The organism is Psychrobacter sp. T6-4 (assembly GCF_052258425.1).
Taxonomy (GTDB): Bacteria; Pseudomonadota; Gammaproteobacteria; order Pseudomonadales; family Moraxellaceae; genus Psychrobacter.
In genome coordinates this window covers 57,672-115,342 of sequence record NZ_JBQQEZ010000002.1, presented here as the reverse complement: position 1 = coordinate 115,342, position 57,671 = coordinate 57,672, and the positions used below count along the sequence as shown (strand labels likewise).

The 57,671-nt window shown below is 43.7% G+C and carries 44 protein-coding genes, 1 tRNA gene and 2 pseudogenes (1 of these 47 only partly in view); 27 read left to right on the top strand and 20 right to left on the bottom strand.

Features of this window, described 5'->3' with window-relative positions:
* The 7 genes and pseudogenes from ACTXGE_RS02255 to ACTXGE_RS02225 all read left to right on the top strand — a co-directional run.
* A protein-coding gene (locus ACTXGE_RS02255) for a DEAD/DEAH box helicase (protein WP_443541591.1) crosses the window boundary here: on the top strand, window positions 1–1,485 show its end. The gene continues 4,302 nt to the left of window position 1, outside the view; only the last 1,485 of its 5,787 coding nucleotides appear in the window; the start codon falls outside the window, past its left edge; the stop codon is at window positions 1,483–1,485.
* A 120-nt stretch (window positions 1,486–1,605) separates the two neighbouring features.
* A pseudogene (locus ACTXGE_RS02250) lies at window positions 1,606–2,189 on the top strand (transposase); the annotation flags it as partial.
* A gap of 212 nt (window positions 2,190–2,401) precedes the next feature.
* Entirely contained in the window at window positions 2,402–3,463 is a 1,062-nt protein-coding gene (locus ACTXGE_RS02245) for an HNH endonuclease domain-containing protein (RefSeq protein ID WP_443541589.1), read from the top strand.
* 19 nt (window positions 3,464–3,482) lie between these two features.
* Entirely contained in the window at window positions 3,483–4,133 is a 651-nt protein-coding gene (locus tag ACTXGE_RS02240) for a class I SAM-dependent methyltransferase (RefSeq protein WP_443541588.1), read from the top strand.
* A 50-nt stretch (window positions 4,134–4,183) separates the two neighbouring features.
* On the top strand, window positions 4,184–4,930 hold the full coding sequence (locus ACTXGE_RS02235; RefSeq protein WP_443541586.1) for a hypothetical protein: 747 nt from the start codon (window positions 4,184–4,186) through the stop codon (window positions 4,928–4,930).
* Window positions 4,931–4,988: 58 nt separating this feature from the next.
* Window positions 4,989–5,342 (top strand): annotated as a pseudogene (locus ACTXGE_RS02230) (transposase); the annotation flags it as partial.
* Between the two features lie 459 nt (window positions 5,343–5,801).
* Entirely contained in the window at window positions 5,802–5,978 is a 177-nt protein-coding gene (locus ACTXGE_RS02225; protein ID WP_443541584.1) for a transposase, read from the top strand.
* On the opposite strand, the gene ACTXGE_RS02220 is transcribed toward ACTXGE_RS02225, so the two are convergent.
* Window positions 5,975–6,733: an IS256 family transposase gene (locus tag ACTXGE_RS02220; RefSeq protein WP_443541725.1), complete on the bottom strand. Its 759-nt coding sequence runs from the start codon at window positions 6,731–6,733 to the stop codon at window positions 5,975–5,977. The two genes, ACTXGE_RS02225 and ACTXGE_RS02220, sit on opposite strands and share 4 nt — an antisense overlap.
* A 198-nt stretch (window positions 6,734–6,931) precedes the next feature.
* Here ACTXGE_RS02220 and ACTXGE_RS02215 point away from each other — a divergent pair, with 198 nt between their 5' ends.
* Genes ACTXGE_RS02215 through ACTXGE_RS02205 form a run of 3 tightly spaced genes read left to right on the top strand, consistent with a single transcriptional unit; the run spans window position 6,932 to window position 13,069 of the window.
* Window positions 6,932–7,492: a hypothetical protein gene (locus tag ACTXGE_RS02215; RefSeq protein ID WP_192992165.1), complete on the top strand. Its 561-nt coding sequence runs from the start codon at window positions 6,932–6,934 to the stop codon at window positions 7,490–7,492.
* Window positions 7,492–9,816 carry a hypothetical protein gene (locus ACTXGE_RS02210; protein ID WP_443541581.1) on the top strand — a complete coding sequence of 775 codons (2,325 nt, stop codon included), beginning with the start codon at window positions 7,492–7,494 and terminating at the stop codon, window positions 9,814–9,816. Before ACTXGE_RS02215 ends, ACTXGE_RS02210 begins: the two co-directional genes overlap by 1 nt.
* Window positions 9,809–13,069, top strand: a complete 3,261-nt coding sequence (locus ACTXGE_RS02205) for a site-specific integrase (RefSeq protein WP_443541579.1) — start codon at window positions 9,809–9,811, stop codon at window positions 13,067–13,069. The genes ACTXGE_RS02210 and ACTXGE_RS02205 overlap by 8 nt, the downstream gene beginning before the upstream one ends.
* Window positions 13,070–13,097: 28 nt before the next feature.
* Here the strand turns inward: ACTXGE_RS02205 and ACTXGE_RS02200 are convergent, their stop codons facing one another.
* From ACTXGE_RS02200 to ACTXGE_RS02160, 9 genes are all read right to left on the bottom strand, one after another.
* The gene (locus ACTXGE_RS02200) at window positions 13,098–13,517 is read right to left on the bottom strand and encodes a hypothetical protein (protein ID WP_443541578.1); all 420 of its coding nucleotides are present in this window, start codon (window positions 13,515–13,517) and stop codon (window positions 13,098–13,100) included.
* A 464-nt stretch (window positions 13,518–13,981) separates the two neighbouring features.
* Window positions 13,982–15,268: a tyrosine-type recombinase/integrase gene (locus tag ACTXGE_RS02195; RefSeq protein WP_443541576.1), complete on the bottom strand. Its 1,287-nt coding sequence runs from the start codon at window positions 15,266–15,268 to the stop codon at window positions 13,982–13,984.
* Window positions 15,269–15,438: 170 nt separating this feature from the next.
* Window positions 15,439–15,515: transfer RNA gene (locus ACTXGE_RS02190), tRNA-Ile, on the bottom strand.
* A gap of 98 nt (window positions 15,516–15,613) precedes the next feature.
* On the bottom strand, window positions 15,614–16,411 hold the full coding sequence (locus tag ACTXGE_RS02185) for a pteridine reductase (RefSeq protein ID WP_317199304.1): 798 nt from the start codon (window positions 16,409–16,411) through the stop codon (window positions 15,614–15,616).
* Between the two features lie 5 nt (window positions 16,412–16,416).
* Window positions 16,417–17,577, bottom strand: a complete 1,161-nt coding sequence (locus ACTXGE_RS02180; protein WP_435950843.1) for a tRNA nucleotidyltransferase — start codon at window positions 17,575–17,577, stop codon at window positions 16,417–16,419.
* An 88-nt stretch (window positions 17,578–17,665) separates the two neighbouring features.
* On the bottom strand, window positions 17,666–19,990 hold the full coding sequence (locus ACTXGE_RS02175; protein ID WP_443560261.1) for an NADP-dependent malic enzyme: 2,325 nt from the start codon (window positions 19,988–19,990) through the stop codon (window positions 17,666–17,668).
* A gap of 252 nt (window positions 19,991–20,242) precedes the next feature.
* Entirely contained in the window at window positions 20,243–21,712 is a 1,470-nt protein-coding gene (locus tag ACTXGE_RS02170) for a protein adenylyltransferase SelO (protein ID WP_435950845.1), read from the bottom strand.
* Between the two features lie 215 nt (window positions 21,713–21,927).
* The gene (locus ACTXGE_RS02165) at window positions 21,928–23,313 is read right to left on the bottom strand and encodes an acyl-CoA desaturase (RefSeq protein WP_435950846.1); all 1,386 of its coding nucleotides are present in this window, start codon (window positions 23,311–23,313) and stop codon (window positions 21,928–21,930) included.
* A gap of 234 nt (window positions 23,314–23,547) precedes the next feature.
* Window positions 23,548–24,408 carry a glycerophosphodiester phosphodiesterase gene (locus ACTXGE_RS02160; RefSeq protein ID WP_435950847.1) on the bottom strand — a complete coding sequence of 287 codons (861 nt, stop codon included), beginning with the start codon at window positions 24,406–24,408 and terminating at the stop codon, window positions 23,548–23,550.
* A gap of 294 nt (window positions 24,409–24,702) precedes the next feature.
* Here ACTXGE_RS02160 and ACTXGE_RS02155 point away from each other — a divergent pair, with 294 nt between their 5' ends.
* Window positions 24,703–25,638 carry a hypothetical protein gene (locus ACTXGE_RS02155; RefSeq protein ID WP_435950848.1) on the top strand — a complete coding sequence of 312 codons (936 nt, stop codon included), beginning with the start codon at window positions 24,703–24,705 and terminating at the stop codon, window positions 25,636–25,638.
* A gap of 83 nt (window positions 25,639–25,721) precedes the next feature.
* Here the strand turns inward: ACTXGE_RS02155 and ACTXGE_RS02150 are convergent, their stop codons facing one another.
* Window positions 25,722–26,342 (bottom strand): cob(I)yrinic acid a,c-diamide adenosyltransferase, encoded by a 621-nt coding sequence (locus ACTXGE_RS02150; RefSeq protein WP_435950849.1) that lies wholly within the window; start codon window positions 26,340–26,342, stop codon window positions 25,722–25,724.
* A 170-nt stretch (window positions 26,343–26,512) separates the two neighbouring features.
* Here ACTXGE_RS02150 and cysS point away from each other — a divergent pair, with 170 nt between their 5' ends.
* From cysS to ACTXGE_RS02115, 7 genes are all read left to right on the top strand, one after another.
* Entirely contained in the window at window positions 26,513–27,973 is a 1,461-nt protein-coding gene (gene cysS / locus ACTXGE_RS02145; RefSeq protein WP_443541571.1) for a cysteine--tRNA ligase, read from the top strand.
* Between the two features lie 305 nt (window positions 27,974–28,278).
* A complete protein-coding gene (locus ACTXGE_RS02140) occupies window positions 28,279–30,114 on the top strand; it encodes a mechanosensitive ion channel family protein (RefSeq protein WP_443541569.1) in 1,836 nt (611 codons plus the stop codon).
* A gap of 185 nt (window positions 30,115–30,299) precedes the next feature.
* Complete coding sequence (guaB, locus tag ACTXGE_RS02135; RefSeq protein WP_435950852.1) at window positions 30,300–31,769, top strand: IMP dehydrogenase; 1,470 nt, start codon at window positions 30,300–30,302, stop codon at window positions 31,767–31,769.
* A gap of 220 nt (window positions 31,770–31,989) precedes the next feature.
* Window positions 31,990–33,351, top strand: a complete 1,362-nt coding sequence (gene glmM / locus ACTXGE_RS02130) for a phosphoglucosamine mutase (protein ID WP_443541568.1) — start codon at window positions 31,990–31,992, stop codon at window positions 33,349–33,351.
* A 34-nt stretch (window positions 33,352–33,385) separates the two neighbouring features.
* Window positions 33,386–34,030 carry a pyridoxamine 5'-phosphate oxidase gene (gene pdxH, locus ACTXGE_RS02125; protein ID WP_435951027.1) on the top strand — a complete coding sequence of 215 codons (645 nt, stop codon included), beginning with the start codon at window positions 33,386–33,388 and terminating at the stop codon, window positions 34,028–34,030.
* 187 nt (window positions 34,031–34,217) lie between these two features.
* A complete protein-coding gene (locus tag ACTXGE_RS02120) occupies window positions 34,218–35,396 on the top strand; it encodes an alanine racemase (protein WP_443541566.1) in 1,179 nt (392 codons plus the stop codon).
* Complete coding sequence (locus ACTXGE_RS02115) at window positions 35,384–36,727, top strand: D-arabinono-1,4-lactone oxidase (protein ID WP_443541564.1); 1,344 nt, start codon at window positions 35,384–35,386, stop codon at window positions 36,725–36,727. The genes ACTXGE_RS02120 and ACTXGE_RS02115 overlap by 13 nt, the downstream gene beginning before the upstream one ends.
* 102 nt (window positions 36,728–36,829) lie before the next feature.
* Here the strand turns inward: ACTXGE_RS02115 and ACTXGE_RS02110 are convergent, their stop codons facing one another.
* From ACTXGE_RS02110 to ACTXGE_RS02090, 5 genes are all read right to left on the bottom strand, one after another.
* Window positions 36,830–37,459 (bottom strand): glutathione S-transferase family protein, encoded by a 630-nt coding sequence (locus tag ACTXGE_RS02110; RefSeq protein WP_443541562.1) that lies wholly within the window; start codon window positions 37,457–37,459, stop codon window positions 36,830–36,832.
* 61 nt (window positions 37,460–37,520) lie between these two features.
* Window positions 37,521–38,198, bottom strand: coding sequence for a type 1 glutamine amidotransferase domain-containing protein (locus ACTXGE_RS02105; protein ID WP_435950856.1), 678 nt, complete (start codon window positions 38,196–38,198; stop codon window positions 37,521–37,523).
* A 95-nt stretch (window positions 38,199–38,293) separates the two neighbouring features.
* On the bottom strand, window positions 38,294–39,343 hold the full coding sequence (locus ACTXGE_RS02100; protein WP_443541560.1) for an NADP-dependent oxidoreductase: 1,050 nt from the start codon (window positions 39,341–39,343) through the stop codon (window positions 38,294–38,296).
* A gap of 100 nt (window positions 39,344–39,443) precedes the next feature.
* On the bottom strand, window positions 39,444–40,661 hold the full coding sequence (locus ACTXGE_RS02095) for an iron-containing alcohol dehydrogenase (RefSeq protein ID WP_443541559.1): 1,218 nt from the start codon (window positions 40,659–40,661) through the stop codon (window positions 39,444–39,446).
* Window positions 40,662–40,855: 194 nt separating this feature from the next.
* Window positions 40,856–41,494, bottom strand: a complete 639-nt coding sequence (locus ACTXGE_RS02090) for a TetR/AcrR family transcriptional regulator (protein WP_443541557.1) — start codon at window positions 41,492–41,494, stop codon at window positions 40,856–40,858.
* A gap of 223 nt (window positions 41,495–41,717) precedes the next feature.
* Between ACTXGE_RS02090 and ACTXGE_RS02085 the strand changes: the two genes are divergently transcribed.
* On the top strand, window positions 41,718–43,202 hold the full coding sequence (locus ACTXGE_RS02085; protein ID WP_443541555.1) for an aldehyde dehydrogenase family protein: 1,485 nt from the start codon (window positions 41,718–41,720) through the stop codon (window positions 43,200–43,202).
* Window positions 43,203–43,293: 91 nt separating this feature from the next.
* Here the strand turns inward: ACTXGE_RS02085 and ACTXGE_RS02080 are convergent, their stop codons facing one another.
* Window positions 43,294–43,524, bottom strand: a complete 231-nt coding sequence (locus ACTXGE_RS02080; RefSeq protein ID WP_317199324.1) for a hypothetical protein — start codon at window positions 43,522–43,524, stop codon at window positions 43,294–43,296.
* A 154-nt stretch (window positions 43,525–43,678) separates the two neighbouring features.
* On the opposite strand from ACTXGE_RS02080, the gene ACTXGE_RS02075 reads away from it, so the two are divergent.
* The 4 genes from ACTXGE_RS02075 (at window position 43,679) to ACTXGE_RS02060 (ending at window position 47,476) form a co-directional block, all read left to right on the top strand.
* Window positions 43,679–45,025, top strand: coding sequence for a DASH family cryptochrome (locus tag ACTXGE_RS02075; RefSeq protein ID WP_443541553.1), 1,347 nt, complete (start codon window positions 43,679–43,681; stop codon window positions 45,023–45,025).
* Between the two features lie 38 nt (window positions 45,026–45,063).
* Window positions 45,064–45,501, top strand: coding sequence for a DUF3429 domain-containing protein (locus ACTXGE_RS02070; protein WP_443541551.1), 438 nt, complete (start codon window positions 45,064–45,066; stop codon window positions 45,499–45,501).
* A gap of 142 nt (window positions 45,502–45,643) precedes the next feature.
* The gene (locus ACTXGE_RS02065; protein ID WP_443541550.1) at window positions 45,644–46,897 is read left to right on the top strand and encodes an NnrS family protein; all 1,254 of its coding nucleotides are present in this window, start codon (window positions 45,644–45,646) and stop codon (window positions 46,895–46,897) included.
* 72 nt (window positions 46,898–46,969) lie between these two features.
* Window positions 46,970–47,476: an Rrf2 family transcriptional regulator gene (locus ACTXGE_RS02060; RefSeq protein WP_443541723.1), complete on the top strand. Its 507-nt coding sequence runs from the start codon at window positions 46,970–46,972 to the stop codon at window positions 47,474–47,476.
* 97 nt (window positions 47,477–47,573) lie between these two features.
* On the opposite strand, the gene ACTXGE_RS02055 is transcribed toward ACTXGE_RS02060, so the two are convergent.
* From ACTXGE_RS02055 to ACTXGE_RS02045, 3 genes are all read right to left on the bottom strand, one after another.
* On the bottom strand, window positions 47,574–48,320 hold the full coding sequence (locus tag ACTXGE_RS02055) for a hypothetical protein (protein ID WP_317199328.1): 747 nt from the start codon (window positions 48,318–48,320) through the stop codon (window positions 47,574–47,576).
* Window positions 48,321–48,506: 186 nt separating this feature from the next.
* Window positions 48,507–49,250 (bottom strand): hypothetical protein, encoded by a 744-nt coding sequence (locus tag ACTXGE_RS02050; RefSeq protein ID WP_443541548.1) that lies wholly within the window; start codon window positions 49,248–49,250, stop codon window positions 48,507–48,509.
* A 71-nt stretch (window positions 49,251–49,321) separates the two neighbouring features.
* The gene (locus tag ACTXGE_RS02045; protein ID WP_443541546.1) at window positions 49,322–50,272 is read right to left on the bottom strand and encodes a dienelactone hydrolase family protein; all 951 of its coding nucleotides are present in this window, start codon (window positions 50,270–50,272) and stop codon (window positions 49,322–49,324) included.
* Between the two features lie 91 nt (window positions 50,273–50,363).
* Here ACTXGE_RS02045 and ACTXGE_RS02040 point away from each other — a divergent pair, with 91 nt between their 5' ends.
* The 4 genes from ACTXGE_RS02040 to ACTXGE_RS02025 all read left to right on the top strand — a co-directional run bounded on the left by ACTXGE_RS02040 (window position 50,364) and on the right by ACTXGE_RS02025 (window position 57,653).
* Complete coding sequence (locus ACTXGE_RS02040) at window positions 50,364–51,797, top strand: MFS transporter (RefSeq protein WP_435950870.1); 1,434 nt, start codon at window positions 50,364–50,366, stop codon at window positions 51,795–51,797.
* A gap of 162 nt (window positions 51,798–51,959) precedes the next feature.
* On the top strand, window positions 51,960–53,630 hold the full coding sequence (locus tag ACTXGE_RS02035) for a fatty acid--CoA ligase (RefSeq protein ID WP_443541544.1): 1,671 nt from the start codon (window positions 51,960–51,962) through the stop codon (window positions 53,628–53,630).
* A 225-nt stretch (window positions 53,631–53,855) separates the two neighbouring features.
* Window positions 53,856–55,904 carry a propionate--CoA ligase gene (locus tag ACTXGE_RS02030; RefSeq protein ID WP_443541542.1) on the top strand — a complete coding sequence of 683 codons (2,049 nt, stop codon included), beginning with the start codon at window positions 53,856–53,858 and terminating at the stop codon, window positions 55,902–55,904.
* A gap of 264 nt (window positions 55,905–56,168) precedes the next feature.
* Window positions 56,169–57,653, top strand: a complete 1,485-nt coding sequence (locus ACTXGE_RS02025) for a CoA-acylating methylmalonate-semialdehyde dehydrogenase (protein WP_317199334.1) — start codon at window positions 56,169–56,171, stop codon at window positions 57,651–57,653.
* Window positions 57,654–57,671 lie beyond the last annotated feature (18 nt).

Here is a 57,671-nt window from a genome sequence, read left to right as displayed (position 1 = left end):
GAGTTCTCTCCAGGACAAACAGTAATCCGAGATAAAAAAGTTCATGAGAGCATTGGCTTTACTGATCAATTAGGTTTTGTTCAACCAGGGCGCGGCGGAGCTAAACTTATTCCTGAGCCTCAAAAAGAGTGGTGGAATGATAAAGTTAGCATTGCCGACTGTCCCGCTTGTGGAGCCCTAAAACTGCTTAAGCAAAATGATAATAAAATCGAATGTGATGATTGCAAACAAATAATTCCACAAGAAGCTTTTAGCGTCTACTATTCACCGAGAGCTTTTAGAACAGATTTTCAACCGAAGGTATCTGACGGCACCGAGCCACCCCGACCTATGATACGTCGGGAAACAGGAGCAATCATTGCACCTATGCAAATGCAAAAGATCGCAGGAACAAACCTGTCGCTTGCCAGTGGTAAGGAAGCTTATATTATCAGAAGAAATAGAGGTGTTTTAGATTTAGATGGAAGTCCCAAAAGCTATGAGGTTGTCCAAAGAGTTCAAAATAAAGTGTATTGCCAAGGGATCTCTAAGCTAACTATTAATGGGATTCCGAATCAAGCAATATTATTGGATAAAGCTCAAAAACATCCTACATATTGGCAGATACAACCTGAATTACCTGAAGTACAAGAAGTAAAGTTGTTTTCAAGAAAGCGCACAGATGCTCTAAATCTTAGCATGTTGTCTATTCCAAATGGTTTATCTATGGATAGACTTGGGTCTCAATCAGAACGCTCAGGGACAAGCTTGAGAGCTGCAGCTATTAGCGCAACACAGCTTATAGTTCAGAGAGCTTCTCTAGCTTTAGATATATCACCAGATGAGTTCGAACCTCTTGAGCCTAGACTTCGTGAAGAAAAGCCCATGTTGCAGATAGCTGATATGTTGGTAAATGGTGCGGGCTTCTGTCAAAGATTAACAAAAAATATAGAGGAAAGACCTCCGCTGATTGTAGAGCTTATAGACTCGATGTTAAACAATCTATCCGACCCGATGGTTGGTGGTTTTTTTGAAAGTACGCATCGTGAAGAATGTCATCGCTCCTGCTATCGTTGTATTCAACGTTATGGCAATAGGGGGTATCATGGTCTACTAGATTGGCGGTTAGGGCTTAGTTTCCTAAGATGCTTATTTGATCGTACACATCGAGTAGGTTTGGATGGAGATTTTACTAATTATCCTGAGCTTGAAGACTGGCCTGAGCTTGCCAAAAATGCTGCACAGGATATTCAACGATTAGATCCATATAAAAGTGAAATTGTCAGCATAGGCCCATTAAACCTTCCGGTTGTACTACATAACTCTAGCACGGCTAGCTCTGAAGCATTTGTTATTATCCATCCCTTTTGGGATGTAATAAATATGAGTACAGAGCTAAAGCAAACTATCGATTCTTTAGATTCTAGCTATTCTATAATGTTCATTGATACCTTTGAAACGAATCGCAGATTAATGAGTGCTATTGAAAATGTTAGGTCTCAATGAGAAAGATTGATTTGATATAAAAAGATTTTATAAATAGGTTTCTTGTATAAATCGTTGCCTAGCCGAGGGTTTCCTAAAAACTGTGTAATTGCTTATAATCCACTAACCGGAGAATAAGCAATGACTACTCAATCTGGCATCAAAAAACTGGCCGAGCAAATGGCTGGTAGCATGAACAGCTTTGATGACATCAAAGACTTCCAGAAGCAGCTCATGCAATCTTTTATCGACACTGCCTTAGAGGCTGAGATGGAAGATCATCTCGGCTATCCTAAGCATGAGAAAGCCGATAAACCTAATAAGCGCAATGGGCACACTAAAAAGACCGTCCGCAGTGACACAGGCGATCTTGAGATATCCACCCCAAGAGACCGTGATGGTGACTTTGAACCTACGCTCGTGCGCAAGCATCAAACCCGTATCTCAGGTCTCGATGATAAAATCATATCGTCACTACAGGCATAGCCTTCCGTCTTGCGCTTCGAGCAAGTGTGCCCCACACACTTGCTTATCCTCGCTCATACGCCAAGGGTCAAACCACCACCGAGATTGTAGAGAGCATTAAAGAGCTCTACGATGTCGACATCTCAAGCAGCTTAGTTTCAAGAGTCACCGATAATATATTAGACGACATCACCGCTTGGCAGAACCGGCCACTGAGCAGTGTTTATCCTATCGTCTATTTGGACTGCATCGTCGTGAAGAGGTAACCCTCCCAAACTTAAGACACCTAATAAATAGAATTAAGCTGCCTGACTCAAGTAAAAATGTTTCCGACATACTCAGGATAGTTACCGTTCAATTTAATTTTTAGTAAGATGAATAGCTTTATAAGATTCTATAAAGTGCCAGTCGCCATGCCTATGAAGGCTTTGCAAAATTATATTATACTGATATGTTTTAAAGGATACTCATAGTGCCTACAGCCGATTTTCAGCTTAACTTTCTAAGACGCATTCAATGGTTACTTGAGTCTAGCTCTTACACCTCTACTTATAAATTCGCTTTATTAATGGCGATTACAAACCTTTCTATAGAATCAGCTATTAGTGATAATAGCGAGCGCAGTATGTCATATGAAGAGTTAGCTGAGCAGTTTGTACAGCTTTACTGGACACAAACGCTGCCGTTTTCATATCAAGATGATGACTCTGTATTGAAACAGAGTAATGTAGGGGGTCAAGCTAAGGTTATTACTAGCATACTGAAGTTGCAACAAGAGACTAAAACTACCAGCATAGGTGTAGCTCGAAAGCGTAGTATTAAAAAGTGGCAGTCAACGATTAAAGAGGTTGCTCAGACCATTAAGAACAATCCTGCAAAGTATTTACAAAGTGCCCAAGATAAGGTCAGTCGCGAATTTTTATATGTTTATAATCCTAAAGCAAACGCGATAGTATTGATGCCTGGAATCGCATATTGCTTTAACCGTTTCAGTCAGATAATCCATAAACTCTGCCAACAATACTGGACTGAGTTTGTGCGTAAAAACCGTCACAATCAACCTTACTTTAGCGATGATATTGACCTGCAACAATTTCTATTTCATCAATCAAGACAAAACTTAAAAGTATTAGAGTCCATATTGATTGACACCCAACAAGGGCAGTGCTTCTATTGCCATAAAGCTTTAAAAAATAATATCGAGGTCGATCATTTCATTCCTTGGTCGAAATACCCCATTGATACCACTCACAACTTTGTACTCACTGATCATAGGTGCAACAACAGCAAACGTGATTATCTTGCTGAAGAGTTATTTTATGAGAAGTGGTTAAAACGCAATCAGCAATACGGTTATACGATTGAACAGCAAGCAAAAACCCTAGGCTTTATAACCAATCAGCAACGCTCAGAGACGATTAGCCAGTGGGCTTATCAAATAGCGGTAGAACATGAAGATTTGGTCTGGTCGCCACAACCAAGCATAAAGTTGCGGCCAATTAATCCTGATGCACTACCACAGCTTAGAGCCTGACAAATAGATATGCCACTTTATGACCAAACAAGTCTCCAAAAGTACTCTTAATTATTATGATGAAAATGCCGTTGAATTTGCCATGCAAACGGTAAGCATAGATATGCATGATTTATACGAGCTATTTATTAATCAGCTCCCTCAAAGAGATACGCAACGTATTTTAGACGTGGGCTGTGGCTCAGGTAGGGATGCAAATTACTTTGCTAAACAAGGTTATGAAGTAACAGCGATAGATGCCAGCGCCGAGTTAATTCAGTGGGCTCGGCAACATCATATGTCGAGCAGAATTACTTGGGTTCACTTAGATTTTAGCAGTATTGAAAATCAGGCTTGGGAAAATAAGTTCACTGGCATTTGGGCTTGCGCTTCATTGCTACACGTACCTTTTTTCGAGCTACCTTGCATTATACAGTCATTGTTAGAAACCTTAACTGATGATGGAGTGATGTATTTATCATTTAAATATGGTGAAGGGGAGCGAATAGATAATGAGCGCTTCTTTTGTGATATGAATGAAGCACGTTGGGCAACCATTGTTGCTAAAATACCGCAAGTGATTGAATGCGATATATTGTTGTCGGCCGATAAAAGAGCCGACTGTAAAGATGCATGGTTTAATGTGATGATAAAGCGAGAAAATAATCCTATTAGAAGTTCTGTAAAATGATGACTAACAACTGACAATAACTGATATAAAACTTGGCGGGTAGATATGATATGAGTGAGTCAATGGCATTTCTAAGATTGTTTGAATCAGATAGCCGAATGAATAAATACCAAAAATTATTTAAACAGCTCATTTATGTTCTGTCAGAAGAAAACATTGAGTATGTGATTATTGGCACAGTTGCATACTCAGAGTATGCACCTCCTCGTGCGACCACCAATATTAATTTCATGATCTCTGAAAATGACTGCTGTAAACTTGAAAGCGTCCTTAAAGAGCATGGAATTGATTTTATATGGAATGCCTACCAACAGTTAATCATTGCTGTCAAAGATGATAGTGATGAGACTAAAAAATATCCTCTCGCATTTTCATTCCAAATCACCCCTAAAGGTCTTACATTTAATCAGCCTATATCTAAAGAGATATTTGGTATGGTTGATGTACCCGTCGCCAGCCCTGAGGCATTAGTGGCGTTATGGTGTGTGGCAGTGAGTAAGGGATACTCTAAGTCTTATTACGATGCTCAGATGTTCATCAAGCTACAGTTGGCAGACGTTGATAGATGCGTTGCTGTGATTGAAAGTCTTGCTGAGAGTAATGCAAATAAAGTATTACGTTCAATTCTCATAGGTAATGCTATGACTGTCGATACGATCAATATGGATGAAGCGCTCATCATGCGGTCTGATCTAATTCAGACTCATGAAGAGATCGAGCTGGCGAAAGCTCATCGCTATAACGCTGCGCAAGAGCATCGGCGTAAACTCATTAGTGCTAAGTTAAGGAAAAAATAACAGAGCCTTTCCTAAAAACTGTGTAACTGCTTATAATCCACTAACAGGAGAATAAGCAATGACTAACCAATCTGACATTAAGAAACTGGCTGAACAAATGGCCAGCAGTATGAAAAGCTTCGATGACATCAAAGACTTCCAGAAGCAGCTCATGCAATCTTTTATCGATACTGCCCTAGAAGCAGAAATGGAAGAGCATCTCGGCTACCCCAAGCATGAAAAGGCAGACAAGCCTAATAAGCGCAATGGGCACACTAAAAAGAGAGTCCGTAGCGACACAGGCGAGCTTGAGATCTCCACCCCAAGAGACCGCGGTGGCAGCTTTGAGCCTGTACTCGTTAGTAAGCATCAAACCCGTATCTCAGGTCTCGATGATAAAATCATATTCCACTATAGCCATAGCCTTACGTCTTGCGCTTCGGGCAAGTGTCTCCCAGACACTAGGACTGATCTTTATTGACAATATGATCTATCTCACAGGTTTTAATTCTGCTGATGATCATATCGATGATGATGTGTTACTAAAGGAGCGGTAATCCCCCCGAAAAATAAGAACAATTAGAAATAGAGATTAACTGCTAAAATATATCAGCAGGAGAATCTGAATCAGATTTGATAAAAGTAGCTACACACAAGCTTGTTAGTCAACTTGCAAAAGCTCATGATACTAAAGGGTTATTTTTAGGGATGCAGAGTGTGCAAGCTTTACCACTGGAATCCATGGCCTATGTAACAGAAGCTGTTGAAGGATTGTTGTCTGGTGATGAGGCATCTATATACTATAGTTCAAGGTAAGCATCCGACCATCCCATCTTTTCCTCACTTAAAAAATGCGAGATAGTGTCCACGATTAATAATCGTGGACACTAACATGACAACACAACCACCTAACAAACCCAAACGAAGAACTTACAGTGCTGAGTTTAAAGAACTTTTAGTACAAGAAGCTGAAGGTTCAGGTCGATCAATTGCCAGTATCGCTCGAGACCATGGCATCAACCAGAACCTTCTCCGAACCCATCCCAGATTCTGTGTAACTGCCGTTTAGATTAAATGCTTACTGATACGATCATCAAACATAATCATAAAGCGATTTAAAGCAGACGTCCAGTTACGAATCGGCATCGACCACTTCTTGGATGCCTGCTGTGTTGCTAGATATACCACTTTAAACGCTGCCTGATCAGAGGGAAACACCTTACGCTTATTCACCGCCGTTCGAATCACACTGTTTAGCGACTCTATCGCATTGGTGGTATAGATCACTCTTCTGATATCTTTAGGATAACCAAAGAACACCGTTAAGCCCTCCCAGTTATTGCGCCAAGACTTGATGACATGCGGGTACTCTTTACCCCATACTTCATCAAAGTGCTCAAGGTTGGCCTCTGCTATCTCTATAGTATCCGCACCATAAATTGCCTTTAAATCAGCCGCTACGGCCTTTTTGTCCGTCCACGGTACGAACTTCATTGAATAACGCAGCATATGAACAATGCAAAGCTGAACCTGAGCATTTGGATAAACAGTGTTAATGGCATCGGGGAAGCCCTTTAAGCCGTCGACACAGGCAATGAGGATATCTTGTACCCCGCGGTTTTGTAGCTCAGTGAGAACACCCAGCCAGAACTTAGCCCCTTCATTCTCTGAGAGCCACATACCAAGCAGCTCTTTTTTACCATCAAGTCCCACGCCTAGCGCCAGATAGATAGCCTTGTTGATGATCTGCTTGTCTTGACGTATCTTCACGACGATGCAGTCCAAATAGACGATAGGATAAAACTCCAAGTTTAACCTTCTCAGCTAATAAAAGTATAAAAATCAACAACCTCTTAAAGCTATATTCTTTATAGTCTTAAGAGGTTTTTTCGTGCCTGTAATAATTCTAACTATTTAATAATAACGATTATTTTATGATATTAAGCTCCACAATACTAAAGCGTTTGACACCTAAGTGATTATTTGATAACATGAATTATATTCACTATTATTTTATAATTAATGAAAAATAATAAACTTAAGGTTGGGCAAAAACTTGCCAATCCTAGTAAGGATGATTTGTATGTACATCCGTATGCTAAAGCCGCTTTATGTGTTTGGCAGAGATTGAGACCTAAAACGACTTATATCAATATGAAGTTTTTGGATAATTTCTACCGTCCACCCCTGCGCTTGGTTGATGGAGGGGACGATGCTTTTTATTTCTTTAATGATTTCCAAAGAGTCGATCAGGTTTTAAGGTTCGAGAATGATAGCGATCACCCATGCTTAATAATCCCTGAAAGTATTAAAGATGTTCAGCAGCTCGCATGGATGGAGGTTATAAACTTGATGTTCTTGAAAGGTATTCACCATCCTGATTTGTTTAAAGCACTTAAATGCACTGCACCTCAAAGTGTGATATGCCAGCTCATGGGGGTTAGGCAACTGACTGTAAAGGAGTATTGCCATTTTGCAGGTATTAGCCAGAGTAGTTATGAATATCGCCAATGTAAGTTTGCACTAGAAGATCGAGTTCTAGGTATTCCTCAAAGTATGAGCTGGTTGAGTGGTGCACCCTAATGAATATAAAGCAGTTTGATAACAGCGAATTACAAACGGTTTTAGATCGTCTAGTGCCACTTGATTCACCGTACTTTATAAAAATACAAAGTCTGATTATTAATACTCTTTATATTAATCCAGGCCTCTGCCTACATATTGGTGAGCAAGCCAGCCTAGATATGCCAGTATTTACATCGTCTGAATGTGAAGCTATCGCCAGGAAAGTCGTCAAAGAGAAAAAAATTGAGAATTGGGCAGTCACTTATATGCTGGTCTTGTTTTACCAGAGGTATGGTCAAGCACGTAGGGATGATGAAGCATGGCAGTTTATGAGTGCATATCTGCAAATAATCATTATGATTGCTATACGTAAGGATGAACACTCTGTAAAAGTCGGTCAGCTAAGTGTGCGTCTAAGGATGGGGTTGAAGCCTAATAACCCACAAGCTGAGATTGTTAAAAAACTGATTGATATCCATGCTCAACATGTTTCACTGACGAAGGCACTAGCAGCATTACGCGTATATGAAGCTAAGATAAGAAGTGATGAAGAGTCAGGCAAAGTGGTTAATCAAAAGTTGGCTGGTAAAATTGGTCAAATAAGACTTGCCTATGAAGTAGTTGCAGAGAACAAAGCGTTTGTAAGTAAAACCTATACCAGCTCACAAAACAATGAGCTTAGTAAAGAACACACTAATAAGCGATACCTTAATAGTGCTGATGAGCCAATACGAGTCACAATATTTGGTAGACCCCATAAAAATGATAACGTATCGGACGCTGAGAATATTGCTGATGATGACCCGCCTGCGCTCTTAGATAATGATTTTAAGCCTTCCAGTACAACCGCTAAATCCTCAGAATTGCAGCAATGGAAGCTAAAAAATAAATATCGACATGCCCGCCGTAACCAGTTTCATTTTCCTACTAATTTACGTCAACTAAGTCTACTGAGCTATCAGATGTTATTTGCTCGGGTGTGGCAGCTTTTTGGCGTTGTCAGCTATAAACAGCGTCGGGTTTATGCCGTTATATTACTATCAATGCTAAGTGGTCGGAAGGTCCAAGACGTGATTTATGAGCTGGCATTGGATAAAAGTCAGCGCAAGTGGTTGAGTCATGAAAGCGGTTCGGCTGCTGATAGTTATGCTATGAGTAATACTATTAACGTAACTTCAAATCGTAGAAGCCACTTATTGCCACATCGTCAAAGCCATGATAATGAATTTAAATTACCTCTGCCAGCGAGGCTACAAGCAGTTATTGAAAATAAGTTTTCGGTGGATGGCGATGAAGTGTCTGAAGTGCTGGCAAGCTTGAAAGTGCAACTAGAGCTACCGGTGTTATCAAATCAGCATATTGACGCTTGTTTATATACAGTTATAAAGAATGAGCTGCAAGAGCCATTACATGCCGACATGATTACTGGAGTTGATGTGAAACACAGCTCGCCCTTGTACTACACCAGTATTGAGACAATAAGCTTAGAGAAGACTTACTACAGCGCCATACAACTATTGACCGAATACTGTACTGCGGACAGCCAAGGTGAGCTACGACAGCTTAGTATGTCTAGCACGAAAAGCAATCGTTATAAAAAATATATTGGTAGTGACATGACTTTAAATATTGATATCTGCCAAAGATTTTTTGATGAGCTTGCTGAAGCAACTGAGAGTTATAACGGTCGATTAAAGCGGAACGTAAGCATAAGGCAGGACCGTTATATTGAGCAGTTTAATGCTTATGGTGTCTGGTTATGGCACATCATCTTTATTCAGACTGGGATTAGACCCGTAAAGCATGCGCCTGGGCTTTTAAATCAATTTGATTTTAGGCAAAGGCTGTTATGGGTGTCGGATAAAGAAGAGCGTCAGGGACAAGGGCAGGGAAGGCTTATTCCTCTTAGTGATTTCTTAATCACAGCGATTCAAAATTATATTAAATATATCAAGCAATTTGCGGTCATGCATAATTCTATATATCCCAATGACCAATTTCCTATAAATAAAATTTTGAACTCTAGTCAGCCACTCATTCAGCTATTTAGCCAAAATCCCAAAGGCTTTACCGGTATTAAACCTAGTAAGGTTCGCTATCAGATAAAACACTTTTTTAGTCACCAAGACAACTGGCTTAGACATCAATTACGCTCACTACTAACGAATAGGTCCCCTGAGCATTTGATCTGCGCCCTATATGGTCATGAACATCCAGATCAGGAGGCTATGCATCCCATGTCGTCATTATCCATTAATGAGCTAAAAGCGTTATCCGCTGACTTAGAGAAAGTTGCAGTTGAGCTTAACCTACGACAAGTTGAGGTGAATATATATGGATAATGCCGTTGCTCATCAGTTAAGAGAAGAAAATAAAAGCAAGAGTCATGAGAGTATCAAAAATGAGGCAAAATTTTTGATAGCTTCGTATGTTGATGACAATCACATACTCACAGGAACAGACCTAACTGAATACTATCAAACCATTGGTAGCATACTTGAGGTGCATTTTGATACTGCGCATAGCTATCACTTAGCCAGACAAGGATTTTTAGAATACATACGGAGTTATAACAAATCTCATGAACTGAGTATGGATGAACCAGTTGTGCCAGTCATAGCAGAGCGTGATCATTTAACAATATCCTATGATTGGATGGTAAGTGGTGCTCAAGTAAGCCTTGCTAGCCAGCAAATAATTGAGATATGGCAACGGAAAAGAAGGTTCTCAAACAATGATTTGATTGAGTCAGTGCTCTACTGTAGCGTGATGTATGGGGGATTGAATGACATAGATGTGTTAAAAGCACTGTATCAATGGCTCCTAGGCGAACGTGACATATATCAATTGCAGCTACCAGCAACTGATGAATTACCAGATTCAGGTGTCAGCAGCGAGAGTTTGGCGCTAATCTTGCTCAGTATTGATGATGACAATTACGGTTGTTCTTATACGCAAAGTCATACCTCAGAGGATGTATCTGCTACAAGCTTACAGCGCTATGTAGAGTACATACCTGATGATATGACACTTTGCTTTTTATACGTGCTAAAAGATAAAAAGTTAAAAAAAGAAGATGTGAAGTCGTTTGAAATCATTATTAATGAGATTTGTAAGAAGCTAAAACTACAAAATAAAGATAAAAGTAAACCGCATTTATCACAGTTAATAAAGTACGCTGACTATCATTGGCGGCAGATGAAGGGAGGCGATATAGACACTGCACTGGCTATTGTTAGACAGGGCAAGATTAAAACGACGGGCTTAACCACAAATAAGCTTATTAATTATAATCAAGAGGTGATTAACTCAAATCTACAGCCGCTTACTTGGGAAGAGTTATTTGTAGCAAGCTTTTCAGAATCTGACGAAAAAGGCACCAATAGTAGGGAGTATCCAAGTTTTAGTAAGAATCTTATTAAAGAGGTTCAAGATGCCCTTAAGGGCAGTAAAGCCCCAGCTATTGTAAAACTAGAGCTGTTGCAGCAGGAGTTTACTCAACCTAATGCTACGCGTCTTTTAGGATGGGTCAATAGCTTGTTGAGTGATAGTAATAACAGGTTAGATACCATTAGTAAATATCTGGGATGTATTGGTCGGGATTGGCTGATGCTAACAATGGATGAGAATCTTGATGAATGGTCTGGTGAGGACTTTGAAGCTGTATATGAGGAGATCATTCAAAGTAAGATTAAGGATGGAAGAAAGCGGTCTATTTTGAACAAAAACTCAGGCTTTGGTGAAGACAATCTAGATACAGATGATGATTTAGTTGGCTGTGCAGACGATGTGATAAGTCAATGTAGTCTCAATGGCTTAAAGAATGAGCATATAAACAAAAACAAAGTTTCATATCTGGATAAGCTCAAAGATACTCAAAAATTTACTTACGGCAGACTACGAGCTTTCCATGATTATCAGCGAGCATCCTATAATACGCCGTTTGTGCATTTCCCATGGGGTAATAAACGCCAAGTGGTAAATGCGAACATGATATCACCTCGGATATATCATGCGATGAAAGAGTATTTGGTCAATTCGGGCTTAGACGATGAACAGAAAAACCTGTGCTTAGTAGTGTTAAGTCTTGCGTATCGAACAGGGTTGCGAATTAAAGAACTTATCGGTGTTAAAGTTCGTGATATAGCTGACATCTATATTGATGAACATGGACAACGAATAGAGCAGCCGCAAATATGGTTAAGACCAAATCGCTATCGGAGATTGAAAAGTAGCAGCGCAAGCCGCCTTATACCCATTAACTGCCTACTTAAGAAAGACGAGTTAAAACAATTTACTCAGTTATATCGTCAGCAGAAAAGGTTGAAGCGTCGTTACTTGTTTTCTCAAGGTTCAGGTGATCAGCCGTTACCCAGTGTGATTTTCAGTAATCTCATGAAGTTAATTTGGGACAGATTGCTAGGAGAGCACGATTTCACATTTCACAGCTTTAGGCATACTGCGATTAGTCAGCTGGCGTTAGTACTAAGTAAGTCGCCATTGGCACAGGTGATGACTGATTATGATAATGAGCAGTGCGAAAAAGTAATAAAAGGGGTCCTTGGCTATCACAAGGAACAAGGATCCTGGTTTGGACTGGCCAGCTTTGCAGGACATTTAACGTGCGACACAACCTTCGAGTATTATATTCATACTGCTCATCTGCTGGCAGGGGAGCGGCTGAGTAATGCTTGCTTGGAGCTACCTATAACAGTTTTAGAGTTAATAACAGATCTAGATTACTCTGCTATCTATAGACAAGACAAAACTGCTTATGATGCAACGACAAAGACTGTGCAATTAAATAAGATAAGACCATATTTCCTTAAAAAAACGGCTGTTAATAAAACACCATTATTTAAGAATGCAGATGAACCTGATAGCAATGCTAGCCAGCCACTGTTAAATAGTAGTTTGAATGAATTGAAAGAGTCGAATACAAATTCAATTTTTATTCACCCTAAATATGCGGACGTCATAGGTTTTCTAGAGGAGCTGCAGGAGTTAAAAGAAAACTCTCGAGATGAGCTGTTACCTGAAGTTGCTATTAGACATGGTATAAGTCTAAATGAATCTAAATGTTTATACCTGCGCGCTAGTCAGCTGTTCGACGATGACAGGCTATTACTAGGTAGGCCTAAAGGTAGTAAGAATCAGGAAGTAATCATTAGAGCATTAGATAGGGCATATCAGATGTCTATAAAGGATCCTGAGAAGTTGAGAGTATTTATTGAGATATTTGCGCATAAGCATAACTTAAATAACTCATCGATCCATTTTGGTATTAAGGAGACCCAGATTGAGATGCTACAGAGTTTTATGCTAGTAGGTTGTCAGCTTATTGATGCCAATCATTGGCAAGTTAGGACATATAGTGAGCAAGTTGTAAGTGATGTTAAAAAAGACTTAGGTCTGAACAGCTCAATACGTGTCGGTGCACGTGAGAGTTTTCATGGCTATGAGGTAAGGGTAGTACAGAAAAAACGTAAACACTCTGACAAAAACTTGGCTACCACTAATCACTATTATGCGTCATCGGGCGTGCTTAAATATCTAGGTTATTTGTTAATGGTACTAACAACAAATAAAGTATAGAGTTTAGAGCTATTTATAGCTAGCTTATTCAATTAACCTTGATGCTTCTAAACAATTCGCTTTGTTGTAGTGAAGCACTTCGTCTATCACCTTGATCAATCAGCCAGTCAATAATTCGTAAGAGCTTTTGACCAGTCTCTAAATCCAAAGGGTTATCTCTTTCTGCGAAAAACTGAACTAATTCAGCAATTTTTGAATATAGCGTGCTACCTTGCCAGCCTACAAGCTTAGGCTTAGATATGACGGTTAAGACTTGATCTGCGAAAAGCTCAGCGGGATAGTCATTTTTGGCATGCTCACATAATTGTACAAAGTTCTTCATAACAACGCTTACCCAACCTCCTTCACGCACAAGCTTATCGATAATTGGTAATATCAAACTAATCTCAGACCAGTCCCCATTTGCAAACCGTTTAGCACCATTGAACTGACTAAATCGAGTAAACATTAACGTCTCTAGTGTATTATTTTTGGGTGGTGTGTCAAAAAGTATGCTGATTAAAACTTGAACAATTTTTGAAGCCTTGAAAGCCCTATAGAATCAGAGAACTTAGCATAGATTTCTTATTGACTTCTATCGCCAGCATACTTTTTAGAACACCACCAAATATTTATCATTATATTTAGTCAAACACAGCGTACCCGAAACTGAACGTAAAGCACGATCAAACAATGACTGCTCTCACAGCTATGACAGTCCAATTTATCATACTAAGAAGTATACTGCTTATAAAATAGAGTAGTAGTAAAACCCATCACAGAGAAGCGCTAATTGCGTTGGTTAAACTCTTGCAAACAATCATAGAGCTATTACAAATGAATATAGGTAGTGTAACTGGTCGCCATCACGGCTCGTTCTTACTAAATTAGTTGACGATATTTTTAGAGTACTCTTCTTGAAATGTTAGTAGGTTAGTAATATTTACTGATGATTTCATCTTGTGTCATGCCAGCATGCTGACAATAGAAAGACTCTATTGAATTTGAAGCGTCTCTTAGTTGCCGCTGTGACACTTGGATATATTGTAGGGTAACATCATCGGTTGATTTAGCTTCACGGTGATTGAGCAAGCGTTTAAGGACTGGATAGCTGATGCTTGAGTTATTAGCTACCGTTCCAAAAGTGCGGCGCAAATCATGTGGTGTAATATAGAAGTTTGTTTGATTACTTATGGCCTTATAACTACGGCTTAAATCTTTTATATGGTCATCGCTAGCTTTCAAGTTGCTCGGGAATACCCATTGCTTGCCAGCGCTTAATCTGAATCTTTCTTCAAGCAGAGCTTGTAAGATATCACTAGTAGGCATATGATAATTAGAACCATTTTTTGTAGCTTTGAATACTATCCTGCCAGCTATAAGGTCGACGTCAGACCACTTTAAGGGCTGCGCTTCATTTAAACGCACACCAGTGAACATAAAAAGTAGCATGATATCTCGTGCATTATTGCTATGGGGCGCTTGCAGGTGTGAGCTTCTATCAACATAATTTAAAAGTGTTTTGAGATACATACCTAAATATTCTTCTTCAACATGTTTAGTACGCGGCTTAATTATATTCCAATCTTTCTTGGCGTTAAGTATGCGTACTGGTTGCTCTTTAATTAAAAAGTCTTCGTTATCATCTAAAAAGCTATCACGACAATAATTCCAAACTGACCTTAGAGCTCTCATAGTTGCGTTAGCCTGAGCTTTACTATGCTTGCTTATCTCTTTATGCTTATCACTTATCATTGACTTAGATATATCATTTAAAGATATATCATTTAAAGATATATCTAGCCAATCATCTAGCTTGTTTAGTATTTGACCATCATAAGTGTCAATAGTGCCTTTAGCTAAGCTAGTCTTTGCTGATTTAAAGTAGGTATATGCATCTCTCAGTGTTGGTACATTATTGGTCTTATCTTTCGGCTCTTCCAAGACCTCATGAAGCCCGTCATAAACATGCAGACCTTTTTTTATATTAGCCATCATTATGCTGGCTTTTTCACGTGCTTCGGTTAGCGTAATCAAGTGCGTTTCTTCCACTTCATCTCTATATAGCTTTCCGTTAATACGCTTATGTAATGTATAACGTTTGGATTGTTTGCCCACACGTAGCGCAAAACCAGTTAACACATCGTCCATATAGATTTCAGTACCTTTAGCGGTATAGTCTACTGAATCTATAAATTTTTTGGTAAGTTTAACCTTCATATATCACCCATGCAGCAGTATATAACCATAGTGTTAGTAGTATCATACTTTAATTACTATAAGGGTCAAAGTATCAAGATAGTATCAAAAAACCAACTAAGTCCATGCGTTCGCATAAATTTTAGACAATAAAAAACCCTTACAAGTCAATGACTGTAAGGGTTTGAATATGGTGGGCCCAGTAGGACTTGAACCTACGACCAAAGGATTATGAGTCCTCTGCTCTAACCAACTGAGCTATGGGCCCTAACGGTAGACGGATAATGATACATCATTTTTTTTAATTTTCAAGTAAAAGATAGCAAGATACGCGCTTTGATTGACATATTTTCTTTATTTAAGACTTTAGCGAGTGCCTCCTGCTAAGGTCAATCGGCGACCACCGTCAACGTTGATAATCTCGCCTGTGATATAACTTGCCTTTGCCAAAAATAATACCGCTTCTGCGATATCCTCAGGTGTGCCAACTCGCTGTATAGGGATAGAGGCCACAATGCGCTGCTGGTGATCTAGATCAATAGCTTGATCACTATCGGCATCAGGTAAGATATTGACCCCAGGCGCGACACCATTGACCCTTATATCAGGAGCAACTTCCAATGCCAGTGACTGTACCAGCATCTGGTGTGCAGCTTTTGCCATATTATAAACCGTATAACTGTTAAAAGGCTTATTTTGAGCATGAATATCGAGCAGACTGATGATACAGCCTTGCTGTTGTTTGAGATAAGGCAGTAATGCTTGGCTTAAAAATAGCGGAGCTTTGGCGTTAGTTAACAGCAGCTCGTCCCACTGCGCGCTATCAATAGTGCCGATTGGAGTTGGGTAAAAGCGTGAAGCGTTGTGAACGAGTACGTCAAGCTGCCCAAAAATGCTAATGACGTCTTGTACGAACTGATTAAGTAAACCATTATCATTAATGATGGCTAAGTCTGCCATAATAACTGCGGCAGTATTAGGACGAACATCATTAAGCTTAGCAGCTAGCATTTGTGCTTCTATTTTGCTGTGATGACAGTGAATAATAACGCGGTAGCCTCGCGTATGGGCAGCTTCAATAATAGCGGCACCAATGCGCTTAGCACTGCCAGTGACTAGCATGACAGGCGTTTCATTAGGTTCTAAACGGGTTGTATCAATCATAACGTTTATGCTTTTAAATGTTCTATACGCGCTTGGCGTAGCGCTTCACCAATTGCTGCGCCTTTATGATCAGGCGAGATGTCTTGTATACCGATAGCGTGGAAGCTACCGAGCGCCAGCATCATGTCTCGATGAGCTATAGCTAATTGCAACACATGAGCGGTAACTAGTAATTGCGAGAGCTTAGCGGGGTCTTTGTGCGCGCTACAGGCTTGAATCAGATCAATCTTTTGCGCGGCATCTAGCTCGTTTACTGCTCTTAACTTATCGTTTTCGGCAATAAAAAGGCTAGCAAACTGGGTTTGTGCTTTGGGGACTTTTGCACTGTTACCTATGCTGACGATGTCCTGCGCGGCAGTAGAGTTAGTTAACTTGATATCGAATGATTGCGAAGCTAGACTACTCATCAATAATGCCCAGCGCTGTGACAAATTAAGTTGCATCTGCGCGGCAAAATATAGCGCAGTTTGCACCGTTTCTCTTATTTGCCCATCACCCCAAGCCTCATGTAGAGGTGTAAAGTAGGGCGTCAATGCGCCAAGCTCAAATAACTGCTGCCAATAGATTTGCGGTGAGGATTGCATCATAGCACGGCTCGACTCTTGCCAAATACGCTCCGCACTTAAATGCTCAAGCTCACCTGAGGCGACCAATTGCTGCATTAAGGTCAATGTCTCATCAGCGATGCTAAAACCATAGTCATAATAGCGACTATAAAAACGCGCGACACGTAGTACCCGCAGAGGATCCTCACTAAACGCCGCTGACACATGGCGTAGTACCTTGTCCTTGATATCATCAAGGCCACCATAATAGTCGACCACGTCTCCTGTGAGAGGGCTGTCATCGAATAAGCTGATCACTTGTATCGCCATAGCATTGACGGTCAAGTCGCGGCGCTGTAAGTCATCGAATAAGGTGACATCAGGGCTGGCATGAACGCTAAAACCTTGATACCCATGACCTTGCTTGCGCTCGGTACGAGCAAGGGCATACTCTTGCTGGCTTGTAGGGTGCAAAAATACAGGAAAATCTGCACCGACCTGCAAAAACCCAGCGGCAATCATCTCATCAACAGTGGCACCAACCACAACAAAGTCTTTGTCTTTAATTGGGCGTCCTAAGAGCTGATCGCGTACCGCACCACCGACGAGATAAACTTGCATGACAACCTCACATTAATGTAATCAGTAAAAAACCAGTCAACACTACATAAGCATTGACTGGTTTGAGTATAACAGACGCTATTTTAGACTATAACGCTTTTTGTACGTCTTCCAAATCTATTGCTTCAGTAACTGCAAGGGCAGTCATATTGACGATACGGCGCGCTGTCGCTGATGGCGTCAAGATATGCACAGGCTTATTTGCACCTAACAAGATAGGGCCGATAGAGGCACTACTGGTTGCGGTTTTAAGCAAATTAAAGGCAATGTTTGACGCATCAAGCGTTGGCAAAATTAGCAGGTTAGCAGAGCCTTTTAGCGGGCTTGATGGCATATCCTCTAAGCGAATATTCTCGTCTAAAGCGGCATCGCCTTGCATCTCGCCTTCAAACTCAAAGTTAACATTCATATCGGTTAGGATCTGATAGACCTTGCGCATCTTCACAGCACTTGCGCGGTCTGAGGTACCAAAATTAGAATGTGATAGCAGAGCTACTCTTGGTGTGATACCAAAGCGGTGCAACTGATCGACCGCCAAGATAGTCATCTCAGCCAATTGCTCTGCTGTTGGGTCTTCATGAATATAGGTATCGGCGATAAAGATATTGCGATTTTGCATGAGGATTACGTTCATCGCATAAAAGTCGCTGACGCCTTCTTTTTTGCCGATGACGCTTTGTACATAATCAAGGTGCAACTGATAATGGCTAAAGGTACCACAGATCATACCGTCTGCATCACCATTATTAACAAGGAGCGAGCCGATCAAAGTAGTTTTACGGCGTACGTCACGGCGAGCAAGCTCGATACTGACGCCGCGGCGCTTGTTTTGTTCATAGTAGCCCATCCAGTAATCTTTATAGCGAGGATCATCATCTGGATTGACGATGGTAATGTTGACACCTTCTTTGAGACGTAGGCCGAGCTTTTCGATATTGTTTTCGATAACAGAGGGACGACCAACCAAGATAGGCTGCGCTAAATGTTCATCGACGACGACCTGAACGGCTAGAAGTACGTTTCTATCCTCGCCCTCACAATAAACAATGCGTTTAGGATCTGTTTTTGCACGTGCAAAGATAGGCTTCATTACAAACGCTGAGTTGTACACGAATTCTGATAGACGCTGACGATAGGCATCAAAGTCATCAATAGGCAAAGTTGCTACGCCTGAATCCATAGCCGCTTGAGCAACAGCTGGGGCAATCTCGATAATAAGGTTGGGCTCAAGGGCACCTGGAATGAGATAATCACGGCCAAAGCGCTTGATATTATCAATGCTCTTGACATTGCTCATTGGTGTCGCTTCAACGTGTGCCATAGCAGCGATTGCACGTACGCAGGCAACTTTCATCTCTTCGTTAACTGTAGTTGCGCCGACATCGAGTGCTCCGCGAAAGATATAAGGGAAGCATAAGGCATTATTGACCTGATTGGGATAATCTGAGCGACCTGTTGCCATAATGACATCTGGACGTACCGAATGTGCAAGCTCTGGCATGATCTCAGGCGTGGGGTTAGCTAGAGCAAAGATAATAGGGTCTAGCGCCATGCGTAGAACCATCTCAGGGCTTAAGATACCAGGCATCGATAGGCCGATGAACATATCGACATCATCCATCACCTCATCGATGGTAGTGGCGTCGGTATCTCGAGCATAGCGCTGCTTTGATTCATCCAAATTCTCACGGCTGGTGCTGATGATACCGCGTGAGTCCGAGACAAAGATATTGTTTACATCAACGCCAAGTGCTGTGATGATATCCAAGCAAGAGATAGCTGCTGCGCCTGCACCTGAACAGACGATCTTGATGTCTTCAATCTTTTTATTGGTGATAATAAGGGCGTTGAGCATAGCAGCGGCAACGATAATTGAGGTGCCGTGTTGGTCATCATGAAATACAGGAATGTTCATGCGCTTACGCAGTTCGCGCTCAATCTTAAAGCACTCTGGTGCCTTGATGTCTTCTAGGTTAATACCACCAAATGTAGGCTCAAGCGAGGCTACTGCTTCGATAAATTTATCAGGATCATTTTGGGCAATCTCTAAGTCGAATACATCGATACCCGCAAACTTTTTGAACAAAACCCCTTTACCTTCCATAACAGGCTTTGAGGCAAGTGGACCGATATCACCTAGACCAAGTACCGCAGTACCATTAGTTATGACGCCAACCAAATTGCTACGGGCTGTATATTTGGCCGCTAAGGTAGGGTCTTTTTCAATCTCAAGACAAGGAACGGCAACGCCAGGAGAATAAGCCAATGCAAGATCACGCTGGTTTGCTAACTGCTTGATAGGCGTGACCGATATTTTACCCGGTCTTGGGAACTCATGGTAATGCAGCGCCGCTTGTTCAAACTGTTGTTTTTCCGATTCTATTTGGATATCGTCTTTCATAATAATGGCCATGGTTGTCATAAATGGAGGTTAAAAAGGGGAGCGCTATCAACCTAAAACTAAGCTGATAAAAAGATCATTTTGAGCAAAAGCATCTGCAACGCAAGCAGCTTATACTGCGGGCAGCGCATAAAATAGTTATTCTAGCATCAAAGGCAATTGACTTCCTAGTAAACCTGGGCGAAAGTTACCAATCTAAAAGTAATGTCAATGACAACTTTTTTGTAGGATGTATACGCTAGATTTGATAATCTAAGTGGTTAGTTAAGATGAGCAGCTAATAGGCAGTTGCGGCGCATCAGGAGCAGGCGGACGCGTATCAAGATCAGTGGCAATATCTTGCACCTCAAATGGGTTGGCAAGCAAATGGTACAAACGCGCAACCTCATCAAATTGCCCTTGCTCAGCGGCCGTAATTGCCCGCTGCGCCATATCATTACGCAGAACATAAACAGGGTTATTACCCTTTAGCTCTAAAATAACTTGCTCAACTGCACGCTCAGAGTGCGTTAAATACTCTAAATAACGCGCTGACCACTCTTGCCACACCTCTACAGCTTGAACCGATAACTCAGCCTGCATGGTACTCAGTAATTGCGCCTCAAAAGGATGATCATCTGGCGCAACCAACGCCAACAAAGCCCGAAAGCTATTGGTATAGTCAAGGGTGTTATCTTCGATAAAGGTCATAAATTCAAAAGCGAGACTTAAACTCTCAGAACTATGCGCTATACCTAGCTTGCGGCACAGGCCTTGCTGGTAATGCTGCATAAAGACGGTTTCATAAGGCGCTAGGCACTCACCTAGCATCTCACGTGTAACATTCAGGCGCATAAAGTGCGGCAACCAAACATTGAGGTTCCAGTAGCCAATAGCAGGCTGATTTTGATAAGCATAGCGCCCGGTATGATCAGAATGATTGTTGATCCAGCCAGGATTAAAGCGCTCCATAAAGCCAAATGGACCAAAATCGAGCGTACTACCAGTAATCGACAGATTGTCAGTATTCATAACGCCATGAGCAAAACCGATCAATTGCCAGTCAGCGATCATGCGCGCAGTGCGCTCGACGACGGCGCCTAAGAACGCCACTATCGGCTGATCTTGCTCTCGGCACTCAGGGTAATAGGTGTCAATCATATAATCTGTAAACTCGCCTAGTAGCTCAGGGGCGTAGCTGGTAATCCACTCAACGTGACCTAAACGAATATGGCTATCTGCCACTCGCATTAACGCTGCGCCCGCCTCCATACGCTCACGGCGTACTGGCGTCTCGGACACCACAAACCCTAAAGCATTAGAAGCAGCAACGCCAAGCGCACTAAAAGCATGACCGCACAGATACTCACGAATCGTACTACGCAATACCGCGCGCCCATCCCCCATACGCGAGTAGGGCGTAAGTCCAATACCCTTTAAGTGCAAATCTTGTAATTGATCGTTATTATCAATGACTTGCGCCATGAGAAGCCCGCGCCCATCACCCAATTGTCCTGCCCACTGCCCAAACTGATGACCAGCATAGGCCATAGCTAGGGGCTCAAAACCCTCTGGCACGTAGACGCCGCCGATAATCTCAACCCAGCGCGCCATCAAGTCCTCATCATCACTAAAACCTAACTGATCGGCGACTTGATGATTAAAATGTCCTGCTGTTGGGTTTTTAAGCGCTGTTGGCGGCTGGCGATGATAAAGGCGCGGATCTAAAGTAGCATAAGTGTTTTGATAACGCATAGAGTCTATTCCTATTAAGACTTGCTAAGAGTAAGCAAGCTTGAGATATAACGCTACTATAGCATAGCGCTATAAAGCAGCTAACGTAAAAAATGAGCGTCGCCACATTCAAACAAAAAAAATCCCTTCATCTATGACAGATAAAGGGAAGGAGAAAACGATAAATTATCAAGCAGTGATTGCGCTTTTTAAATAAGGACTTGCGCGGCTCTTATTTAAGCCGCTTTGGCGCTATGACCGATAGAACGAAAAGCGGTCTTTAGATTGCTATTATGCTCAAGGATACGCTGTTCAACTTTGGCATATTCGTGCTTGAGCTTATCGTCCACTTCATGCAAGCGATCAGCAAATTCTGTCTTTTTCATTTCAACCGCTTTAGCTTTGAGCGCCTGCCACTCTTCAACTGTTTTGGTAAAGGCGTCGTATTCAAACTTGATGCGATCTTGGAATTTTTGCATGGCATGCGGAATATCGATACCGCCGGCATTGATCTCATCAATCTGCTGCTGGGCACGCTTAAACTGCATTTTGACTTCAGCATGTTTGATTGTCGTATCATCAACTCGGCGCAGATCCGTAGTCAGACCCACTTTTGATAGCGCAGTGATCATCCATTTGGTAGGATCGTACTGCCACCATTTAACACCATTACGATAATCATACTGGAAGAAATGGTGGTAGTTATGATAACCCTCACCCCAAGTAAAGATCGCTAAGAAAAAGTTATCACGCGCGGTGTTGGTATCAGTATAAGGACGTGAGCCAAACATATGACATAGGGAATTGATAAAAAAAGTGAAGTGATGAGTCAGTACTAAGCGTAGCAAACCTGCTAGCACTAGCGTGCCCCAAACATCACCGATCAACCAACCTACTGCGGCTACCATAGCAACGTTAGTCGCTAGTACCCATAGACCATAGTACTTATGCTGAATTTGCAATACTTTATCTTTGGTTAAGTCAGGTATGTTTTTATAATCAAAACGTCCACTTGGATAATTGCGCAGCATCCAGCCAATATGGCTAAAGAAAAACCCACGCTTGGCTGAATAAGGGTCTTCCATACGATCATCGACATGACGATGGTGAGTGCGGTGACCCGATACCCAATCAAAAGCTGAGCCTTGTACCGCAAGAGTGGCGCCAAGAAGTAAAAACTTCTCAACGACAGGATGCGCTTTGTAAGCACGATGCGCCAAAAGGCGGTGGTAGCCGCCCGTGATGCTCATACCCGTCCAGACCATAAAGGCACCAAATACGCCCCAAACTGGCGCGCTCACTTGATGAGTGAGTAAGTACCATGGCGTAATAACGGCTGCTGCAATCGGCGTCGCTATCAAGAATATCGCTGGCACTAAGTTAATAGGCGATTTTTTGAATTCAAGCTCAAGGGGATCTACATTCTCGATGTCACTATTAAAAGCAATCTCTTGCCCGCCTTGTGCGTTAGCAGAATTATGCGCCGTATCCGCTCTGTTACTATCGAGCAGAGTCTTAAAGCGTGTCGCTTGCAATCCTGCGGTCTGAATGAGTGTATCGCCAGATTGAATGGCAAGACGTAAACCTTTAAGAGGCAAGCCCAGTGCTTTTTTTAAAATCATAAATTATTCCTGATAGGATTGATTTCGATGCCCTATATTACCCTATATCGACAGTAAAGTGAACAGGTATACACTATAAAAATATTGCTAAATAACAATAACTTGTATGAATTAAAAGCGATATTTATGTAAATATGAGCCAAGCTGTCGCTCTTGACATAATCGTGTAAGTATTACCTCAAATATGTAGCTTTATAAAGCTACAATTAAGTTCGGTAATGATTTTAAGAGGTGCTATAAAAAAAGCGTTGGTACATCAGTGACAATAACATCAACTTGCCACTCAACGAGCTGCTGCACACTATCAGCGTCATTGACCGTCCAAGCTGTCACAGGCAAGCTATGACGGTGACTGTGCTCAATAATGGCAGGCGTGATTAGCGGATAGTGAATACCCAATTGTGTACAGCCTAGCTGCATAGCAGTCGTTGGCGCAAGAGGCAAAAAGCTTGGCGTACGCGTGAGCAGTCCTCGCGGTATTTGTGATAATGAGTTGTGCCGCTGCAAGTGGGCTAAAAGCTGCCGATCAAAACTGGTCAGTACAATCGGCAAGCTAGCAAGCGCCGTACCTACCAAGTCACGCGCTAATGCGGCAACAAGCTTGCTATAGTTGGTGCGGTCATGGGTCTTTATCTCAAGCTCAATATGGCTAAATTGAGTAAGAATAGGAGAAACAGTATTCAAGGTGCTAGCCTGAGTACTTGCAAATACTCCTATTGGCTTAGTTGACGGCTTTGAGAGTGAACCATGTATAGATGCTAATTTAGATACAGGCTTAGACGGCAGAGGCAAAGCTTGCGAGAGCATAGCCAGTGTCAAGATTTGATGCCCCGATTGCAACTGGCGGGCAATCTCATTTAAGCTGAGCTGATCAATACGAGATTGCACGCCGCAAAGACGCTCAAGTGTATCATCATGAAAGACCACCAGATGACCGTCGCCACTAAGCTGTACATCAAATTCAACACCAGCTAGCCCGCGCGCTTGCAAACTGCGCGCGCGCTGGAAACCTGACAAGGTGTTTTCTAGTATCTCGCTACCTGCGCCGCGATGACCAACGAGGCGAGTACGGTTGAGCTTTGGTATCTGTATCATAAGCCTCAAGCCCTTTATTATCGATTATATGACGATATATTTTGCCCATACTATCTTCATCTATCTTATATAAGTCGATTTTAAAACGTTCAAAATATTCCTAAGGGTTTGTTATGTTTTTGCAACCAAAACCGACTTTCGCGCTGATATGGATGTTTTAGGTGCGTATTGATGATGTACAGTAATGACCATCTTAGGTAAACACCGTATAATGACGTATTTTTTACGGCTATTTATTTTAGTATCAATAGAGCAATGTCGATCGACAATCAACAAAGCAGGAGCAATGCAAATATGAGCGTAGCAAACAGCATAGAGTTTAAGTGGCAGCATGTGGCAGGTATTAGTCTAGTATGCGGACTTGCGCTCGCAGGTTGTAGCCGCTCAGATGAGGAGACAGTAGAGGTAGCCGAAGAACCTGTCGTTGTCGAAGAGACGACGCCTGTGATCAGTTGCGACAACCCTATGGTACAAGATCGCCTAAAATCTGCGCTTAGAAACACGTTGAATCAGCAAGCTCAAACGCTCGCTGCAAGCTATGCTAACGAGGCTCAAATTAGTTTAAGTAGTGCAACTATTACCAGTAAAGTGAGCGGTATTTTGATCGATGTGCAAAATACAGCTGTGCTACAAGAGACTAATGACAATGGCATGACGACTTGTCAAGCGAGCGTCAGTATGACTCTGCCAAGCGAAGATCTGTATCTTGCCAGTCAGTTGCAGGCTGCTAATAACCAGCCAAGCTTGCAGACGCGCCTTGCGCAAAATGATATCCGTATCAACAATAACATGCTCGTTGATAATGCCTTTACTTATGTCGTTGGTACTCAAGGCGGACAAGTACAGACACGTATCGCAGGGCAGCCTGCTATGGTGGGCATAGTCGCTGATGTCATCGCTGGGTCTACTTTGACCACAGCTATGAGCGAGCTTCAAGCCCAGCGCGCCGCCCAAGAAGAAGCACGCCGTCGCCGCGCGCAAGCACAAGCAGCCGAAGAGGAGCGTGCCCGCCAAGCGGCTCGCCAAGCAAGACAACCAGCGATAGCAACGCCGCCTGCGCCTGCTGTAAAGCCAGCAACTGCGCCAACTATTAATACAGACAATAACCAAGTTGCGGTTGAACCAGGTACTAGTGCTACGTTACCCGCCACGCCTACTGCACCAAAAGCAGTTCCTAAAGATGAAACTATTGATATGATAATCGTAGAAGACGAGAGCGCTACTTACTAACCTAACTTGCTCGTCTTAATAGACTTAATAAAAAGCGCCTACGACATCGTAATGTTATAGGCGCTTTTTGATATGATCCAGTTCTATTTTTGCAGGTCATCAAACACTTGTAGTACCTGCGGATTCCATAGCACTTCTGAGACTTGGCTTGAGTCAGTACAAAAGCGGGCGGCGACAAACAGCCAGTCAGATAATCGATTGACCAGACTGACCGCACTATGACTCATTGCTTGGGGACGCAGCTCCCTTAGCATGACCGCTTGACGTTCCGCACGGCGGCAAACAGTGCGAGCGACATGCAATTGACTCACCAGCACTGAACCTGTCGGTAAAATAAAGTCTTTAAGCGGCGGCAACGTGCTATTCATCGTATCTATTTGCTGCTCTAACCATTCTACATGAGCGCCGCTAATACCTTGGTACTCAGGCATCGCAAGCTCGCCGCCGATATTGAACAGTAAGTGCTGCACGATGACGAGTGCCTGCGCAAAATCCATGTCTTTTTGCTCATTTAGGCGCTCAGGCAGTTTGTCTTGCATTTGTGCCAATTGTGCACGTGCCAGTCCGATGTGAGAGTTGAGCTCATCTATATCGCCCATGACACCAAACAGAGCATCTGCCTTACTCATTCGGCTGCCATCAGCCATGCCCGTACTGCCATTGTCACCAGTACGGGTATAAATCTTGGTTAAGCGATTACTCATTGATACTTCCTTAAATGCGTTAATGCGTTGGGTAAATAGTCTTAGATTTGCCGCTATTGTAGTATTTTAGCGTCTTTTTAGCTAAGATAGAGTGTTATGTATTCACAAATAAAAAACGCTAAAATTTTATACTTTTGATCCATTATTAAATTTAAAAGGGCTCTTGTATTATGACCACACCACTCAGTGATGTTAAGTCCACTCTTGTTATTTATGATTCACTTAGCGCATCCAAACAAGTCTTTACCCCTTTAGTTGAAGGACAGATCAGTCTATATGTGTGCGGCATGACAGTTTATGACTATTGTCACATTGGGCATGCACGAGTGATGGTAGCGTTTGATATGGCAGTGCGCTGGATGACGCAATTGGGCTACAAGGTCAACTACGTGCGTAATATCACTGATATCGATGACAAGATCATTACCCGCGCGCGCGAAAACGATGAAGATATAAGTGCCTTAACGCAGCGTTTCATAGAGGCTATGCATAAGGATGCGGCGTCACTTGGCTGCAAGATGCCTGATAGCGAGCCGCGTGCGACCGATCATATTGATGAGATGCAGCAGATGATTGAGACGCTAATCACTAAGGATTATGCGTACGCGGTAGACCAAGGTGACGTGTACTATGCGGTAGATAACTTTGCAGGCTATGGCAAATTGTCCAAACGTCATTTGGAGGATATGCAAGCAGGCCTGCGAGTACAGGTTGATACTGACAAGCGCAATCCTTTTGACTTTGTACTGTGGAAGGCGGCAAAACCTGATGAGCCGCAATGGGCGTCTGCCTGGGGACAAGGGCGTCCTGGTTGGCATATTGAATGCTCAGCGATGTCGACCAAATGCCTAGGCAATACTTTTGATATTCATGGCGGTGGACATGATTTGCAATTCCCGCATCACGAAAACGAGATTGCTCAGTCAGAGGCGGCGACAGGCTGCGAGTACGCGCGCAACTGGATGCACGTTGGCTTTATCAATGTCGATGGCGAAAAGATGTCAAAGTCGCTCGGTAACTTTTTTACTATTCGAGAAGTCACTGCAAAATATCATCCTGAAACCGTACGCTTTTTCTTGTTATCAAGTCACTACCGCAGCCAAGTGAATTTCTCAGACGTTGCTTTAGATGAAGCACATAATAGCCTAAGCAGACTCTATCACACCCTCAAAATTACCGAGCAAAAGCGAGGAGCTGATTTAGTCGTCAAGGATCAAGACATTGACAGGGCTTATGCTAGTGACAGTGGTCACCGTTTTACCACTGCCATGAATGATGACTTCAATAGCTCAGCGGCTATCAGTGAGCTATTCGTGCTAGCACGTAGTATTAATAAGCTGATAAAAGCAGAGGATATCACAGGCGCATGGCAACAAGCACTTGAGCTTAAAGCACTCGCGCAAGTTTTAGGGTTATTGCAGCAGCCTGTTACTCAGTTTTTGCAAGCGGCTATCGGTGAGCAGACCGATGACGCGCTTAGCGATGCTGTGATTGAGGATCTAATAGATCAGCGCAATACTGCAAAAGCAGACAAACAATATGCTCGAGCAGATGAGATACGCGATCAATTAAAAGAGGCGGGTATAGAGCTTGAGGATGCGCGCTCTGGTACGACTTGGCGCCGCGCCTAAAAGTATCGGCAATCGCTTTAATACTGATCTGTCTATAAAGACGGTATTTATTTCAAGTACGTAAACTAACAAATAAAGTCGGCACTATGCTGGCTTTTTTTTGTGTACTGCTTTAGCGTATCTACATACTAAATGGTTAGATAATCACTATGCATAATCACAAAAACGTATTAAAAAACAAAGCAAATGTAAGTTGCCAATCCTCTGTAAGTACTCGATCTATTACCACACTAATAAGTAGCGATCAGCACACAGCTAAGGGATATTCGTTTGCTTTAAAACAACTGCTAGTCATTTTTGTGATTATGCTACTTGCGCCCTTATCTTATGCTGCTAGTACAGACAAAGCCGCTGCGCCAAACGCTTCAACCTCGCAAGCTGAGGACACGCCAGATGGCTTTGTAGAGTATGCCGCTCAGCAAATTGATACGCTACAAGAAGACGGTATCGATTTTCCTGATTCAGTCAATGAACTGGTTGAATCATCGGATCAAAAAGCCCTGCAGCAAGTCGGTCAGATGCAAGGTGATGTGGCACTTAGTGGCGAGTATAACGCCAATTACTACGTTTTAGATGAGCTCAATTCTGGACTACCTGCGCTATCGACGCCTGCAAATCTGGCGACCCCTTTATCCACCTTGGAGTTTTTTCAATCTGCGATAATGAAGCAGCAGTACGATCTAGCTGCGCAAGCGCTTAATCTAAATCTGTTTGATGAAAACACGCAAGCGAGCAGGGGTGTTGAGTTATCAAGGCAACTGGACTTTTTGCTGAGCAAAAAACAGCTCTATGTCTTTGATGATCTACCAGATCGTCCAGATGGTTTGGTAGAGCCGCCACTGGGTAATAGCAGTAGTATCAACGGTATCCCGCGCCGCTCTATTTTGCTAGGTTACATGGATTATCGTGAGCGCCAAGTACCTATCTTTATTCAGCGCGTACGCGTTAAGGATAACGCTCCTGTCTGGGTATTTTCAGCGCAAACGGTTGATAATATTACTAACCTGTATGATCAATACCAGCCAGCGGAGTTTGAGCGCTACCTGCCGCCTGTCATGACTCTTAGGATGCTGGGTATTGCCATATGGGAGTTTTTAGCTTTAGCGTTTTTCTTTATTTTGACTTTGAGCCTTGGTTGGTTGCTAAGTAAAATTACAGGAAAGCTCATTAACTGGTACGTTGATGATGACCAAGAAACCCCGCAGACAGGTGGCGAGAAAAGCCTAACTGATATGATTAGTAAGCTTACCGTACCGCTCACCTTTACGATCAGCTTCTCTTTAGTCTTTACCTTAGTATCAGGCGGCTTTCCTTACGTCGAGGCGATTGCTACTGCAACCAGACCTTTGGTGTGGGTGGGACTGGTGCTCAGCGCAGTATGGCTTGGTATTCGAGTTATTCATTTTTTTGCCAATCGATATAGAGACTTACAAATCGATGGTCTCGCTGACGATGAGTACAATACTTATCGCGTGCGCATGACCTATTTGTCTATCTTTCGACGGGTCTTTATCTTTGTTATGATTTTGGGTAGTTTTTGGATTGGGCTAAGCGAGTTTACCAATATCGAAGGCTTAGGTAAGACGCTGCTGACCTCAGCTGGCATTGCAGGTGTGGTACTTGGCGTTGCTGCGCAGCCAACTTTGGGTAATATTATAGCGGGCATGCAGGTCGCTATCACTCAGCCTGTCCGTATCGGTGATACAGTTATGATGGAGGGTGATTGGACAAATATTGAAGATTTGCGTTATACCTACGCGGTGCTAAAGACATGGGATGAGCGCCGCTTGATCGTACCGATGCGCCACTTTGTCACCCAAATCGTAGAGAATTGGTCGCACACTGAGTTCCATCAAACTTGTGTGGTTTACTTATACGTGGATTATGGCGTGGACGTTGAGGCTATACGCCAAAAATTTATCGAATTGGTCAAAGACCATGACCTTTGGGATCAAGAGACAGAGCCTGCCATGCTCGTAGTCTCTGTTGACGAAGACACCATTAAGCTGCGTGGAGCGCTGGCCTCTGATAGTCCGCTAAATGCATGGACGCTGGAATGCGACGTTCGTGAGCAAATGCTTACTTATCTAAATGAAGAGCAAAAAGAGTATCTACCTGCTGAGCGTATTACTTTTAAATAGTATTACCGCAAGTTGAATAAGTGATAAGAAATTTATCATGTGGAACTAGGTATTATTTGCTATAATGTGGCGTTATTTTTAAGGGACAGCTGAGAGCGCAGTACCTGAATATGATGCCGCATTGGCGTGATTGACAGATTATCTCAAGCGCCCACTCATCAAGATAACCACCACTAGGGGTATGTATGTTACGTATTGTCGATGAAGCTTTGACCTTTGATGACGTTTTATTGTTACCAGCCTATTCTGAGATCCTACCAAAAGACGCCAGTCTATCCACTCGCTTGACCCAAAACATCACTCTAAATCTGCCACTGATATCCGCAGCAATGGATACGGTTACTGAGTCTGAGATGGCGATTACCATGGCGCAGCTTGGCGGCATTGGCATCTTGCACAAGAGCATGGATATCGATAAGCAAGCGACTCAAGTGCGACGCGTTAAAAAGTTTGAAGCAGGTACGGTCGTCGATCCGATTACCGTTCATCCAGAGATGACCATTGGTGATTTGCTGCGTCTAACCGAAGACAATAATATCTCAGGTGTCCCTGTAGTCGAAAAAGGCACGGATAAAGTGGTCGGTATTGTGACTCACCGTGATTGGCGTTTTGAGACCAACCTGTCTCAGCCAGTTAGCCAAATTATGACGCAAAAAGATCAGCTCGTTACTGTACAAGAAGGCGAGAGCAACGAGAATATTAAAAAGCTATTACATGAGCATCGTATCGAAAAAGTCATCGTTATCGATGATGACTTTCGTTTGCGCGGTCTTATCACCGTCAATGACTTCGCCAAAGCTGAAAACAATCCTAATGCCTGTAAAGATGAAAAAGGACGTCTGCGTGTAGGCGCGGCAGTTGGTACGGGCGCAGATACTGAGGCACGAGTTGAAGCTCTAATCGCCTCCGACGTTGATGTCTTAGTCGTAGATACCGCGCACGGTCACTCAAAAGGCGTCATCGATAAAGTCTCGTGGATCAAAAAAACATTTCCTCATATTCAAGTTATTGGCGGTAATATCGCAACAGGTGATGCAGCAAAAGCCCTACGTGATGCAGGTGCTGATGCGGTCAAAGTCGGTATTGGCCCAGGCTCTATCTGTACCACTCGCATTATCGCGGGTATCGGTGTCCCGCAGATCTCTGCTATCGATAACGTCGCAAGCGCTCTACAAAACAGCATTCCACTTATTGCTGATGGTGGTATTCGCTATTCAGGCGATATGGCAAAAGCTATTGCAGCGGGTGCATCATGCATCATGGTTGGCTCATTAATGGCAGGAACTGAAGAGGCGCCAGGTGAGGTTGAGTTATTTCAGGGCCGTTATTACAAAGCCTACCGCGGTATGGGGAGCCTGGGCGCAATGTCAGGTCAAAACGGCTCCTCTGATCGCTACTTCCAAGATGCCAAAGACGGTGTTGAAAAACTAGTACCAGAGGGTATTGAAGGCCGCGTCCCTTACAAAGGCCCTGTCGCTGGTATCGTCAATCAGTTGGTTGGCGGTTTGCGCTCTTCAATGGGTTATACAGGCTGCGCAAGTATCGAAGATATGCGCACTAAACCGCAGTTCATCAAAGTGACCTCTGCTGGCATGAAAGAGTCGCATGTGCATGATGTGCAAATCACTAAAGAAGCGCCAAACTATAGAGTGTAGGTTTATTACCTGATAAATAGCGGGCGTAAAAATCACCTATTTGTACAATATAATAGTAGCACCAAGCGGTTAATGCGCTATGATTAACTAAACCTAAAAAGCCAACAATGCTAATTCGTTGTTGGCTTTTTTTTACAAAATAATTTATTGAGTAGACAGATGTGGTTTTATTCAATATCTTGTACGTTATCGTAAATATAAGAAAAAGGACACAAAGGCAATGAGCTACTTTGGCACAGATGGTATTCGAGGCAAATTTGGACAACTGCCCATTACTCCAGATTTTATTATGAAGTTAGGCTATGTCACCGGTCGCGTGCTGGTCGAGGGTAATGTTAACCCTGCACGTAGACCTAGCGTGATCATCGGTAAAGACACAAGGCTCTCAGGCTATGTGATTGAAGGAGCATTGCAAGCAGGATTTAATGCCGCGGGCGTCGACGTTCATATGCTAGGCCCATTACCGACGCCAGGTATCGCTCACTTAACGCGTAGCTTCAACGCGGCAGCTGGCGTAGTCATATCTGCCTCACATAACCCTTATTATGATAACGGTATCAAGCTATTCTCCGCTGATGGCAAAAAACTCTCTGATGAGGTACAAGATGCTATCAATGATAAAATGAAAGCGATCATGGAGACGGATGATGAGGTGCCGATGCCTATTCATGACCCTGCGCAGCTAGGCAAAACCAGCCGTATTAATGATGCTAAAGGTCGTTATATCGAGTTTTGTAAAGGCAGCTTTCCTTATCAGTATGATCTCAGTGATATCACCGTTGTCGTCGACTGCGCTAATGGGGCCGGTTATAGCGTCGCGCCTCGCGTATTGCGCGAGCTTGGCGCTAACGTCATTGCAATGCATCATACGCCTGATGGTATGAACATCAACGCCGATTGCGGCTCGACTCATCCTAAAGGGCTGCAACAGGCGGTTATAGATCACAACGCAGATGTTGGTATAGCGCTAGACGGTGATGGTGACCGTATCGTTATGGTCGATGATCAGGGCAAGCTGGTAGACGGCGACGGTATTATTTATGTGCTTGCCACTCAGGCGCAAAATAAAGCTGATGGCGTCGCAGGGACGCTGATGAGCAACATGGGATTGGAGCTGGCGCTACAAGAACATGGTATTGCGTTTAGCCGTGCTAAAGTAGGTGACCGTTATGTCATGCAAGACTTGGAGGCTAATGGCTGGATACTCGGCGGTGAGCCATCAGGGCATATCTTGTGTTTAGATAAGAGCCGTACAGGAGATGCTATTATAGCAGGTCTGCAAGTTTTGGCTGTGATGAAAGCGCAAGACAAAGCATTGAGCGAGTTGACTGATGGCTTTAATTCTCTGCCACAAAAACTGGTCAATGTGCGTCTGTCTGATATGAAAGACCCGTTTGAATATGAGGAGTTGGTCGCAGAGTTTGACAAAGCGCGTGCAACGCTCAAGGGCCGCGGTCGTCTACTTATTCGTCAATCAGGTACTGAGCCTATGATTCGAGTCATGGTTGAATCTGATGACGAGATAGAGTGCGATGTCATGGCAAACGATTTGGCAGATAAAATCAAAGCCGTATTGGGCTAACTATAAAACAGCTAAAAAAGGATGAATCATGAGCATGGATTTTACCGATCAACGTTTATCTTACGAAAAAGGTGAGCTGGATCAAAACGATATACCAGCGTCGCCACTTGAGCTACTCAAAACATGGATGAGTCAAGCACTTGAACAAAAGGTACAAGAGCCCTATGCGATGAGTTTGGCAACTTGTGGCACTGATATGAAACCTAGCGTACGCATCGTTTTGCTGCGTGAGATTACTGACACAGGCGTCATCTTTTATACCAACTACGAGAGCGCTAAGGGCGCGGATATAAAAGAGAACCCTAATGCTGAGGTATTGTTTTTTTGGCATGAGCTGGAGCGTCAAGTGCGTATTAGTGGCGCTATCGCTAAGATAGCAGCGGATAAATCTGCAGCTTATTTTCAAAAGCGTCCGCATGACAGTCAAGTTGGGGCATGGGTTAGCGAGCCGCAAAGCGGCGAGGTAGTTAATCGTGCGGTTATGGAAGAGCGCTTTGAGCAACTAAAAACCGATTATCCTGAAAACGTGCAAGTGCCTACGCCCAAGTTTTGGGGTGGTTATGAGATTACTATTGAAAAGATTGAGTTTTGGCAGGGGCGCGCCAATCGTATGCACGACCGTATTGTCTATACTAAAGGTGATGACGCCGATTGGAGTACCAAACGTTTATTGCCGTAAACGCGCAATAGCTTAAGTTTTAAAAGTATAACTTAAGGTTTAAAAGTATAAATAGCCTAAGTCAATCTTGGGCTATTTTGGGTTTATACTTAACTTTGTTGATCCTTTGCATTATTATTTTTTTAATTTAAACTGTAAAAGCATACGATTTAACGCCATGGGTAAATAAAAATATACGGAGAGCAAAATGGATTTTGCTAGTATTACCGCGCCTAAAGCGCCGAGCGCTTGGCTCGATATGGACGCCCTTGATCATAATATCGCACTGGTCAACCAAAAGTCCCAAGCGGTCAATCTACGCTTGGCTACTAAGTCTATTCGCTCTATCGATGTCCTAAACTACATTAAAGACAACTCTCCTAACTTTATTGGTCTTATGTCCTATGCGGCTGATGAATCAGTTTATTTGCTTGAGAATGGCTTTGACAATATTCTTTGTGCTTATCCGGCACTAGATATGATCAGCGTGGCTAACACCTTTGAGTACACTAAAAATGGCGCGACCATGATATGGATGGTGGATCGCCCTGAGCATGTTGATGCGCTCAATCAAATAGCTAGATCGCATGGCGTCAAGGTCGATGTCTGCTTCGATATCAATATGTCGATGTCACTGCCCAAATTATATTTTGGTACTAAGCGCTCGGCCTTAATGACTAAAAAGGCGGTTAAAGCCTTACTTAAACATATCAAAAAATCAGCCCATGTGAATCTCGTTGCGGCAATGGGTTATGAGGCGCAAATTGCAGGCGTCGCTGAGTATGTACCGGGTAAAACGTTATTGACACCAGCTATCAAGCTCCTCAAAAAACGCTCAAAAAAGCAAGTCATCCAGCGCCGCGGCTCAATCGTCAAGTGGTTAAAAAAGCAAGGCTATCCGCTAGCGCTTGTCAATGGCGGTGGTAGTGGTAGTATCGACTTTACCGCAAGCCAGCCTGAAATTACCGAAATCACCGTAGGCTCAGCCTATTATAAGCCGGCGTATTTTGATTATATGGAGAGTATGGGCGGCTTTCAGCCAGCAGCAGGATTTGTACTGCCAGTCACGCGCCAGCCTGAAAAAGGAGTTGTTACTTGTCATGGCGGCGGCTTTATTGCCTCTGGTGCAACAGGAGTAGATAAAGCGCCTGTGGTGCATTATCCACCTGGTCTAACCATACGAGAAGAGGAAGGGTTCGGCGAGGTGCAAACCCCTATGAGAGTAGAGAAACCACTTGCAAAGAATATCAACATTGGTGACGCGGTCTGGTGCCGTCATGCCAAAGCCGGCGAGCTATGTGAGCATTTCAATACGCTTATTTGCTACAGTGATGACGCAGTACAGTTGATGACCACCTACCGCGGAGAGGGCAAATGTTTTCATTAAGGCAGTGGCACGGCAATAGTAACTGGCAAAACTGGGTGGGTTACGTCACAGCAGAGCCTGAGCAAAAGCTTGCGCCATCTTCGGTTGCAGAGTTACAAGATATTATCAAAAGCGCAAGGCGCAATAATAAGCGCGTCAGAGTGACGGGTGCGGCGCATTCCTTTAGTGGCTGCGCCAAACCTGAAGAGATTGCTATCAGTCTGCACAATATGCGCGGGCTTATCTCGGTAGATACTGAGGCCAAGCTCGCAACTATGCACGCAGGAACCTATCTATACGAGATTGGCAAGGCTTTAAAACAGCATGGTCTGGCACTAGAGAATATGGGGGATGTGCAAGCACAGACCATCGCAGGCGCTGCTAGTACGGCGACGCATGGTACAGGGCTGACCCTTGGCTCTATCGCCAATCAGGTCGTGGCTTGGGAGTGGGTCGATGGCACAGGGGAGGTGCACACTCATCAGCGCGGTAATCCACAAACAGATGAGCTAGGCAATGCCCTCCATGCTAGCCTTGGTATGCTAGGCGTCTTTACTAAATTAACGCTAAAAGTCGTGGACTTATATGGGCTGCAAGAACGCAACGAAGTGCTTGATTTTGAAGAGGGGTTGGCAAGGTTCGATGATACGGCGCATGCTCATCGGCATTTAGAATGGTTTTTGTTTCCAGGCACCAATAAATTGCAGCAAAAAACCTTGTCAGTCATAGAGCCAAAACCGATGAGCAGTACGCAAAAGCTCAAAGATAAATTTGATAGCGCGGTCACCCTTAATGGCGCTTTTTATGTGCTATGTGAGCTGGCAAGGATGAAACCGTCACTCACGCAAAAGGTGAGTCAAATATCAGCAAGCTCTATTCCAAATACCAAGCGTGAGGGCTATAGCTATGAAGTGTTTCCAACACCGCGCGGGGTCAAATTTAACGAGTCAGAATATTTTATTGCCCTCTCAGATTTTGAGGCATGTATCACTGAAATCAACGATATATTGCTCAAGGACAATAAAGGCTCGCACTTTCCGATAGAGGTGCGCACCCATAAGGGTGAGACTGGCATGCTAAGCGCAACTCAAGGTGAGGACTGTGCGGTACTGTCCTTTCACGTCTACAAAGGGATGGACTCTGAGCCTTTATTTGACTGGCTATACGAGTATATGAAAAAGTGGCAGGGTCGTCCGCATTGGGGTAAAGTCAATAAGCTTAGTCATGTTGAGCTACAACATTTATACCCCAAACTTGATCAGTTTTTGCAGATTCGCCATGAATATGATCCAGACAATGTATTTATGAATCGCTGGCTTGAACAAAAATTCTTGGGTCATGCCTCTTCTTAAATGATTTTAATCTACAGAACTAAATTGCAAAATAAAAAAAGCGATCTATGACAGATCGCTTTTATTTAATGACTTACGCTAAATTACTGTTTGCTATGACTATTACTTTGACTCATCATAATTGGCTTCTAAGCGCATTGTACGCTGATAGCTATCTAAGCTCGCTAATTGCATCGCGTAGTCTTTGATATGCGGATAGTCATCTAACTCATCATTTTTTGCTAGCATAATTAAATCAAACGACAACATAAAATCAGCGCCAGAGAGCTTATTGCCAACGATAAACGCTTTGCCTTTAACTTCGTCATTTAGGTAGCCAAGCAGCTTGTGTTTCTCAGCTGCAATGTAACCATTTAAGAACTTGCTATCGGTGATACCTGCCTTTGTCGTAAACAACTCAAGCAACAAAGGCACCATCAGCGAGCTTTCGGCAAAATTAATCCACTCAAGATAGCGACCATAATCACTGCTATCTGTTGCAGGGCGCAAACGCTCAGGCGCAAAACGCTCAATTAACAACTCAGTGATGGCACCAGACTCTGTGACCACTTCACCATCGATTTCGATAACCGGCGATTTGCCAAGCGGATGAACTGATTTTAAACTATCGGGCGCAAGGTTGGTCTTGGCATCGCGCTGATAACTTATCACTTCGTAAGGCTCGCCGAGCTCTTCAAGTAGCCAAAGAATACGCAAAGAGCGCGAGCGATTAAGATGATGTAAGCGAATCATAGTGTTAACCTTTTAATAGTGTTGAGCTTTTAATTTTGTACAGATGAATCAAAAACGAAGTCTAACCCTGAAGTTTGGTAATCAGACGTTTAGCGGCTTCTTCTGATGACGCTGGGTTCTGACCTGTAATAAGAAGACCGTCTTCGACCACAAACGATTCCCAATCAGCTGCTTTTTCATAGTTGCCGCCGTTGGCTTTTAGCGCATCTTCTACTAAGAAGGGCACGACATCGGTTAGACCAACTGCGTCTTCTTCCGTGTTGGTAAAGCCCGTTACCGTTTTACCTTTCACTAAGTACTCGCCATCAACCTTGACGTTTTTGAGTGCAGCAGGAGAATGACAGACAAAGGCAACTGGCTTATCTTGCTTGACAAAAGTTTCGATTAAATCGATAGAATCTTTATCAACTGCCAAATCCCATAATGGGCCATGACCGCCTGGATAAAATACAGTATCAAAGTCTTGTGCTTTTACGTCAGCCAGTTTTTTGGTGTTAGCAAGATGCTCTTGTGCCTCTTTATCATCTTTAAAACGCTTAGTATCTTTAGTTTGATTATCGGGCGTATCACTACCTGGATCTAGCGGCGGCTGACCACCCGCTGGCGAGGCTAGCGTAACGTCTGCACCTGCATCAAGAAAAGCATAATAAGGAGCGGCAAATTCTTCTAACCAAAATCCCGTTTTTTTACCTGTATCGCCTAATTCATCATGTGAAGTGAGTACCATTAAAATATTCATAGTTATCCTTAGATTGTTTGTTGTTTAACTAAGTGCTACTTAACATAGCACTTTTTTGCTCATTTGATTTTTTAACATAGTCTACGTTGCGTAAGTTACTCAACGTCAGCTACTTTGACGACGGTTTTACCAAAGTTCTCGCCATTTAACATGCGTACAAAGGCATTTGGAGCCTCATCTAGACCCTCAGCGACGTATTCTTTGGTCTTTACAGCGCCTGACTCTACCCATTTGCTCATCGTTTTGAGGAACTCGGGGAAGTGGTCACCGTATTCTTCGTGAATGATAAAGCCTTTAATTGTTAAGCGATTGCTTAGTACATGGCGGAATAATAGACCCAAACGATCTTTTCCGTCAGGTAGTTCAGTGGCGTTGTATTGTGAGACCAGACCACATACTGGAATACGAGCATGAGCATTTAATAAAGGTAGGACTGCGTCAAATACTTTACCACCGACGTTTTCATAATAGATATCGATACCATCTGGGCAAGCAGCTTTTAGTTGCTCGGCAAAATCGTCCGCCTTGTGGTCAATACAGACATCAAAGCCTAATTCATTGACAGCGAAGTCGCACTTGTCTTTACCACCAGCGATACCGACAGTGCGTACGCCATATTGATTACCAACTTGACCAACCGTTGCACCAACTGGACCTGTTGCTGCAGCGACGACCAGCGTCTCACCTTTTTGTGGTTTACCGATATCCGTCAACCCCATATAACCAGTAAAGCCTGGCATACCCAACACACCTAAACCATAAGAGGGGTTAGCCATTTCTTTATCTAGTTTCAGTACGCCTATCCCATCACTGACGCTATAATCCTGCCAGCCTGAATTTGATACCACCAGATCACCAACGGCAAATTTATCAAGGTTAGACTCTACGACTTGAGCGACCGTACCACCGACAATGACGTCGCCAACGTCTAGCGGATCAGCGTAGCTTTTAGCATCGCTCATACGTCCGCGCATATACGGGTCTAAGGATAAATAGACAGTACGTAGTAGCATCTCATTATCATTAGGCGTTGGTATATCAGTAGTCACGAGATCAAAGTTTTCAGCTTTTGGTTCACCATGAGGGCGGCTAGCCAATTTAATTTGACGGTTTGTTTTATCATTTTGTTGTTTATCAAAGCTCATTTTGTGCTCCTTGTGCTCATTATTATTTTAAGATTTTAGAGTAGTAGCCACTCACTATGAACGGCTACTATATTTTTTACGACTACTAGGTTTATAACTACTAAGCGGCGCTGGTTAACGAACGCTCTAAGATACGACGTGATACTTCTAAGTCATTGTTACCATGTTCGCCCAGTTTTACCATATTATGCGCCTCTAACTGCTTAATGACTGGGTCAATCGCAGACTCATCTAGTTCAGCGTCTGCTAAGCTAACTGGCAGACCAAGGCTACGGAAGAAGTTCTCAGTCTTAACAATAGCAGTCTCAATGATGCTATCGTCGTCTTGTTTGGTATCAGTATTGCTATCGATAGCCCAGACGTTACGCGCGTATTGAAGCAATTTGTCTTTTTTACTGTTTTTTAGCTCGCGCAAGACTGATGGCAATAAAATGGTAAGGGTACGAGCATGATCAATGCTATGTAATGACGTGAGCTCATGACCCACCATGTGTGTCGTCCAATCTTGTGGTACACCCGTGCCAATTAGGCCGTTAAGTGCCATGGTGGCTGTCCACATAATATTCTTACGGGTCTCTAGATTCTCAGGATCAGCTTTAACCGCTGCGCCTTCTTCAATCAGAATTTTAAGTAAGCTCTCAGCGAAGGCATCTTGTACTTTTGCATTGACTGGATAAGTCAGGTATTGCTCCATCACATGGACAAAGGCATCAGCAACACCATTCATTACCTGACGTTCAGGTAGAGTGAGCGTCTTAGTCGGATCTAAAATTGAGAATTTAGGAAAGGCGAGTGGATTACCAAAAGGTAGTTTGGCTTGACGTTCGCTGTGATTGACCACGCCGCCTGAATTCATCTCTGAGCCCGTTGCTGGAATGGTCAGTACTGCGCCCAAATCAATTGCTGAGTTGATATTTCTGGTGTAGCTGGTGAGCGCATCCCATGCTTTTTTACGTGAGACTGTGCCATCTTGGTCAGTGAGTGACGATACGAGCGCGACAAACTTACTACCATCTATGACTGAACCACCGCCAACCGCTAATAGAAAGTCAATGTTATGCTCATTCACCATATCAGCGGCTTTAAGCAAAGTATTAAATTCTGGGTTTGGTTCAATACCACCGAACTCAAAGACTTCGCGATTTCCGCTCGCTGATAACGCTTTTCTGACTTCATCTAAAGTACCTGTGCGTTCAGCTGAACCGCCACCATAGGTGATGAGTACTTTGGCATCGTTGGGTACCAAATCTGCTAATTGTTCGATTTGGCCTTCACCGAAGACGATACGTACTGGATTGTAATATTGAAAGTTTTTCATAAATTTCCTAGGGAACATCGAACAAAATTGTCAAATATTTTAAATTTGAAAGAACGGTTGTTTTTCAACTATGGCTATTGTATATAAATTAGACCGGTCGTCTAGTAATTTTTACAAAACGCTCTCATAAATAAATTATATCGTCTAATCCTTTTATACTTTAACTAAGTGTCAACTGATCACTGAATGTACCGTTAACGACCCAGTTGTGACGTAGTCATTTGCCATACTTCTGCCAGTGGCGTATTGGTCTGACTGATCTTGGCAACGAGGCTCGCGCCAATCCAAGCAAAGTACCAGCGCTTGGCCATACTCTCAGCTGCAATGTTATCAGGCTTTGGTACTGAACCATCACTCCAGCCTGCTTTAATCTGCTCTGCCAGCCATGTAATAGTCTGCTGATAGCCTGCGTTTAACGCAATGCGCATAGGTTCTGATATATCAGCGACTTCTGCGCTGAGCTTTACGACCAAGCATTTTTCGTGATCGCAGCCATTTTGCTGCGTGTCATACCACCCTTGAAAATAATCATAAAGCTTTTGCTGAGCGTTATTATCTAAAGCGCCAATAGTATCAAGACGCACTTTATAGTTTTCAAAGTAATGGCTGATAATCGCTTCACCAAAGGCTTCTTTTGAGGCAAAATAATGATAAAAAGAGCCTTTGGGTACGCCTGCGGTATCTAATATCTGCTTGATACCAACTGCGCTAAAGCCCTTCTTTGCAAGTATCTGATAGCCAATCTCTAACAGATGATCCTTGGTATCTACTGATTTTGCTTTGGAGGTAGTTGTTGACAGTTTATTATTTGGTTGCGTGTTAATTGTAGACATAAAATATATGTCCTCCATAAAGTGGTATAAGCAAAGAATAAGAAAGCGTTACGTTTTTTCAACAGTATTGGATATAGAATTATTCTTATTTTTAAATCCCTTATGATACCATTAGACCAGTCGTCTAGCAAATTAGATTCAATCGATATAGTATATGAGTTGATAAGAATAGATGTTTATCTGATGCTAGTCTTTTAAAACAATTACTTAAATAAGGATTTATATGTCAAACAATAATAATACGCAGAATATTTATGGCGATTTTGACCGTCAATTCATTGCTGGAGAATGGATCGAGGGTCAAGATAATAGTGTCAATACCGATACTAACCCTTTTAATGGTGAGACTTTGGTAGAGATCCAGCAGGCGACAGAAGATCAACTTGATGAGGCTTATCAAGCGGCAAGCAAAGCGCAAGTTGAATGGGCGAAAAAGACGCCAGCTGAGCGTGCAGGGCTACTATACAAAGTCGTTGAAGTGCTTGATCAGCGCCAAGATGAGATCGTTGATTGGCTTATCAAGGAGTCGGGCAGCACCCGTATCAAAGCGATGGTAGAGTTTGGGACTGCGCGTGCTATCACTCTAGAGGCCGCCACGATGCCAAATCGTGTGCATGGTGAGACTCGCCCATCCAAAATTCCTGGTAAAGAAAGCTTCGTCTATCGACAGCCTATCGGCGTTATAGCGGTAATTAGTCCTTGGAACTTTCCGTTTCATTTAACCCAGCGCTCGATTGCACCTGCTATTGCGCTTGGTAACGCAGTTGTGCTCAAACCAGCAAGCGATACACCAGTCACAGGCGGCTTGTTACTTGCCAAGATATTTGAAGAAGCAGGGTTACCTAAAGGTTTGCTCAATGTCGTTGTCGGCGCAGGTAGTGAGATTGGCGATGCTGTGGTCACTCATGATGTACCAAGACTTGTATCATTTACAGGCTCGACGCCTGTAGGCAAGCATATCGGCGAGCTGGCAAGTAGTGGTAAATATCTCAAAAAAGTAGCGCTAGAATTGGGCGGTAATAATCCATTTGTGGTGCTCAAAGACGCCAACCTAGATAACGCGGTAAAAGCGGCGGTCTTTGGTAAATTTTTACATCAAGGGCAGATCTGTATTGCCATCAACCGTATCATCGTTGAAGACGCCATTTATGATGACTTCGTCTCGCGTTTTACTGAGCATGCCAAAACGTTAAAGGTGGGTGATCCTAATAGTGAAGATACAGCTATTGGTCCTATTATTAATAAAGACCAGCTCGAGTCGTTACAGGATAAAATCGCGAAAGCGGTCGATGAAGGCGCTAACCTGATCATCAGTGGCGAGATTGAGGGTCAACTGGTGCCGCCTCATGTGTTTACTGAGGTCACGGCTGATATGGATCTGTTCCGTAATGAAATATTTGGACCACTCGTAGGTATCATACGTGCCAAAGACGAGGACGAGGCACTAGCACTTGCCAACGATACTGAGTACGGCCTATCAAGCGCTGTATTCACCGAAGATATGCAAAAAGGTCTGCGATTTGCGCGTGGTATCAAAGCTGGCATGACTCACATCAACGACATTACGGTAAACGATGAGAGCAATGCGCCCTTTGGCGGTGAGAAAAATTCGGGTCTTGGTCGTTTTAATGGGGAGTGGATACTAGAAGAGTTCACTACGTTGCACTGGATATCAGTTCAGCATGAGCCGCGCGATTATCCGTTTTGAAAGCACTTTTAGGTACTGATTGCTTTATCGTTAAACTTTACTATATTCAAATAAAGAGACCGCTACGATAGCGGTCTTTTTTGCTTTAGGGCTACTTTAAAGTAAAACCTAGCATAACCTCAATATCTTTCATAGTCATTCGGCGTACCAAAGCTTGCTCTTCAACAGAGAGGCGATTGGTGTGCTCTTTTATCATCAAATGGATACTACGGGCAATCTCAGAGGTGGTTGCATAATACATTTGTGGTTCATCGCGGGTTAATTGTTGCAAGAAGCGATTGACTATTTTGCGTTTTTTTACAGGATCACTGTCTTCGTTCATGTCATTCTCCTAGGTATCCATCATCTAATCACTCGCGCTCTTTTTAGTCAATACTTAGGTAAAAAATTGCAACAATTCACATGCCTTATACGGTGTTTTTTGATTTTACTATTATAGTAATTAAAAAGAGATATTTGAATACTAAAGGATAAGTATGACAAACGAGCAGGCAAGGGATGAGTCAGATAATAAAGTCGTATTAATGCTGTTTCATAATGATTTGCGAGTATATGACAATCAAACTTTGTGTACTGCTGCCAGATTAGCTGATAATGGATGTTTACTGCTCGCTTACGCATCGAAACTCGCTGACAGCGTAACGCCAAACTGGGGACAGGCTTATCACTTTGCTAAGAAGGGTTTGGCGCGCCAGCAATTTTTGACGGAGAGTTTGGCAGATTTGGATGCATCGCTTCAAGATTTAGGCAATAGACTGCTATATCTAAACGAAGAAAGTGTTCATCAAGATTCAAGTGCTACGCCATTGTCCGAGCTTATTGAAACGCAGCAAGTGAGCGATATTTGTGTCAGTGACAGCGCAGATTATGCTCAGAACTTAGCTTATAAGGCTCTGCAAGATAGATACCCTCATATCAAATGGCACTGCGAATCAACCGCGACGCTTTTTAAGTCTATGCCAACCAAAGAGCTACCCAAAAGCTTTACTCAATTTCGCAAAAAAGTAGAGTACGAGCATGATTTATTAAGTGCTCATAAGGATCTTGTAATCAGTCAAACGCCTGCTAGATTACCGCCTGTACCTAAAACACTAAGTAGTAGCGATTATGTCTTTGAGCCCAAAACCTTTGATGACTCTGTGCAGTTAGAGCCGAACTTTAAAGGCGGAGAAGGGCAAGCATTAGCGCACTTAAACGTCTACTTTGAGTCAGATGCGCCAAGTGATTATAAGGTTACACGTAATGCTCTTGATACTTGGGGTCATTCAACCAAGTTCTCGCCATGGCTTGCCAATGGGAGTTTGTCGGTCAAGGTTCTATTAAACCGTTTGCGTCAGTATGAGCAAGAAGTGGTCGCTAATGACTCAACCTATTGGATATGGTTTGAGCTGTTATGGCGCGAGTATTTTTATTGGTATGGCGTCATTCATGACAAGGATTTGTTTTTATTTAAAGGTATCACCCAGCAATCGCCGTCTAATCGTCACAATAAACAGCGCTTTGAGCAGTGGCAAAATGGCGAGACCAAGTATCCGATTATCAACGCCTGTATGAAGCAGCTAAATAGCACCGGTTACATGTCCAATCGAGGTCGCCAGCTGGTTGCCAGCGCTTTTATTCATGAGTTGGGACTAGATTGGCGCTATGGTGCGACCTATTTTGAGCAGCAGCTGATCGACTATGACGTCAGCAGTAACTGGGGCAATTGGCAGTACCTAGCTGGTGTTGGCGCTGATCCTAGAGGCTGTCGTCAGTTCAATCTAAAAAAACAAACGCAGCAGCACGATCCAGATGGCGTGTTTATGGATAAATGGTTGTCTTAAATAGTTTTATTCGTGCAAATAACTTACAAGTATCAATTATGAAAAAGCCTAGTCCTTATCTTACTTTTGCAGGTACGATCCCATTTATCGCTTGTGCCATCATGATTACTTTGGGTATCGATGCGGTCATCGCGCTTGGTACGACTGCCGAGATTCTATCCGCTTATGGACTTGTCATCGCCTCTTTTATGGCAGGTGCGCATTGGGGCAATCATGTAAGTCTGCTAGATAATAACCCTTGGGCAGTTCGATTGCCTATATTTAGCAATATTATCGCGCTGCTCTTGTGGCTAGGGTTCTTAACCTTATCGAGTGTTGGATTTATCTGGTTACTGATCAGCGCATTTATCGCTTTATTGGTCATTGACTATGGTTTAAGAGATGCTCAAATTATCACTGCTAATTATCTAAAAGTTAGAAAATACGTGACATTAATAGTAGTGATCTCTTTAGTGCTGTCGGCGCTACAATTATAAGGAGTCATTAAGAGCTAAACCTTGCTAAGGCAAGGAGGATAAATCTCAAATAAGCGACGATACACCGTTGTTTACTTTATAACATTCATTTAAAATGAATCTTTGAAGATAATTCTATAAACTTCATTTTAAGCAGACAGTTATGCAATCTATCAACTTACCTAGCAAGCCACCAAGCTCGCCTCATCCTATTCTGAATTTGAGCTTTCGCATTTTCTTTAGTGCAGCAGCGGTGTTTGCCGTAGTGATGATGATGCTATGGTCATTTGTGTTCACCGGTCATACCGATATCGATGCGCAGGTTCTAAATCCGCTGTATTGGCACGGTCACGAAATGATTTATGGCTATGCTTTAGCAGTGGTTGCGGGGTTTTTGCTGACAGCGGTCAAGACTTGGACAGGGGTGATGATGCCGCATGGCTACCAGCTGCTCAGTATCTTTAGCTGTTGGTTGCTGGCACGTTTGTGCTGGCTTGCCTTTGGCCTGGGTATGACAATGGCGGGCACGAGTATATCGTTGTTATATGTCGGCGCTGTGTTTGATTTATTGTTTATGATTTTGATGGCTTACGCAATTTTTCGAGCCGTACTGCAAGTCAAGCAGTACAAGCAAATGGGTATTTTAGCTAAACTGGCGCTATTAACCTTGGGCAACGCCTTGTGTTATTGGGGTATTATCAGTGCAGACATGAATACGACTAGAGTAGGGGTCTACTTAGGGTTTTACTTAATTATCGGTTTGGTGTTGACCATAGGTCGGCGCGTGGTGCCTTTTTTTATCGAGCGTGGTCTGAGCGTGACCAATGATAAGGGCACTAAAGAAACTGTCGCCTTACGTAATAGCAAAGTGCAAGATATCGCCAGTCTTTTATTCTTTTTAGCCTTTTTTATCGTGGATGTATTTTATCCTAACAAGTACTTGCTGACGGTCACCGCGCTTGGTGTGGCAGTGGTCAATATCGTACGTCTAATCGGTTGGTATCACCGCGGGATTTGGCAAAAGCCATTGCTCTGGTCGTTATATATTGCCTTTACGGGTATGTGTTTGAGTTTTTTGTTGTACGCATTGCAGCCTTGGCTTGGGTACGCGCATAGTATTGCGATGCATGGCCTTGCGATTGCAGGGGTTGGTATGATGACGGTAGCGATGATGACGCGGGTAGCGCTTGGGCATACGGGACGCAATATTCATCAGCCGCCCAAAACTGTGCCTATCATGTATGGTCTGATGGTACTGGTATTTGTGAGCCGAGTACTATTACCGCTTACGGATATGAGTCATTATCTGCTCTGGATTATGATCGCTCAAAGCGCGTGGATTGCCTGCTTTGTGCTATTTTGCATAAGTTATCTACCCATGCTTGCTCGTCCTAGACCTGATGGGTTATTTGGGTAACAAGGTTTGAACAATAAGGTTTGAGCAATGATGTTTGAACAATAAGACTGGTAACATTTAGTAGGATACATGATGCGACTGACCAACTATAGTGATTATGCGCTGCGCTCTTTGATTTATTTAGCAGTCAAGTCTGAGCCTGATGTGCTTACCAACATCAGTGATATCGCCGGCAGCTATGATATTTCTAAAAGCCATTTGACCAAAATTATTCATAAGCTAGGACAGATGGGTTATATAGAAAGCGTGCGCGGTAAAAACGGCGGAATCAAGCTGGCTGCCGCGCCTAAAGACATTAATTTAGGGCTGTTGATTAAACAGATAGAGCCTGATTTTGAGTTAGTCGAGTGCTTTGCTACGCCAGCCAACAGTGATAATAGAGAGCCGCGCACGACAGGTTTGCCAATCACCCTTATCAATGAAGAGGTCGATAAATCTGTAGGCTGCGTGATTACGCCAGTATGCGAGCTCAAAGGGGTGTTTTTTGAAGCATTAACGGCGTTTATTACGGTTCTTGAAAAATATACTTTGGCAGATATTATTATCAATAAAGATAAGCTTGCGACTTTATTGTTTTGAGACTCTTTAAATTTTAATCACTTTATAACCTAGTACTCATAAAAAAGAGAGCTCCCATATTGATAGCTCTCTTTTTTTGGTATTTAACTTATATTAGTTACGCCTTTTCAAGCTTAGGGCGGGCTTTGCTTACTGCCTTTAATAATGCTTTTTCAAAACCGCCCACCTCAAACTTAATCAAGTTTGAATGTGCCGCACAAAAGTTGCTGACATCGCGCCACTCGTGAGCAATATCGGTTGCCCAATCACAGAACTGCTTGCCTGCATCAGGCTCATCTTTGAGTGCTTTTTTGGTGGTTGGATGTAGCATAAGCTCTGGCAGTATCCCCTCCAATAACTTGTGCGGTGGACTCATAAAAGTGTCATCGACATGCAAGCTTTGACTGGCAGGATGATAGGCGAGTAAGGAGCCTGCATGGATCATCTCATTGGCTGAGATATAATCGATACCGCGCGGCATAGAGAACTTGAGCTCAGGGTAACGCTGTGCGACGGCATCGCTCTCGACTAAATCCTCGCTCCAATTGATCTCAGGGACTTGTTTGCTATGGCGGCTACTGCCATAAAATATCGCTTGCGGAAAGTCTTTTGCCATACGCTCGCAGTGTATGGTATGGAACGGATGCAAGTTTAAAACAGCCTCGACATCTGCGCCTTTGTTAGTCAGCGCCATGACTTGCTCGCGTACCTCTTCGGTTAAGGTATAACTGTCCAAAAAGATAAAGCGTCCTGACTCAAGCTTAATGAGTGAGCACTGAGTACCAATGTTCAGCACGCCGCCAATCCGAAAGCTGCCTCTAATGTTCCAAAATCCTGCGCCTAAATCGATTATTTTATCTGACATACGGTTTGCTCCTTTATATATGAATTTTAAAAATCATTACCAAAAATTGTTTGGAGAGTATGACTGACTCTAAATGACAAGTCTGTTATAGAAAAGATATGAGTTTGTAGAGAAGTCACGCCCTAGTGATTAAAAAGACCATCGATAATGATAGTCTTTTTGATTATTAAGTATAAAGCTTAGCTATTAGCCCTCAAGCTCTGGTCGAGCTCTCTCTAAGGTCGCTAGGAGTGCCGACTCAAATTGACCGTCTTCAAAAACGACTAAACCTGAGTGCGCGCCGCAAAAGTTACGCACCTCGCGCCAGTCGCGAGCGAGCTGCGCTACCCAATCGCCATACTGTTTGCCTGCGTCAGGCTCCTCTTTGAGCGCTTTGATAGTCGTTGGATGAAAGTCTAAGTCAGCTTGTACCTCATTAAAACGCTTTGACGGCGGGATCTCAAAAGTATCATCCACATGTATCGTTTGACTAGCAGGGTGAAAGACAAGTAACGAGCTGGCATGAACGCTATCATCAGGAGCAATGTAGTGAATGCCCTTGGGTACAGAAAATTTTAGCTCAGGATAGCGTTTGGCCACCGCATCACTTTCAACCAAGTCCTCTGACCAGTCGACTTTGGGCGCTTGTTCAGGATGGCGGCTACTGCCATAAAACGTTGCCTGCGGAAAATCTTTTGCCATCTGCTCACAGTGCACAGTATGAAAGGGATGCACGTTTAATACGGCTTCAACGTCTGCGCCATCGTTAGTGAGCGCCATGACTTGCTCGCGTACCTCACCAGTTAAGGTATAGCTGTCTAAAAAAATAAACTTCCCTGATGCTAGCTGTATTAACGAGGTCTGATTGCCTATGTCGATGATGCCGCTTCTGACAAACGAGCCGCGAATGCTCCAAAATCCTGCGCCTAAGTCGTGTATTTGATCTTTCATAAATAGTGCTCCTTAAATTGTGTGTGGGTATTGCTACTTACAAATTGTATTTGTTTACTAGCGCTACAAAATTACAAGCACTGTGCATAATCATAAGCTGAGATGCGAGGGCTTAGACTGTAGTCCTTATTGCCGCATAAAAACTGATTAAAACGCTTATCATTGTTTAGATAGCGCTGCATCCAAGCGATACTAGGTGTGCTCAGTAGTTTCTCGTTAAAGCGGTAGCTGGGACAAAAATGACTGGCGTTATTGACCTCGATTTTCATCTTAGGCCCCGCCGCATGGTTATAAAAAATATTAGTATATTTCTCATTACGGGCGATACGGTCATTTTGACAAGCGATAATTAGGGTAGGCGTCTTTATTGTGCCGTAGTCCTTATCATAATAAGGCGCTGCAGGAATAATAGCGCGAATGGCATCACGCTCGCCTGCTAGTTTTAGCGTCCCGCCGCCGCCCATTGACCAGCCGATAGCACCTAAGCGATTAGGGTCTATTATCGATCCTACTGTACTATCAGCAATAACATGATCAAGCGCGGCGCTTAACTGATCAGCTCGGCTGTCGGGTTTGTCGTAGATAGAATGCGTATTGATAGTAATAACAACAAAGCCCCAAGACGCCAGACGCGGTCCCCACCATTTAATAGAGGACTCATAAGACACGTAACCGGGTACAACGGCAATCGCCGCCAAAGGCCCGCAACCATTGGCATCAATCGGATAGTGAATCGTACCGCCGCCAAAACCTTGTGCACGCTTGCGCGGTACACGTTTGGTCATCACCGTAAAAGGGCCGTTGCCTCGAGTCTGCGTCATGTTATCCGCGCTGATCTCACTATCAGCAATACAAGCAGCTGATCCTGCAATCGATGACTTAAGCTTAGCGTCCATTGGACTAGGCTCAACATCCATTAGATTGAGCTCAGCGTCCATTGGACTTTGAGTATAAGCGGTCATAGTGCAAACAAAAGCCGCTACTAAAATGGTGGCTTTAAGCTTGAGCGAGTATGTAATCATTTGAGCGTTCTTAGTAAGGGCTGCACGGTTTTGGGCGCACATATCATTTTATTAAGCAAAATAATAACAGACATACTTTTGTAGTGCTGAGATGCTTACGTCTTTAATACGTGAGCTCACACGAGCAAAGCTTGCACTATGCTACTATGGCGCGCTTATAGCATTGGCTGTAAAAGTCTCGCTACGGCTCTATATTCTCACCCTATTCCTTGTTGGCGATTCAACTAGCAAGTCCTTTATTATCGATAACAATTTGAGTGCTCGCGTGAATCAAACTCGTCATGATATCCAGCTGCAAGATAATTCTAAGCGCATTGAGTCACCATTAAATCCGCAATCAGACTCGCCGTCACTGATTCTAAAGCTGACGATTGGGCTTATCGGAGTCTTTGCATTTTTGCAAGTGTATTCCATCCAAGCCATCTTGCCGGTTCTTATGATTGAGTTTGGTGCAAGTGAGGTACAGCTTGGCATGGTGGTTGGCGCTACCGTTTTGGCGATCGCGATCATGTCGCCTTTTTTGGGTATGCTCTCTGATGCGATTGGGCGCAAATCACTTATCGTTGGGGCTCTGTTATTTTTAGCGATACCAACAGCATTAATCGCGCAAAGCCCTAGTATTGAATGGATGGGCGCATGGCGATTTATGCAAGGATTGTCTGTACCTGGCATCACCGTGGTGATTATCGCCTACATCGGTGAAGAGTTTGAGAGCCGCGCTATGGCGGAGCTGATGTCTTTTTACGTCTCAGGCTCAGTGCTTGGCGGCTTTATGGGCCGATTTGTATTGGGGCATTTAGATGAGATGATCGGCTGGCGCGCCGCCTATTATTCGATGGCACTCGTGACCCTGACTGGTGCGCTATGGGTAGGCAAAATGCTACCTGCCTCGCGTCAGTTCGTCGCTAACCCAAAGTTTCGCTCCGCTATGCAAACGTTAGCAGCGCATATGACAGACCGTTACGTAGTCACCGCTTGTATGCTTGGCGCTTGCGTACTCTTCTCTTTGGTTGGCTGTTTTACCTTTATCAACCTATACTTGGCAGATTATCCCTATGCGCTCAGTAGTAGTGAGCTTGCCAATATATTCACGGTGTATCTGATAGGCGTCATCGTCACACCTATATCTACTACTTTGTTACGACGCTTTGGCGCGGCGCGAACGGTGCGAGTAGCGGTTGTCGCTTCTATGATAGGAGTGCTATTGACATTATTATCACCGCTTTGGGGCATTATCGTTGGCTTAGCAATCATGTCAACAGGGGTATTTATAACTCAGTCAGCGACGATAAGCTACATTGCGGTCAATGTAAAACAAGGTCGCTCACTAGCATCAGGGCTATATTATATGAGCTACTATGCTGGCGGGACATTGGGCGCATGGCTGTGCGGCTTGGCATATGCTAGTGGTCGATGGTCGAGTACTGTCTGGCTGTTGTTATTTGTGCAACTACTTGGGTTACTTGTCGCTATATTTGGTATGGTCAAAACCAAAGCGCCTGTGCGTAGCGCTTCACATAACTAAAAACATGTTTACGCAAGCTGCCTTTACATCAACTAAGTTTTTTCATAGCATGATATTAAACCTGATTTTTGTAATAACTGACTTTTATAATAACTAGTCTCTAGTTTGAACCATTTAATCCACCTATCACTTTTGTATTAAAACAACAAGGATGTCTCATCTATGTCAAATCATTATAATAGCGCCCCTTTAGCCTACGACTATCCACTTATCATCAAACAGCTGTTAAACCGCGCCAAGACCGTCTCACAAGACCAAGAGATTATCTACGCTGACAAGGCGCGTATGACTTATGCCGATCTGTTTGCGCGTATCAATCGCCTAGCAAATGTGCTTGCTGATCTCAACCTTAAGGCAGGCGATGTTATCGCAGTTATGGACTGGGACACGCATCGCTATCTTGAGTCTTATTTTGCGATACCGATGTCTGAGTATGTTCTACAAACGGTCAACGTACGCCTGTCTCCTGAAAAAGTGCTGTACACCATCAACCATGCCAAACCCAAAGTGCTCATGGTGAATTCTGAATTTGCAGCGCTAGTCAAAGACTATCAGTTCGAAAACTCAAGTATCGAGCATATCATCTGGCTCGATGACAACGGCATGACCGTCGAGGGCGTATTTGGTGACAATCAAAGCCGCGTCGCAGGCGAGTACGAGTCACTGCTTGAGACGGCAAGCCAAGAGTTTGACTTTCCAGATTTCGATGAAAACACTATTGCTACCACCTTTTATACCTCAGGCACGACAGGTGACCCTAAAGGCGTATTTTTTAGTCATCGTCAGCTGGTGTTACACAGCATGGCAGAGGCGGCAACGCTCGGTATGCTACCTGATAAGCAAGGCGTCAGTTACGGCGATGTCTATATGCCAATGACGCCGATGTTCCATGTGCATGCTTGGGGTTTTCCGTTTACTGCAACCATGGTCGGACTCAAACAAGTCTATCCGGGTCGTTATGCCCCTGATATGCTGCTGGATTTAATTATCAATGAAAAGGTCAGTATCACTCACTGCGTGCCGACTATTTTGCAAATGGTACTGGGCGAGGCGCAAGAGCGTAACGCTAGCTTTAATGGTCTCAAGATGATCATCGGTGGCTCAAAGCTCACTGAAGGTCTAGCAAAATCTGCTCTAGCACAAGATATCGAAGTCTACACAGGCTACGGGATGTCGGAGACCGCGCCGCTAATTAGTTTGACCGAATTTAGCCTGGACGAGCCTGAGATGAATGAGGATGAAGACGTCGCGCGCCGCTGCATGGCAGGTAAGCCTGTGCTCATGGTGGATGCTCAGGTATGGAGCGAGAGCAACCAATCGGTTGGTACAGGCAAAGACAAGACTGGCGAGCTGGTACTACGCGCGCCTTGGCTGACGCAAAGCTACTTTAAAAATGATGACGCAGGTACGGAGCTGTGGGAAAACGGTTATATGCACACTCAAGATATCGCCTATATGCGAAATGATGGCTATATCACTATAACCGATCGTCTAAAAGACGTCATCAAATCTGGCGGCGAGTGGATATCATCGCTTGAGATTGAGACAATTTTATCCTTGCACCCTGCAGTCGCTGATGTGTCGGTCATTGGCGTACGAGATAAGCAGTGGGGCGAGCGTCCGATGGCACTAATCGTCCTCAAACCTGATGCCAAAGACACCAGTAGTGACGATATCAAAGCAGTGGCCGAGCAAGCGGTGGAACGCGGTATCATTCCAAAATATGGTATCCCTAGCGAGTTTAAGTTTGTAGATGATTTACCTAAAACCTCAGTGGGTAAACATGATAAAAAACTCATGCGTGAGCAATACGCTGATCAGACAGGTATCTGATGATTTTAACCTTATTGTAGTCTTTATATTTGAGAGTTGACCTTTGTAGATGGCTCTGCTACATTTTAAACCGATACATAACGTATCGGTTTTTCTATTTTTATGATTAAAATAATGATCAATTTAATAAATAACATAGATCGTTAAAGTATTACTCTATAGTTCTTTTAAAACAAAGTTATAGTTATGACAATAAATTTCTTTCTCTAAGCTAAGGATAGCATTATGAATGAGCAAGACACTCCTACAACCTCTCAGCAAGCCTCTAGCGCTCAAGTCTCTAGCGCTATAGATACTAAGCTAACTTTTGCTGACGTCTACAAAAACTCCATCGATAATCCCAGTCAGTTTTGGGCTGAGCAAGCAAAGCGCATTTACTGGCATAAAGAGCCTGAGCAGATCTTAGATGATAGCAATTTGCCTTTTACCCAATGGTTCGTCGGCGGCGAGACCAATCTATGCTACAACTGTGTCGATCGTCACCTAGAAGACCGCGCTGAGCAAGACGCTTTTATTTGGCTCTCGTCAGAAATTAACCAAGAGCTGATGGAGACTTACCCAAATGTGGAGCAAGCCTTTAGCGACTTGGGTAACAATGTTGAATTCTATACCGATTACACCAAACGCCGCTTGACCTACAATGATCTATATAAAGAGGTCAATTATTTTGCGGATGTGTTGCAGCGTCATGGTATCGGCAAAGGCGATCGGGTTATCATTTATATGCCGATGATATTGGAGGCCGCTTATGCCATGCTAGCTTGTACTCGTATCGGCGCGATACATTCGGTAGTGTTTGGCGGTTTTGCTGCGCATAACTTAGCGATACGTATGGATGATGCTGAGGCAAAAATGCTCATCACCGTTGACGCCGGTCTGCGTGGTGGTAAAGTTATCAATTATAAAAACTTAGTGAATCAAGGCGTCGAGCAAGCGATTCACAAGCCTAATCATGTCTTGGTCGTGAGTCGCGGCATACTGCCGTTTGAAGCGCAGTCCATAGACGTCGATTACGCCACCGAGCGCCGCATCAGCTGTCAGGCTAATGCTATCGTCGATCCTGTATGGCTTGAGTCCAATGAGCCGTCGTACTTACTCTATACCTCTGGCACTACAGGGACACCCAAAGGGGTACAGCGCGACACAGGCGGTCATGCGGTCGCGCTTACCACCTCTATCGATTATATCTATGATGGCAAAGCGGGCGAGACCTTTTGGACCATATCGGATATCGGCTGGGCTGCAGGGCACTCGTATACTATATATGCGCCATTGCTTGCTGGCATGAGTAGCGTGATGTACGAGGGTCTACCGCATCGTCCCAATCCTGGTATCTGGTGGCGTATCGTTGAAGCCAATAAAGTCAATATTCTATTTACTGCGCCCACAGGCGTACGTATGCTCAAAAAACAAGATGAGACGTGGATGACGCGCTACGATGTCTCAAGCATTAAGTCCTTCTTTTTAGCAGGTGAGCCGCTTGATGACTCTACTGCCGATTGGTTAAGCAAGCATTTAGGGGTTCCGATTTTAGATCATTACTGGCAAACCGAGTCAGGTTGGCCTATCCTCTGTCATACGCCAAAATTCGATCACAAGCCGCACAAAAAAGGCTCGCCGGGTTATCCCATGTATGGCTACAATGCGCATATTATCAACGAAGAAACAGGTGAGCCTTGCGCTGCAGGAGAGAAGGGTTTACTCGCGATTAGTGCGCCGCTACCGCCCGGCTGCTTGACGACGGTTTGGCAAAATGACAAGCGTTTTGTCAGTAGCTACTTTAATCTGTTTAATGGAAAGGAGTACTCCACCTCAGATTACGCGGTAGCAGACGAGGATGGGTACTTTTATATCCTAGGTCGCACCGATGATGTCATCAACGTCGCAGGTCACCGTATCGGCACTCAAGAGATTGAAGAGGCGATCAGCACTCATCCTGAGATGATTGAGTGCGCTGTGGTTGGCATCCATGATGAGCTAAAGGGCGAGCTGCCTATTGCCTTTTGCGTCATAAAAGACCATAGCTTAACCGAATCGACCGAAAGCCGTTTTCGGTTAGAGCAGCAAGTCATCGGTGCTGTTGTCAAATCACTTGGCGGTATCGCAAGACCTGCCGCCGTATACTTCCCGCAAGCATTACCTAAGACGCGCTCAGGCAAGATATTGCGCCGTGCTATACGAGCGCTTGCAGAGAATAAACCGACAGGAGATATGTCGACACTTGACAACCCGCCTGCAATCGACGCAGTTAAGCAGTCTATGAAAGATTATTGATTGCGCTATCTATTGTCACAGCATCAGTAATGGCTTAGCTAAAAGCTCATGTTTACTCATGAGCTTTTTTTAACAAGGTTTTAATTGAGAAGACGCCCTAGGTCATAAATCTTTGACAAAGCGCTTGACCCTAAAATTGATTTGTTGTTATAGTCAATAACGATACGTAATAAATCATTTTAATTACAGATATAAAAATACCTGTTTCAGTTTCTATAACCGCACCTCTTAATACTATCTACATTGACAAGATAAGGATATCTTATGCATCACGTTCAGCAGCTCATCAATGGTGAATTCACCCAATCAAATACTAGCGAATGGATTGATATTACTGATCCTGCTACCCAAGAGGTCATCGCCAAAGTCCCACAAACCACCGATGACGAGATTAACGAAGCGGTCGCAGCCGCCCAAGAAGCGTTTCAGACTTGGCGCAAAACGCCTATCATGACCCGTGCTCGTATCTTTTTAAAGTATCAAGAATTGATCCGTCAGCATATGGAAGAGTTGGCTGAGATACTCACCGCTGAGCAAGGCAAGACTATTGCGGACGCACGCGGCGATGTGTTTCGCGGCCTAGAAGTCGTCGAGCACGCGGCAGGTATCGCCAATCTACAGATCGGCGACTTTGTCGAAAATGTCGCCTCAGGGGTGGATACTTATAGCATCTGGCAGCCGCTTGGCGTTTGCGCGGGTATCACGCCCTTTAACTTCCCAGCGATGATTCCGCTATGGATGTTTCCAATGGCGATTGCGACAGGCAATACCTTTATTCTAAAGCCTTCTGAGCAAGATCCTATGGTCACTATGCGTTTAGTAGAGCTGGCGCTTGAGGCGGGCGTACCCAAAGGCGTCCTAAATGTCGTCCACGGCGGTAAAGCAACGGTTGATGCCATATGCGATCATCCCGATATCAAAGCGGTATCTTTTGTTGGGTCAACCAAGGTCGGCAAACATGTCTACGAGCGCGCAAGTCAGTCAGGTAAACGCGCGCAGTGCATGATGGGCGCCAAAAACCATGGCGTTATCTTGCCAGATGCCAATAAAGAGCAAACCCTGAACCAGTTGGCAGGGGCGGCCTTTGGTGCGGCAGGTCAGCGCTGTATGGCGCTCTCTGTGGTGGTGCTCGTTGGTGCAGCCGGCGAGTGGATTGATGATATCAAAGCCAAAGCTGAAGGTTTAGTCGTATCTGCAGGCAAGAACGACAAAGATTTAGGGCCGCTGATCTCTCCTCAAGCAAAAGCCCGCGTTGAGCACTTGATAGGCACAGGCGTTGAAGAGGGTGCAAGCTTGTTACTGGACGGTCGCGGCATTAGCGTAGAAGGCTTTGAGCAAGGCAACTTTGTAGGTCCAACCATCTTTGATCACGTCACCACTGATATGCAGATCTATCAGCAAGAGATATTTGGCCCAGTACTTTGTATCATGCGCGCAGATAGTTTGGATGATGCCATTGAGCTATTAAATGCCAATCCACACGGTAATGGCACGGCAATTTTTACCCAATCAGGTGCGGCAGCGCACAAATTCCAGCAAGACGTTATGGTCGGTCAAATCGGTATTAACTTGCCAATTCCTGTGCCGCTACCGATGTTCTCATTCTCAGGCTCGCGTGGTAGTAAGCTTGGTGATTTGGGCCCTTATGGTAAGCAAGCAGTACAGTTTTACACGCAAACCAAGACCGTCACCGCGCGCTGGTTCGATGATGAAGCCAGCCGTAGTGTCAATACGACTATTTCTATGTAGTATTAACTCTATGTAATA

Excerpts from the sequence above, each read along its gene's own strand:
- ACTXGE_RS02180 (WP_435950843.1), bottom strand. The coding sequence starts at position 17,577 with ATGCAAGTTTATCTCGTCGGTGGTGCGGTACGCGATCAGCTCTTAGGA.
- ACTXGE_RS02210 (WP_443541581.1), top strand. The coding sequence starts at position 7,492 with ATGAATATAAAGCAGTTTGATAACAGCGAATTACAAACGGTTTTAGAT.
- ACTXGE_RS02100 (WP_443541560.1), bottom strand. The coding sequence starts at position 39,343 with ATGAGCTTTGATAAACAACAAAATGATAAAACAAACCGTCAAATTAAA.
- ACTXGE_RS02160 (WP_435950847.1), bottom strand. The coding sequence starts at position 24,408 with ATGATACAGATACCAAAGCTCAACCGTACTCGCCTCGTTGGTCATCGC.
- ACTXGE_RS02155 (WP_435950848.1), top strand. The coding sequence starts at position 24,703 with ATGAGCGTAGCAAACAGCATAGAGTTTAAGTGGCAGCATGTGGCAGGT.
- ACTXGE_RS02035 (WP_443541544.1), top strand. The coding sequence starts at position 51,960 with ATGTCAAATCATTATAATAGCGCCCCTTTAGCCTACGACTATCCACTT.
- cysS (WP_443541571.1), top strand. The coding sequence starts at position 26,513 with ATGACCACACCACTCAGTGATGTTAAGTCCACTCTTGTTATTTATGAT.
- ACTXGE_RS02170 (WP_435950845.1), bottom strand. The coding sequence starts at position 21,712 with ATGCGTTATCAAAACACTTATGCTACTTTAGATCCGCGCCTTTATCAT.
- ACTXGE_RS02225 (WP_443541584.1), top strand. The coding sequence starts at position 5,802 with ATGACAACACAACCACCTAACAAACCCAAACGAAGAACTTACAGTGCT.
- ACTXGE_RS02070 (WP_443541551.1), top strand. The coding sequence starts at position 45,064 with ATGAAAAAGCCTAGTCCTTATCTTACTTTTGCAGGTACGATCCCATTT.
- ACTXGE_RS02080 (WP_317199324.1), bottom strand. The coding sequence starts at position 43,524 with ATGAACGAAGACAGTGATCCTGTAAAAAAACGCAAAATAGTCAATCGC.
- ACTXGE_RS02200 (WP_443541578.1), bottom strand. The coding sequence starts at position 13,517 with ATGTTTACTCGATTTAGTCAGTTCAATGGTGCTAAACGGTTTGCAAAT.
- ACTXGE_RS02120 (WP_443541566.1), top strand. The coding sequence starts at position 34,218 with ATGGATTTTGCTAGTATTACCGCGCCTAAAGCGCCGAGCGCTTGGCTC.
- ACTXGE_RS02150 (WP_435950849.1), bottom strand. The coding sequence starts at position 26,342 with ATGAGTAATCGCTTAACCAAGATTTATACCCGTACTGGTGACAATGGC.
- ACTXGE_RS02185 (WP_317199304.1), bottom strand. The coding sequence starts at position 16,411 with ATGATTGATACAACCCGTTTAGAACCTAATGAAACGCCTGTCATGCTA.
- ACTXGE_RS02240 (WP_443541588.1), top strand. The coding sequence starts at position 3,483 with ATGACCAAACAAGTCTCCAAAAGTACTCTTAATTATTATGATGAAAAT.
- guaB (WP_435950852.1), top strand. The coding sequence starts at position 30,300 with ATGTTACGTATTGTCGATGAAGCTTTGACCTTTGATGACGTTTTATTG.
- ACTXGE_RS02040 (WP_435950870.1), top strand. The coding sequence starts at position 50,364 with ATGCTTACGTCTTTAATACGTGAGCTCACACGAGCAAAGCTTGCACTA.
- ACTXGE_RS02110 (WP_443541562.1), bottom strand. The coding sequence starts at position 37,459 with ATGATTCGCTTACATCATCTTAATCGCTCGCGCTCTTTGCGTATTCTT.
- ACTXGE_RS02140 (WP_443541569.1), top strand. The coding sequence starts at position 28,279 with ATGCTACTTGCGCCCTTATCTTATGCTGCTAGTACAGACAAAGCCGCT.
- ACTXGE_RS02075 (WP_443541553.1), top strand. The coding sequence starts at position 43,679 with ATGACAAACGAGCAGGCAAGGGATGAGTCAGATAATAAAGTCGTATTA.
- ACTXGE_RS02205 (WP_443541579.1), top strand. The coding sequence starts at position 9,809 with ATGGATAATGCCGTTGCTCATCAGTTAAGAGAAGAAAATAAAAGCAAG.
- ACTXGE_RS02050 (WP_443541548.1), bottom strand. The coding sequence starts at position 49,250 with ATGAAAGATCAAATACACGACTTAGGCGCAGGATTTTGGAGCATTCGC.
- ACTXGE_RS02195 (WP_443541576.1), bottom strand. The coding sequence starts at position 15,268 with ATGAAGGTTAAACTTACCAAAAAATTTATAGATTCAGTAGACTATACC.
- ACTXGE_RS02090 (WP_443541557.1), bottom strand. The coding sequence starts at position 41,494 with ATGTCTACAATTAACACGCAACCAAATAATAAACTGTCAACAACTACC.
- ACTXGE_RS02025 (WP_317199334.1), top strand. The coding sequence starts at position 56,169 with ATGCATCACGTTCAGCAGCTCATCAATGGTGAATTCACCCAATCAAAT.
- ACTXGE_RS02045 (WP_443541546.1), bottom strand. The coding sequence starts at position 50,272 with ATGATTACATACTCGCTCAAGCTTAAAGCCACCATTTTAGTAGCGGCT.
- ACTXGE_RS02165 (WP_435950846.1), bottom strand. The coding sequence starts at position 23,313 with ATGATTTTAAAAAAAGCACTGGGCTTGCCTCTTAAAGGTTTACGTCTT.
- glmM (WP_443541568.1), top strand. The coding sequence starts at position 31,990 with ATGAGCTACTTTGGCACAGATGGTATTCGAGGCAAATTTGGACAACTG.
- ACTXGE_RS02030 (WP_443541542.1), top strand. The coding sequence starts at position 53,856 with ATGAATGAGCAAGACACTCCTACAACCTCTCAGCAAGCCTCTAGCGCT.
- ACTXGE_RS02085 (WP_443541555.1), top strand. The coding sequence starts at position 41,718 with ATGTCAAACAATAATAATACGCAGAATATTTATGGCGATTTTGACCGT.
- ACTXGE_RS02065 (WP_443541550.1), top strand. The coding sequence starts at position 45,644 with ATGCAATCTATCAACTTACCTAGCAAGCCACCAAGCTCGCCTCATCCT.
- ACTXGE_RS02115 (WP_443541564.1), top strand. The coding sequence starts at position 35,384 with ATGTTTTCATTAAGGCAGTGGCACGGCAATAGTAACTGGCAAAACTGG.
- ACTXGE_RS02215 (WP_192992165.1), top strand. The coding sequence starts at position 6,932 with ATGAAAAATAATAAACTTAAGGTTGGGCAAAAACTTGCCAATCCTAGT.
- ACTXGE_RS02060 (WP_443541723.1), top strand. The coding sequence starts at position 46,970 with ATGCGACTGACCAACTATAGTGATTATGCGCTGCGCTCTTTGATTTAT.
- pdxH (WP_435951027.1), top strand. The coding sequence starts at position 33,386 with ATGGATTTTACCGATCAACGTTTATCTTACGAAAAAGGTGAGCTGGAT.
- ACTXGE_RS02105 (WP_435950856.1), bottom strand. The coding sequence starts at position 38,198 with ATGAATATTTTAATGGTACTCACTTCACATGATGAATTAGGCGATACA.
- ACTXGE_RS02095 (WP_443541559.1), bottom strand. The coding sequence starts at position 40,661 with ATGAAAAACTTTCAATATTACAATCCAGTACGTATCGTCTTCGGTGAA.
- ACTXGE_RS02175 (WP_443560261.1), bottom strand. The coding sequence starts at position 19,990 with ATGGCCATTATTATGAAAGACGATATCCAAATAGAATCGGAAAAACAA.
- ACTXGE_RS02055 (WP_317199328.1), bottom strand. The coding sequence starts at position 48,320 with ATGTCAGATAAAATAATCGATTTAGGCGCAGGATTTTGGAACATTAGA.
- ACTXGE_RS02235 (WP_443541586.1), top strand. The coding sequence starts at position 4,184 with ATGAGTGAGTCAATGGCATTTCTAAGATTGTTTGAATCAGATAGCCGA.